The organism is Corynebacterium sp. UMB4614 (assembly GCF_030217065.1).
Lineage (GTDB): Bacteria > Actinomycetota > Actinomycetes > Mycobacteriales > Mycobacteriaceae > Corynebacterium.
The window spans coordinates 1-57,671 of the sequence record NZ_JASONC010000007.1 but is presented as its reverse complement, the minus strand read 5'-3'; the positions used below and the strand labels follow the sequence as shown (position 1 = coordinate 57,671).

Annotated in this window: 39 protein-coding genes (1 of these 39 running past the window's edge); 17 read left to right on the top strand and 22 right to left on the bottom strand. The window is 65.2% G+C overall.

Features of this window, described 5'->3' with window-relative positions; all coding sequences use genetic code 11:
• From QP413_RS04700 to QP413_RS04685, 4 genes are all read left to right on the top strand, one after another.
• Nucleotides 1-1,828, top strand: partial view of a FadD32-like long-chain-fatty-acid--AMP ligase gene (locus tag QP413_RS04700; RefSeq protein ID WP_284780850.1) — the 3' portion only. It extends 50 nt beyond the left edge of the window; the window shows 1,828 of its 1,878 coding nt (coding positions 51-1,878); its start codon lies beyond the left edge, outside the window; it ends in the stop codon at nt 1,826-1,828.
• A 78-nt stretch (nt 1,829-1,906) separates the two neighbouring features.
• On the top strand, nt 1,907-6,910 hold the full coding sequence (gene pks13 / locus QP413_RS04695; RefSeq protein ID WP_284780849.1) for a polyketide synthase Pks13: 5,004 nt from the start codon (nt 1,907-1,909) through the stop codon (nt 6,908-6,910).
• Between the two features lie 7 nt (nt 6,911-6,917).
• Nucleotides 6,918-8,519: an acyl-CoA carboxylase subunit beta gene (locus tag QP413_RS04690; protein WP_148791802.1), complete on the top strand. Its 1,602-nt coding sequence runs from the start codon at nt 6,918-6,920 to the stop codon at nt 8,517-8,519.
• A gap of 124 nt (nt 8,520-8,643) precedes the next feature.
• Nucleotides 8,644-10,371, top strand: a complete 1,728-nt coding sequence (locus QP413_RS04685) for an acyl-CoA synthetase (RefSeq protein WP_284780846.1) — start codon at nt 8,644-8,646, stop codon at nt 10,369-10,371.
• A 142-nt stretch (nt 10,372-10,513) separates the two neighbouring features.
• Here QP413_RS04685 and QP413_RS04680 read toward each other — a convergent pair whose 3' ends face one another.
• The 8 genes from QP413_RS04680 to trmB form a co-directional block, all read right to left on the bottom strand.
• Complete coding sequence (locus QP413_RS04680; protein ID WP_284780845.1) at nt 10,514-11,791, bottom strand: MFS transporter; 1,278 nt, start codon at nt 11,789-11,791, stop codon at nt 10,514-10,516.
• Nucleotides 11,792-11,807: 16 nt separating this feature from the next.
• A complete protein-coding gene (locus QP413_RS04675; RefSeq protein WP_284780844.1) occupies nt 11,808-13,244 on the bottom strand; it encodes a DUF6114 domain-containing protein in 1,437 nt (478 codons plus the stop codon).
• Nucleotides 13,228-13,797 carry a DUF6230 family protein gene (locus QP413_RS04670; protein WP_070758516.1) on the bottom strand — a complete coding sequence of 190 codons (570 nt, stop codon included), beginning with the start codon at nt 13,795-13,797 and terminating at the stop codon, nt 13,228-13,230. Before QP413_RS04670 ends, QP413_RS04675 begins: the two co-directional genes overlap by 17 nt.
• Nucleotides 13,798-13,883: 86 nt before the next feature.
• Entirely contained in the window at nt 13,884-14,297 is a 414-nt protein-coding gene (locus QP413_RS04665) for a DUF3054 domain-containing protein (RefSeq protein ID WP_284780843.1), read from the bottom strand.
• 9 nt (nt 14,298-14,306) lie between these two features.
• Nucleotides 14,307-15,428 (bottom strand): YbhN family protein, encoded by a 1,122-nt coding sequence (locus QP413_RS04660; protein WP_284780841.1) that lies wholly within the window; start codon nt 15,426-15,428, stop codon nt 14,307-14,309.
• A complete protein-coding gene (locus QP413_RS04655; RefSeq protein WP_284780840.1) occupies nt 15,428-18,088 on the bottom strand; it encodes an MMPL family transporter in 2,661 nt (886 codons plus the stop codon). Before QP413_RS04655 ends, QP413_RS04660 begins: the two co-directional genes overlap by 1 nt.
• On the bottom strand, nt 18,081-18,914 hold the full coding sequence (locus tag QP413_RS04650) for an NYN domain-containing protein (RefSeq protein WP_284780839.1): 834 nt from the start codon (nt 18,912-18,914) through the stop codon (nt 18,081-18,083). The genes QP413_RS04655 and QP413_RS04650 overlap by 8 nt, the downstream gene beginning before the upstream one ends.
• A gap of 51 nt (nt 18,915-18,965) precedes the next feature.
• Nucleotides 18,966-19,814, bottom strand: a complete 849-nt coding sequence (trmB, locus tag QP413_RS04645) for a tRNA (guanosine(46)-N7)-methyltransferase TrmB (RefSeq protein WP_284780838.1) — start codon at nt 19,812-19,814, stop codon at nt 18,966-18,968.
• A gap of 115 nt (nt 19,815-19,929) precedes the next feature.
• On the opposite strand from trmB, the gene QP413_RS04640 reads away from it, so the two are divergent.
• From QP413_RS04640 to QP413_RS04630, 3 genes are all read left to right on the top strand, one after another.
• Nucleotides 19,930-20,784 carry a hypothetical protein gene (locus tag QP413_RS04640; protein ID WP_148811534.1) on the top strand — a complete coding sequence of 285 codons (855 nt, stop codon included), beginning with the start codon at nt 19,930-19,932 and terminating at the stop codon, nt 20,782-20,784.
• Between the two features lie 3 nt (nt 20,785-20,787).
• Complete coding sequence (locus tag QP413_RS04635; protein ID WP_284780837.1) at nt 20,788-21,168, top strand: DUF6802 family protein; 381 nt, start codon at nt 20,788-20,790, stop codon at nt 21,166-21,168.
• Between the two features lie 226 nt (nt 21,169-21,394).
• Complete coding sequence (locus QP413_RS04630) at nt 21,395-23,215, top strand: phosphoenolpyruvate carboxykinase (GTP) (protein WP_284780836.1); 1,821 nt, start codon at nt 21,395-21,397, stop codon at nt 23,213-23,215.
• Nucleotides 23,216-23,483: 268 nt separating this feature from the next.
• Here the strand turns inward: QP413_RS04630 and ahpF are convergent, their stop codons facing one another.
• Together ahpF and ahpC are read right to left on the bottom strand one after the other, a co-directional pair.
• The gene (ahpF, locus tag QP413_RS04625) at nt 23,484-25,052 is read right to left on the bottom strand and encodes an alkyl hydroperoxide reductase subunit F (protein ID WP_070758525.1); all 1,569 of its coding nucleotides are present in this window, start codon (nt 25,050-25,052) and stop codon (nt 23,484-23,486) included.
• Nucleotides 25,053-25,249: 197 nt separating this feature from the next.
• Nucleotides 25,250-25,813 (bottom strand): alkyl hydroperoxide reductase subunit C, encoded by a 564-nt coding sequence (ahpC, locus tag QP413_RS04620; RefSeq protein WP_012359441.1) that lies wholly within the window; start codon nt 25,811-25,813, stop codon nt 25,250-25,252.
• Nucleotides 25,814-26,516: 703 nt separating this feature from the next.
• Here ahpC and QP413_RS04615 point away from each other — a divergent pair.
• Both QP413_RS04615 and QP413_RS04610 read left to right on the top strand, forming a co-directional pair.
• Nucleotides 26,517-27,998, top strand: coding sequence for a YeeE/YedE thiosulfate transporter family protein (locus tag QP413_RS04615; protein WP_284780835.1), 1,482 nt, complete (start codon nt 26,517-26,519; stop codon nt 27,996-27,998).
• A gap of 97 nt (nt 27,999-28,095) precedes the next feature.
• A complete protein-coding gene (locus QP413_RS04610; protein ID WP_284780834.1) occupies nt 28,096-30,159 on the top strand; it encodes a VWA domain-containing protein in 2,064 nt (687 codons plus the stop codon).
• A gap of 270 nt (nt 30,160-30,429) precedes the next feature.
• Here QP413_RS04610 and QP413_RS04605 read toward each other — a convergent pair whose 3' ends face one another.
• The 3 genes from QP413_RS04605 to QP413_RS04595 all read right to left on the bottom strand — a co-directional run bounded on the left by QP413_RS04605 (nt 30,430) and on the right by QP413_RS04595 (nt 35,070).
• On the bottom strand, nt 30,430-32,700 hold the full coding sequence (locus tag QP413_RS04605) for a 3-hydroxyacyl-CoA dehydrogenase NAD-binding domain-containing protein (RefSeq protein WP_284780833.1): 2,271 nt from the start codon (nt 32,698-32,700) through the stop codon (nt 30,430-30,432).
• Nucleotides 32,701-32,805: 105 nt separating this feature from the next.
• Nucleotides 32,806-34,035: an acetyl-CoA C-acetyltransferase gene (locus QP413_RS04600; protein WP_070758530.1), complete on the bottom strand. Its 1,230-nt coding sequence runs from the start codon at nt 34,033-34,035 to the stop codon at nt 32,806-32,808.
• Nucleotides 34,036-34,164: 129 nt separating this feature from the next.
• Complete coding sequence (locus QP413_RS04595; protein ID WP_284780832.1) at nt 34,165-35,070, bottom strand: class I SAM-dependent methyltransferase; 906 nt, start codon at nt 35,068-35,070, stop codon at nt 34,165-34,167.
• Here QP413_RS04595 and QP413_RS04590 point away from each other — a divergent pair.
• Complete coding sequence (locus QP413_RS04590; protein ID WP_284780831.1) at nt 35,070-36,251, top strand: glycosyltransferase family 4 protein; 1,182 nt, start codon at nt 35,070-35,072, stop codon at nt 36,249-36,251. The genes QP413_RS04595 and QP413_RS04590 overlap by 1 nt on opposite strands.
• 2 nt (nt 36,252-36,253) lie before the next feature.
• On the opposite strand, the gene QP413_RS04585 is transcribed toward QP413_RS04590, so the two are convergent.
• From QP413_RS04585 to QP413_RS04575, 3 genes are all read right to left on the bottom strand, one after another.
• Complete coding sequence (locus QP413_RS04585; RefSeq protein ID WP_284780829.1) at nt 36,254-38,047, bottom strand: hypothetical protein; 1,794 nt, start codon at nt 38,045-38,047, stop codon at nt 36,254-36,256.
• Nucleotides 38,048-38,128: 81 nt separating this feature from the next.
• Nucleotides 38,129-39,334 (bottom strand): DUF3068 domain-containing protein, encoded by a 1,206-nt coding sequence (locus QP413_RS04580; RefSeq protein WP_284780828.1) that lies wholly within the window; start codon nt 39,332-39,334, stop codon nt 38,129-38,131.
• A gap of 145 nt (nt 39,335-39,479) precedes the next feature.
• The gene (locus QP413_RS04575; RefSeq protein ID WP_284780901.1) at nt 39,480-39,680 is read right to left on the bottom strand and encodes a hypothetical protein; all 201 of its coding nucleotides are present in this window, start codon (nt 39,678-39,680) and stop codon (nt 39,480-39,482) included.
• On the opposite strand from QP413_RS04575, the gene QP413_RS04570 reads away from it, so the two are divergent.
• Nucleotides 39,589-40,881, top strand: coding sequence for an acyltransferase (locus QP413_RS04570; protein WP_284780827.1), 1,293 nt, complete (start codon nt 39,589-39,591; stop codon nt 40,879-40,881). The genes QP413_RS04575 and QP413_RS04570 overlap by 92 nt on opposite strands.
• On the opposite strand, the gene QP413_RS04565 is transcribed toward QP413_RS04570, so the two are convergent.
• The 3 genes from QP413_RS04565 to QP413_RS04555 all read right to left on the bottom strand — a co-directional run bounded on the left by QP413_RS04565 (nt 40,791) and on the right by QP413_RS04555 (nt 45,559).
• A complete protein-coding gene (locus tag QP413_RS04565; RefSeq protein ID WP_284780825.1) occupies nt 40,791-44,660 on the bottom strand; it encodes a DUF3367 domain-containing protein in 3,870 nt (1,289 codons plus the stop codon). The genes QP413_RS04570 and QP413_RS04565 overlap by 91 nt on opposite strands.
• 25 nt (nt 44,661-44,685) lie before the next feature.
• Nucleotides 44,686-44,895, bottom strand: a complete 210-nt coding sequence (locus QP413_RS04560; protein ID WP_012359452.1) for a DUF2613 domain-containing protein — start codon at nt 44,893-44,895, stop codon at nt 44,686-44,688.
• Between the two features lie 97 nt (nt 44,896-44,992).
• Nucleotides 44,993-45,559 (bottom strand): universal stress protein, encoded by a 567-nt coding sequence (locus QP413_RS04555; protein ID WP_284780824.1) that lies wholly within the window; start codon nt 45,557-45,559, stop codon nt 44,993-44,995.
• Between the two features lie 79 nt (nt 45,560-45,638).
• On the opposite strand from QP413_RS04555, the gene QP413_RS04550 reads away from it, so the two are divergent.
• Both QP413_RS04550 and QP413_RS04545 read left to right on the top strand, forming a co-directional pair.
• Complete coding sequence (locus QP413_RS04550; RefSeq protein WP_284780823.1) at nt 45,639-46,853, top strand: glycoside hydrolase family 3 N-terminal domain-containing protein; 1,215 nt, start codon at nt 45,639-45,641, stop codon at nt 46,851-46,853.
• Between the two features lie 163 nt (nt 46,854-47,016).
• Nucleotides 47,017-48,747: a VanW family protein gene (locus tag QP413_RS04545; RefSeq protein WP_284780822.1), complete on the top strand. Its 1,731-nt coding sequence runs from the start codon at nt 47,017-47,019 to the stop codon at nt 48,745-48,747.
• An 85-nt stretch (nt 48,748-48,832) separates the two neighbouring features.
• On the opposite strand, the gene QP413_RS04540 is transcribed toward QP413_RS04545, so the two are convergent.
• Complete coding sequence (locus QP413_RS04540; RefSeq protein ID WP_284780821.1) at nt 48,833-49,321, bottom strand: carboxymuconolactone decarboxylase family protein; 489 nt, start codon at nt 49,319-49,321, stop codon at nt 48,833-48,835.
• A 193-nt stretch (nt 49,322-49,514) separates the two neighbouring features.
• Entirely contained in the window at nt 49,515-50,807 is a 1,293-nt protein-coding gene (aceA, locus tag QP413_RS04535; protein ID WP_148791782.1) for an isocitrate lyase, read from the bottom strand.
• Between the two features lie 465 nt (nt 50,808-51,272).
• On the opposite strand from aceA, the gene QP413_RS04530 reads away from it, so the two are divergent.
• Entirely contained in the window at nt 51,273-53,477 is a 2,205-nt protein-coding gene (locus tag QP413_RS04530; RefSeq protein WP_284780820.1) for a malate synthase G, read from the top strand.
• Between the two features lie 134 nt (nt 53,478-53,611).
• Here the strand turns inward: QP413_RS04530 and QP413_RS04525 are convergent, their stop codons facing one another.
• The gene (locus QP413_RS04525) at nt 53,612-54,265 is read right to left on the bottom strand and encodes a CGNR zinc finger domain-containing protein (RefSeq protein WP_083317944.1); all 654 of its coding nucleotides are present in this window, start codon (nt 54,263-54,265) and stop codon (nt 53,612-53,614) included.
• 109 nt (nt 54,266-54,374) lie between these two features.
• Between QP413_RS04525 and QP413_RS04520 the strand changes: the two genes are divergently transcribed.
• The 3 genes from QP413_RS04520 to QP413_RS04510 form a co-directional block, all read left to right on the top strand.
• Nucleotides 54,375-55,496 (top strand): MFS transporter, encoded by a 1,122-nt coding sequence (locus QP413_RS04520; RefSeq protein ID WP_262369104.1) that lies wholly within the window; start codon nt 54,375-54,377, stop codon nt 55,494-55,496.
• A 2-nt stretch (nt 55,497-55,498) separates the two neighbouring features.
• Nucleotides 55,499-55,978, top strand: a complete 480-nt coding sequence (locus QP413_RS04515) for an acyl-CoA dehydrogenase family protein (RefSeq protein ID WP_284780819.1) — start codon at nt 55,499-55,501, stop codon at nt 55,976-55,978.
• Between the two features lie 89 nt (nt 55,979-56,067).
• Nucleotides 56,068-57,671 (top strand): malate synthase G (locus QP413_RS04510; RefSeq protein ID WP_284780817.1); only part of this gene is annotated, 1,604 nt, incomplete at its 3' end.

Sequence of the window (57,671 nt, the reverse complement as noted above, 5' to 3'; positions counted from 1 at the left end):
CGCCGTGCCCGATGCACTGACGCTTTCCGGCATGAACGAGATGCTCTTCGCCGGGGCGAAGGCACAGGGAGAAGCCGACAAGGTCCTGTACCGCTACTGGGACTACAACGACTCCGCAGAAGGCGTGCTCCGCGAGTACACCCGCGAGGAGATCAACACCCGAATCAAGGCCGTGTGCGTGCGCCTGCAGCAGGTCACCAAGCGCGGTGACCGGGTGGCCATCCTCGCCAATAACTCGCCAGAGTACGTCTACAGCTTCCTTGGCATCATGTACGCGGGCCTGGTGCCGGTGCCGCTCTACGACCCGACCGAGCCGGGCCACGCTGACCACCTCACCGCCGTGCTGGATTCCTCCACCCCGGTGGCCGTCATGACCAACAAGCGCTCCGCCACTGCGGTCCGCGAGTTCTTCGCGGACCGCCCGGCCCCAGAGCGCCCACGCGTGCTCGTGGCCGACGCCCTGCCGGACAGCCTGGCTGAGCAGTGGCAGAACCCGGCCGAGCTGCTGGCCAAGCACCCGGAGCTCGCGCCGAAGAGCTCCGACGAGGCGTTCCTGCAGTACACCTCCGGCTCCACCCGCACCCCGGCGGGCGTGGTCCTGACGCACAAGTCCATCGTCACCAACGTGCTGCAGATCTTCATCGCCGTGAAGCTGCAGCCGCCGGTGCGCATCGTCAGCTGGCTGCCACTGCACCACGACATGGGCCTGATCCTCGCGGCTTTTGCCTCCATCTTGGGCATCCCGTTCGACCTCATGAGCCCGCGGGACTTCCTGCAGAACCCGGCGCGCTGGATCAAGCAACTGCACAAGCGTGACGACGAGGAGAACATCTACACCGTCGTCCCGAACTTCGCCCTGGAGCTGGCGACCCGCTACGCCAACCCCGCCGACGAGGCGAACGCGGAGCTGCTCGCGGGACTGGATCTCTCCCGCGTCGACGGCCTGGTCAACGGCTCCGAGCCGGTCACCCACGCCTCCGTGGAGCGCTTTCTCGACCTCTTCGCTAACTACCAGCTGCGCCGTGAGACGATGCGTCCGTCCTACGGACTGGCCGAGGCCTCCCTGCTGGTTACCACCCCACAGACCGGAAAGCGGCCGTGGACCCAGTGGTTCGACCGCGAGCAGCTCGCGGGCGGTACCGCGGTGGCGCTGCCGGAGGGTGATGAGGCAGCCATGCCGCTGACCTCCGTCGGTCAGGTCTGCCCCTGGCAGAGCCTCTGCATCGTGGACCCGGAGACCGGCAAGGAGCTCGCGGACGGCCAGGTCGGTGAGCTGTGGACTAACGGTGAGAACACCGCCGCCGGCTACCTCAACCGCGAGGAAGAGACCACCTACACCTTCCGCAACCACCTCCCCGCGGACCACCGCCTGCCGGAGAACTCCCGGGCGGGTAACGCGCCGGAGGATAACTGGATGCGCACCGGCGACCTCGGCGTCATCGTTGACGATCAGGTCTTCATCACCGGCCGCCTGAAGGACCTCGTCATCGTCGCGGGCCGCAACCACTACCCGCAGGACATCGAGGAGACGGCCGCCGCGGCGACGTCCCACGTCAGCCACGGCGCGATCGCGGCCTTCGCGGTGCCGGGTGCTGACCTGGGACAGGACGTCGAGGGTCTGGTCATCCTCGCGGAGCGCACTCCGGAGGCCTCCCCCGTGGAGGATGGCATTGCGGCCAACGACATCCGCGCGGCCGTGTCCAAGATCCACGGCCTGAAGCCGGCGGATATCCGCATCGTGGATGCCGGAAACATCCCGCGCTCCAGCGCAAACAAGATCGCCCGCCGTGTTGCGGCGAAGGCCTACTCGCAGGGCCAGTTCAACTAGAGTTAGGCGGCTCGTCCGTTAGGATGAAAGATTCACTAGGACGCGCCGCATTGCAACGAGAGGAATCACCCGGTCACCATGGCAGAAGATAACGTGGGTCGCGCTCAGCAGGACCACCCCCGGAGCGAAGCAGAGCTCCGGCAGTGGCTGCGTAACTGGGTATCGGAGACCACCGACACCCCGGAGGCGGAGATCCGCGACGATCAGCCACTGGAGGAATTCGGGCTTTCATCCCGCGACGTGGTGATCCTCTCGGGGGAGTTGCAGCGCATGACGGGCCTGTCGGTGGACGCCACCGTGGCCTATGAGCACAACTCCATCGGGGCGCTCGTCGACTACTTGAGTTCCCAAGGTCAGGCGAACGCCCCGGCGGCAACGTCCGCAAAGAGGCGCGCCGTGGGCGGCGAGCAGGCGCCGGGGGAGCGGGACATTGCCGTCGTCGGCATGGCCGGCAGCTACCCGGGTGCCCCGACCACCGACGAGTTCTGGGACCTGCTGATCAGCTACCAGGACGGTATCGGTGAGCTGCCGGAGGGCCGCTGGTCCGAGTGGGCAGAGAACCCGGAGATGGTTCGTCGCATGGCGGACGCGCAGCTCACGGGCGGTTACCTGCCGGACCTGGCGTCCTTCGATGCGGAATTCTTCGGGCTCTCCCCGCTGGAGGCCGCGAACATGGACCCGCAGCAGCGCATCTTGTTGAAGCTGACCTGGGAGGCCCTTGAGGACGCACTGATCCCAGCGAACTCGCTGCGAGGAGACAACGTTGGCGTGTTCATGGGAACCACGAACAACGACTACGCGAACCTCATCATCGCCGACCCGAAGGTCGCCCACCCCTATGCCCTGACCGGCAACTCCAGCTCCATCGTTGCCAACCGCATTTCTTATGCTTTTGACTTCCGGGGGCCGTCGGTTGCGATGGACACCGCCTGTTCCTCCTCGCTGGTGGCGATCCACCAGGCGGTTGGTTCCCTGCGCGACGGCAGCTCCGAGGTTGCGATCGCCGGTGGCGTGAATCTGCTGGCCAACCCCTTCGCTGCCGTTGCCTTCTCCGAGACGGGCGTGCTGTCCCCGACCGGCAAGATCCACGCCTTCTCTGAGGACGCCGACGGCATCGTGCGCTCCGACGGCGCCGGCGTGATCGTGCTCAAGCGCCTCTCCGATGCAGTGGCAGCCGGGGATAACATCCTCGGCGTCATCAAGGGGTCGGCGGTGAACTCGGACGGCCGGTCCAACGGCATCACCGCGCCGAACCCGGAGGCACAGTCCGCAGTGCTGCGCGCCGCCTACGAGGACGCGGGAATCGACCCGACGACCGTGGACTACGTGGAGGCCCACGGCACCGGCACCATCCTCGGCGACCCGATCGAGGCCCGCGCGCTTGGCGAGGTGCTGGGCGCGGGGCGCGATGCGGATCACCCGACCCTGCTGGGGTCGGCCAAGACGAACTTCGGCCACACCGAGGCCGCGGCGGGCGTGGCCGGCGTGATGAAGGTCCTGATGGCGATGCGCGAGGGCGTGCTGCCACCGAGCCTGAACTACGTGGGCCCGAACCCGCACATCGACTTCGACGCCCAGCGCCTCGAGGTGGTTGAGGATCCGCGCGAATGGCCGGAGTACTCCGGCCGCCCGGTGGCCGGTGTGTCCGGTTTCGGCTTCGGCGGCACGAATGCGCACGTGGTGATCGCAGCACCGACCGAGCAGGAGCTGCAGGACGCCGCCGCACTGAACGAGGAGCGGGCCGCTGGCAAGGCAGACGCCGGCTCGGACGCCGCCGCGGGCACGGACCCGGCCCGCCCTCTGATCGATTGGGAGGCATGCGAGACCCCAGCCGCTCTGCTGCCGGTCTCCGGATTCCTGCCCTCCCGCCGCCGCCTGGCCGCAGGCGACCTGCGCGACTGGTTGGCCTCGCACGAGTCCGCCGACCTGCTGGACGTCGCCGGAGCACTCGCTGGCCGCAACCACGGCCGCTCCCGCGGCATCATCCGAGCCACCAACACCACCGAAGCCATCGAGGGGCTGGAGCGCCTCGCCGAGGGCAAGAAGGGCTCATCCGTCTTCACCGCGGACTCTCCGGCTGCCACCGGCCCGGTCTGGGTCTACTCCGGCTTCGGCTCCCAGCACCGGAAGATGGGCAAGGAGCTCGCTGCAATCTCCAGCTTCTTCGCTGAGCGTCTCGCCGCGATCGACGAGATCGTGCAGCGCGAATCCGGCTGGTCGCTGGTGGAGAAGATCAACGACGACGAGCAGAACTTCGACCTGGAATCCGCCCAGGTCGCCATCACCGCCGTCCAGATCGCGCTGACCGACCTGCTGCGGGAGTTCGGGCTGCGCCCGGCCGCGATCGTCGGCCAGTCCCTGGGCGAGATCGGTGCCGCCTACGGCTCCGGCGGGCTGTCCCTGGAGGACGCCATGACCGTGGCCTGCCACCGCTCCCGCCTCATGGGCGAGGGCGAGGGTCAGCTCACCGGCGACCAGGCCGGGGCGATGGCCGTCATCGAACTGGGCCCGGACGCGCTGGAGACCTTCCGCGCCGAGCACCCGGAGTTCGCCAAGGTGGAGCCCGCGGTCTACGCCGCGCCGGGCATGACCACCGTCGGCGGCCCGCAAGCGGCCGTCGCCGCGCTCGTCGAGTACCTGGACGGTGAGGGCAAGTTCGCCCGCATGCTGGACGTCAAGGGCGCGGGGCACACCTCGATGCTCGACCCGATCCTCTCCGAGCTGCTCTACGAGATCGGCGGCATCACCGCCCGCCCGATCCACACGCCGCTGTACTCCACCGTCCACCGCGGTGAGGTCTACCAGCCGGGCGAGGCCGTGCACGACGCGGATTACTTCGTCCATTGCACCCGCCACCCGGTCTGGTTCTCGGACGCTACCGGCCAGCAGTTCAAGGACGGCTACCGCACCTTCGTGGAGCTCTCCGCCCACCCGGTCGCGCTCATGCCGATCATGAACAACGCCTTCGCCCACGACGCGGGCGACGCCAAGACCCTCTACGCGCTCAAGCGCAAGGAACCGGCCACGGAGACGCTGCTGAACCTCCTGGCGGAGCTCTACGCCGAGGGCGCCGAGCTGGACTTTGGTCGCCTGTACCCGCGCAATTTCGCACTCCAGCTGCCGGGCCAGCACTGGGTGGAACAACCGCACTGGACCGACGCGCACCCATCCGGTGGTGGCGCGCAGGGGTTGCCGGGCAGCCGCGTGGACCTGCCGGACGGCCGGGTGGCCTTCGCGACCCAGGCGGATCGCGTTGCCTCCCTGGAGGTGCTGGCTGAGGCGCTGGCCGACGAGCTCGCGCCGGGGCACGCCGTCAGCGCAGCACAGTCCCACGGGGTGCTGCCCGCAGCCGGTGAGATCACGACCATCGCCACCCGCACCCTGGGCGGCTGGTCCCTCCAGGTTTTCGACGTCGCCGGCACCGGCCAGGTCCTCGGCGAGGCCTTCGTCAGCATGCTGGATGGGGCCGCAGGCGCTGGCGCGACAGCTGCTGCACCAGCCGCTGCGGCTGCCAACGCCACCGAGGACGCAGGGCAGAAGCTGGGCGCGGTGACACAGTCCGCGCACGCCCTGCCGGAAGTCCAGGAGGGCGAGGCCCGCTGGACCCCGGACAGTGGGGTGAGCGTGGCCCAGCGGCTGCGGGAGATCGTCTCGGAATCCATGGGCTACGACGTTGAGGACCTGCCGGGCGAGCTGCCGCTCATCGACCTGGGCCTGGACTCCCTGATGGGCATGCGCATCAAGAACCGCGTGGAGTACGAGTTCGACCTGCCGCCGCTGCAGGTTCAGCAGCTCCGCGACGGCTCCGTGGACACCGTCATCGCCATGGTCGAGGCGGAGATCGCCTCCCGCACCAGTGAATCGGGTGCCGCAGAGCAGGCGTCCGAGGAGGCCGACGCTCAGCCAGCAGGTGACGCAGCGGACGACGCCGAGGGCGCTACCGACTACACCGTCAACACCGGGGGAGTCGCCCCGCGCGACGCCTCCGAGCGCCTCGTCTTCGCCACCTGGGCGAATATCAACGGCAAGGCGGCAGCCGGTGTCACCAGCCCGCTGCCGAAGATCAGCGCCGAGACCGCCCAGCAGATCGCCGAGCGCCTGAGCGAACGCTCCGGTGCCGAGGTCACTGCCGAGCAGGTTTCTGAGGCCACGGACCTCGCCGCCCTGGCGGATACCGTCCGCGCCAGCCTCGAGACTGCCGTCGAAGGCAATATCCGTGTGCTGCGCGCCCGCCCGGCTGGTTCCGAAAAGCCAAGCCTGTTCCTCTTCCACCCTGCCGGTGGCTCCTCGGTGGTCTACCAGCCACTGACCCGCCGCCTGCCGGAAGGCGTCCCCGTCTACGGCGTCGAACGCCTCGAGGGCAGCCTGAAGGAACGCGGCGCGGCCTACCTGGATGAGATCATCGCCCTGGCCGACGGCCGCCCGGTCGTGCTCGGCGGCTGGAGCTTCGGCGGTGCACTGGCCTACGAGGTCGCTTTCCAGCTTGCCCAGCGCGCCGCCGCAGGTGAGCCCAGCGCCAAGGTGCAGCGCATCGTCCTGCTGGATACCGTGCAGCCGGCCAACCCGGCGCCGGATACGAAGGAGGAGATGCACGCCCGCTGGGACCGCTACGCCGCCTTCGTTAACAAGACCTACGGCTTCGACATGGAAGTCCCGCACGAGCTGCTGGAACTGCAGGGCGAGGACGTCATGCTCGCGATGTTCCAGGAGATGCTGCAGTCCCCGGAGGCCGCGAGCCTCGGGCTGCCCGCGGGCGTGCTGGAACACCAACGTGCCAGCTTCGTGGACAACCGCATCCTCGAGTCCCTCGACTTCCACGCATGGGCGGCCGTCGAGGTACCGGTCACCCTCTTCCGCGCCGAGCGGATGCACGATGGTGCAATCGAGCTGGAACCGGCTTATCGTGATATTGCGCCGGACGGCGGCTGGGGCGAGATCGTCACCGAGTTGGATGTCATCCAGCTGCAGGGTGACCACCTCGCCATCGTCGACGAGCCCGAGATCTCGAAGGTGGGCCGCGCGCTCACCGAGGTGATCCAGGACACCCCGGCCACGGACGAAGAATCACAGGATGAGGAGTAGCCCCGACGTGTCTGAAGACTCTGCTGACCAGGCCAACCCGCAGGGTGAGGATACTGCTCCAGCGGATAGCAGTGTGTCCGCGAAGCTGAAGGACCTGCAACGCCGGCTCGAGCTGGCGCAGGACCCGGGCTCCGAGTCGGCGAAGGCCAAGCGCGACGCCGCCGGGCTGACTACCCCGCGCCAGCGCATCGACGCCCTCCTCGACGAGGGCTCCTTCACCGAGATCGGTGCCCTCGGCCAGGCCCCGGGCGACCCGACCGCCCCCTACGGCGACGGTGTGGTCACCGGCTATGGTCGCATTGGCGGCCGCCCCGTCGCGATCTACGCCCACGATAAGTCCGTCTTCGGCGGCTCCGTGGGAGAGACCTTCGGCAAGAAGGTCACTGAGGTCATGGACATGGCCACTCGCGTCGGCATCCCGGTCGTCGGCATCAACGACTCCGGCGGCGCCCGCATTCAGGACGCCGTGACCTCCCTGGCCATGTACTCCGAGATTGCGCGCCGCCAGGTTCCGCTCTCCGGTCAGAGCCCGCAGATCTCCATCCTGCTGGGCCCGTCCGCAGGTGGTGCGGTCTACGCCCCCGTGACGACGGACTTCCTTGTCGCCGTGGACGGTCGCACCCAGATGTTCGTCACTGGCCCGGCCGTCATCGAGTCCGTGACCGGCGAGAAGATCTCCATGGAGGAGCTCGGTGGGGCGCGCCAGCAGGCCCGCAACGGCAACATCAGCTACGTCGCCGCCAACGAGGATGAGGCCTTCAACTACGTCAAGGACCTGCTGGACTTCCTGCCCTCCTCGGCCTTCGACGAACTGCCCCAGTACTGGGCGCCGAACGACTCCCTGACGGAGCGGGATAAGGAACTGAACTCCATCATCCCGGACGACCCGAACGCCGGTTACGACATGATGGACGTGTTGACCCGCATCTTCGACGACGAAAACGTCCTTGAGGTGCAGGGTGACTACGGTTCCAACGTCATCACCGCCTACGCGCGTATCGACGGGCAGACGGTCGGCGTGATCGCAAACCAGCCGATGGTGCTGGCCGGCTGCCTGGACGCTGAGGCGGCGGATAAGGCCTCCCGCTTCATCCGCATCAACAATGCCTACAACATCCCGCTCGTCTTCGTGGTGGACACCCCCGGCTATCTGCCGGGAGCGGAGCAGGAGAAGGTCGGCCTGATCCACCGTGGCGCGCACCTGGGCTTCGCCCTGGCCGACGCGACGGTGCCGAAGGTCACCGTGGTGGTGCGCAAGGCCTTCGGCGGTGGTTATGCCGTCATGGGCTCGAAGAACCTCACGGCGGATGTGAACCTCGCGTGGCCGACCGCGCAGATCGCGGTGATGGGAGCGGAGGCCGCCGTCGTCATGATGAAGGGCAAGGAACTGGCCGCGATGCCCCCGGAGAAGCGGGTGGTGGCGAAGAAGATGTTCATGGACTTCTACAACGCCAACATGACCAGCCCCTATGTGTCCGCAGAGCGAGGCTACGTGGACGCGATCATCTCCCCGGAGGAGACCCGCGTGCAGCTGCGCCAGGCGCTGCGCCAGCTGGCGCACAAGCGCACACCGCGCGAGAAGAAGAAGCACACGATTTTGCCGATGTAGCCGCATCGGTGAGCGCACACAGCGTGGCGGAATCCCTCGAGTTCCGCCGCGCTCGTGTTGTTTTCGGCGTAGTATCCATAGTAATTTTTGGGTCCAAACAATTGGCCAACTAGATGGGAAATATATGACGACGCAGTCTCCGCTGAGCCAGATCAAGAAGCTCGCGAATAACCTCAAGTACTCGGCAGAGGGCCTCGCCACCGAGGTCTCTGCCGTGGGGCGCGGGCTGATCCCGGTGCTGCGCTCCGACATCGTCGCCAAGGGAGGGGGCGTGCGTGGCCAGCTCGCCTTCCTGGAGGGCATCGCCCGCTACGGCTTCAGCACCGCCCGCCAGATGCGCTACGCGGCTTTCCACGCCCCGGATCAGCTGGCCTTCATCGACGACATGGGGCAGCGCACCTACCGTGAGATGCTGGACGACGTCCAGGCCCTGGCCCGCTCCCTGCAGAGCCGCGGAGTGGGCAAGGGCGACCGAGTCGGCGTGATGTGCCGCAATAGCCGCGCGATCATCTATGCCATCGGCGCCAAGGGCTTCGTTGGCACCAAGATCTTCCTGCTGAATATCGGCAGCTCCCCGGAGCAGCTGGCTAAGTCCATGGTGGAGCACGACCTGGACCTGCTGTACATCGACGAGGAGTTCGCCGAGCGCCTGCCGGAGGACCTCGGCGACTGCGAGATCATCATCGGGCACGCCGAGGACCTGGGCAACCCGAAGGTGCGGGACGCCTCCTGGCCGACCTTCCAGCAGCTCATTGATACCGCCCCGAGCGCGGAAGCTGAGAAGCTGCCCCTGTTCCCGAAGCGCGATCACATCATCATCATGTCCTCCGGTACTTCCGGGACGCCGAAGGGCGTGGCCATTCGGGAGCCGCTGATCCCAACCCCGCTGCGCGCGCTGGTCACCCGCGTGCCGTGGCGCGCGAAGATGCTGGTGCAGATGTCCGCCTCCATGTTCCACTCCTGGGGCTGGGCGAATATCAACCTCATCATCGCCCACCGGGCGACCGTGGTGCTGCGCCGCGTCTTCGATCCTCAGCAGGCGATGGAGGACCTGGTGAACTACCAGGTGGAGGGCATCATCACCTCGCCGATCTTCCTCAAGGAGCAGCTGCGGGTCGCCGAGGAGGGGGACTACGACGTCTCCCGCGTGAAGATGATCATCTCCTCCGGCCATGCGATGACCCCGGACTTCATCCGCGCGGTCCAGGCGAAGTTCGGCCCGGTGCTGGCGAACTTCTACGGCTCCACCGAGGCTTCCTCCTGCGTGATGACCACCCCGGAGGAGCTGGCAGAGGATCCGAAGCTCGCGGGCCGCGCCGTCACCGGCGTGCGCATCAAGATTTTGGACGAGGACGGCAACGAGCTGCCCCCGGGCCAGGTCGGCCGCATCTTCTGCCGCGGCGCGATGACGATGAAGCAGTACACCAACGTCCGCGACAAGATGGTGATCGAAAAGGGCCTGCTGGAGATCGGCGACAAGGGTTATCTCACCGAGGACGGCCGCCTGTACGTCCTGGGCCGCAACGACGACATGATCATCGTCGGTGGCGAGAATGTCTACCCGAAGTCCGTCACCGAGGTGCTGGAGCCCATGCCGGGCATCCGCGACCTCTTCGTCAAGGGCGTGGAGGACGAAGACACCTTCGCTCGCTTGGCCGTGTGGATTGTCCGGGAGGACGACGAGACCGGCCGGCGCCTCACGAAGAAGGCCGTTCAGGACTGGGTTCTGGAGAAGCTCGCCGAGCACTCCGTGCCCCGGGATGTCGTCTTCGTCGACGAGCTGCCGTACAACCCGACCGGCAAGGTCATGCCGCGCCAGCTTCCGGATTCCCGCATTCACGGCGAGCCCTAATTCGCGCTAGCGGCCCAGGCGCGCTGGGGGTGCGCTTCCTGGGGGGAGCGCGTCGGCGTGGGCCTGTGAGGGAGCGTGCGTGAGGCGTGTACGCCTGGAGGGAGCGTGCGTGATCCGCGCCCGTGCGGGGGCGTTCCCGGGGTTAGCCCTGCTGCTTGGCCTTGCGGTGCACGAAGAGCGTGATGAGCAGGGCCAGCACATAGAGCCCGGTGAGCCAGGCGAGCAGCGCCGCCCAGCTGATGTCGAAGAACTGGCCGGAGAGCGCGCCCAGCAGGGAGGAACCCAGGTAGTAGCTCAGCACATAGGTGCTGGAGGCCTCGGCGCGGTCCTTCTTTGCCGCCGCGCTCACCCAGCCGCTGGCCACGGAGTGGCAGGCGAAAAACGCGGCGGTGAACAGCAGCGCGCCGGTGACGGTGAGCCAGACCGTCGGGATAAACATCAGCAACAAACCGGCCAGTGCCAGCACCATCGCGACGGTGAGCGCCCGGCCCTGGCCGTAGGCTTGCACGGCCCGACCCGCCCGGGCGGAGGACCAGGTGCCGGAAAGATAGATGATGAAGACCGCGGCGGCCAGTGATTCTGGTAGCCCGTACTCGCCGATCAGGTGGAAGCCCAGGTAGTTGTACAGGGAGACGAAGGCGCCCATCAGCAGGAAGGGCAGCACGAACAGCCCGAGCAGCACCGGCGAGCGGAAGTGGCCCGCGAAGGCGGCGAGCTCGTGGGAGACGGTGATCTTCTTTGGCCGGAAGTTCTGCGAGGGAGGCAGCAGCACCAGCATCGCCAGGCCGATGAGGACGGAGACCCCACCCGAGGTCAGCACCGCGACGCGCCAGTCCGCGAATTCCAGCACCGCGCCGGGAATGAGGCGGCCGAAGAGGCCGCCGATGCTCGTGCCGGAAATATAGAAGCCCATCACCCGCGGCAGGTGTTGGGCGTCGATCTCCTCGGCGAGGTAGGTCATGATCACCGCGGGCACGCCGGCCACCGCCACGCCCTGCAGGGCGCGCATGAGCAGCAGCGAGCCGACCCCTGGCGCGATGGCCACCAGCAGACTCAGGAAGGTGGCGGCCATGACGCTGATCTGCAGGATGCGGTAGCGCCCCAGCCGCTCGGAGAGGATGCCGACGGGGATGACGGACAGCGCGAGCGCGCCCGTCGTCGCCGAGACGGAGAGCGCGGCGACGGTGGGGCTGATGCCAAAGTCCGCGGTGATGCTCGGCAGCACCGCCTGGGTGACGTACATGGCGTTGAAGGACGCCAGACCGGCGAAAAGCGCGCCGATCAGTGCCCTCTTGTAGCCCGGATCGGTTGGTGTGAGCCCCCTAGATACGCCAGCGGCGCCGGCCGTCCCCTCCCGGGCGGCCGACGCCGTCGTTTCTGGCTCCACGTCCTCCGTTGCGTGATTCTCTGTGTGGCTCATGCCACTAATTATGCACTTAGGGGGCTAGCGACGTGCCCTTGGGTAGGTCGATGCGGTCCGAGGAGACCACGTAGGCCTCCATGGTGCCGTCCAGCATCCGCAGCTTCTCGGAGAGCGCGTCGGGCTGGCCGAGCCCCATCTTCGCGGCTTCCTTCTTGATCTCCTCCGGCGCCCAGGAGGCGTCGATGGTGATCGGGATTGTCTTTACCCCGGCGATCTCCGGGGTGATGGTCAGCTTGCTCACGATGATGTGGAAGTTGCCGCTCAGCACGCTGGTCTTGCCGGGGCCGGTGCGCTGCCAGATCGGTCCCGCGGACTGGCCGGGCATCTCCATGGCCAGGTTCTGCAGGACGGCCTTGTCCGCGTCGATGCGCAGTGCCGGCTTCGGCCCCTGCTGGGTCTCCAGCGTGATCAGGGAGAGCTTCATGTTGCCCAGCAGCGAGGTGGAGTCGGTCGTGATCTGGAAGGTGTTCCCCGGGATTCCCTGCAGTCCCTCGATGGGGGTTGGGGGAGTGAGATCCATCTCGTATTCCTCCGGGATCTCCGGGAGCTTGGGCGCCTCTCCCAGCTTCGGGAGGTCAGGCAGCTTCGGGGGATCAGGGAGTTTTGGGGTTTCCGGCAGCTTGGGCGCGGCAGGCCGCTGCTGTGCCGGGGGCTTCGCCGCCCCCGGGGCCTTGGGCGCGCCCGGCAGATCCGGGAACTTCGGCAGCTCCAGCTGCGCCTGCGCCGGTGGCGCTCCCGCCGTGGCAGTCAGGGCCGCGGCCAGTCCGGTCGCGGTGACGGCGGCGAGAACCGCAACAGCGGTGGAATTGCTGGCCCCGGGGGTCTTGCTCGACTCGGTGGTGGCCCGCTCCGCCTTCTGCTGCTTCTTGGCCTCCCGCTGCGCGGCGAGTTCCTCCTTGGAGGATTCCGTCCAGGACAGTGCCAGGGCGCCACCCACCAGGGCCAGCAGGGTGCCGAGCACGAAGCCACCGAAGTTGGACGTCGGCAGCGCGACGATGCCCAGGATGATGCCAGCCACGCCGGTGAGGATGCGGCTGCCGCCCCCGAACCACGTCATCAGGCCGCAGGCGATCAGCAGGGCACCGATGATGAAGGTGGACACCCCGGAGATTGTCGAGACCTGGATGATGATGTTCGAGACCTCCAGTGAGAGGTACGCCGGGGTGAGGATCACGACCCCACCCAGCAGCATCAGCAGCCCGGCGAAGAAGGGGCGGCTGCGCCGCCACTGAGTGAAAGAGGGGCGGCTGCCCCGCCCCTGGGTGAAACCGGAACGGCGCTGGGCATCCGTGGTTTCGTTTCCATCATCGCCAGCGGCGGCGTCTGCATCCGCGTCTGGAGTGGTTGACAGCTCTTGGGTATCCGCGTTCTCGGCTGCGGGGGTGCCACCGGTGCTCGCCGCGTCGGTGGCTGCCGCCTCCGCCGCCGCACCGTTAGCACTCTGCGTCATCTGGATTCACCAGTGTGATCTCGCTACCCGCCGCGGTGAGCTGATCTGCGGACAGCGAGGATGCGTGCATGGTCTGCCCGTCGGAGATGAGCTTCTCGGCCGCGATACCCCACGCACCGGGGGCAGCATTTTTGTCGACCTGGTTCGCATCGATGCCGATCTGTGGCTTGACCAGAGTCATGCCACCGCTCAGATCAGGGGCACCGATGATCATGTTCTCGGCTTCCATGTTCTGGCCCGGCACGAGCATCTGGAACTTTTTCTCCCCAATACCCGGCACCTTGATCGGTGCGGACATGCACACGTCGGACACGCGGGCCTTGGTCATCTTGATGCGGGAGACCGTCTCCTCGCCATTGGCCAGCTTGTCGGAATCGACGAAGAGGGAGAAGCCGTCCGCGTCCAGACCGCCGACGTCCATGTTGAAGATCGTGTTGGACAGCGCCAGGTTGGCGGAGATCCCGCCTTCGGCCATGGCGACGCCCATTCCCCCGGATGCCAGCAGGCCGACACCCAGAATTCCTGCGAATCGAAGTTTCCTTGTGTGTCCCATGTCACAGAATACTAGGCGCGCAAAACTAAGTTTCGTGCAAACTTCGTGAAAAATTCTTCAAAAAAGTGTCAGGCGGCTGGGGAGGTTTAGCTCTTTCGCGCCCGGAGCTGGGCGATTCCGCGCCAACCGAAGAGCAGCAGCGCGGACATCACTGTGGCCACCAGGATGAAGGACCAGTGCGGGATCGCCGAGTTGCGGATACCCCAAATATCCAGCCCGACGATGAGGCTGCCCAGCCACACGAATACCCCGGTGCGCAGTGCCCGGCCGGCGGCGCGGGCACCCGTGGCAAGTAGGATGCCCCAGACGATCGCCGCCCCCAGCATGAAGGGCCAGGCGGTGTCCACCCAGCGCAGGACGCTGAAGCCCGAGCCGTCGTCGTGGGCCAGGCGCGCGAGCAGCGCGAAGATCAGCAGCGCCAGAAGATCCAGTACGGGCGCGAGGGCGCTGGAGGTTGGCGCGGTGGTGGGGGCAGCAGCGTTGTGCGGGGCAGTAGACATGCCCTCAGCTTAGCCGGAGGTGGGACCGGGGTTCTTGGGCGCTTCGGGGGAGGTCTTCGAGCCTGTACTCGGGGCAGCCTCAGCGGCTGGCTTCGGGGCGTCGGCCTCAGAACCCGGTGCTAGCTCGCGAGGGTTGGGCAGTTTTGCCACGAGGTAGATGAGCCAGCCCAGCCCCACGAGGCCGACGAAGCTGAACATGCGGAAGACAATCACGGCGGCGAAGGCCTGCCCGGAGGTCAGCCCCGCAACCCCCACGAGGGTAGTGGTCAGCATGATGTCCACCGGACCCAGCCCGCCCGGGGTGATCTGCGCCTGCCCGACCAACTTGGCGGAGATGAAGCTCAGCACCACCCCGGCGATCGGCGCCTTCGCCCCCACCGCGTAGGTGCAGGCCAACAGGCAAATGATCTCCAGGATCCAGTTCAGCAGGGACCAGTTAATCGCCAGCGCGAGCTTCGGCAGCGGCAGCTCCACCGTCGCAAGCTGCTCGGAGAAGCCCGCGAGCTGCTCCACGTGCCGATCTTCCGGCTTCTTGCGCCAGCGGTTGAAAGCCCGCAGTCGGGCGATCAGCCAGTCCTCCACCTTCTTGGGGTTGCGAGCGGCCCAATTCGTTAAGGACGCCAACACCACCAACACCACAAGCGAAACAGCCAACGTGAGTGGATTGACCTTCAGCCCAAGGAAGAAGACCGAGCCGATGCCCAGCAATGCCATGCCCGCACCCGAGAGCAGGCCGGAGAAGACCATGTACCAGCTGGCGATCACCGGCGTCGCGCCCCACTTCAGCTGCTCCCGGAAAATCATCGCCACGGAGATGGCAGGACCGCCGGGAAGGGATGCGGACCAGGCATTCGCGACCAGCCCCAGCACATTGGCTGAGAGGCGCCGGACCTTGATCCCCGCCGAGCGCAGCAGCACGACCATGACCTCCGCCTGCGCGAACATCGACAGCAGGACGGTCACTACGGCGAGCAGCAGCCAGCGGTTATCAGCAGCCTTGAGCTCCTCCCACCCGTTTTCCAGGAAACCGAAGTGGCGGTGCGCCATGAACGCGATGGCGGCGAGCACCGCCAGCGAGAGGGCGATCCGGGTGAGGGGGGAGCGGAAGAAAGCGGAGGTCTTGGCGAGCACTAGTCCTGGCGCCCCTCCTCGCGGCCCCCCTCTTCACGGTGCCCCTCCTCACGACGCTTCAGCTCCGCCATGAGTTTCTCGAAGGGTACGGTGCGCCCACGCTGCCCGGCATCCTCAGCCTCCGGCGCAACAGTCGGCTCAGCAGCAGCCTCGTTGTCTGTGTCGACGTCGCCCTCGACGTCGGTCTCAACGTCTGCCTCGGATGCCACGTCGGCGGTGGTCATTGCGTCGACGTCGGCATCTGTGGCGGCCGCGTCCTCGTCGTCCGTGTCCTCCGCGTGGTCCTCGTCCGCAGCTTCGACGTCCTCCGCGAACTCGGCATCCTCGGTGCGCTCACCGTCGACGTCCACGTCCTCGTGCTCATCTTCGGCGTGCGCCTCGGGGAGCGGTTCCGGCAGGGGCTCCCGCTGGCCGGAGTACTGCGGGGCCGGATCGGTGGCTGCGTTAGCCACCGCATCGGTCGTGGGCTCGGATGCCGGAGCGCCAGCACCCACCAGCGCCGGCTCGGCCACGCCCACGGCGACCGGGGAATCAGCCAGCTGCTCGTTGTGGCCGACCTTCTCAGACAGTCGCTGCACCCAGCGGGGCGCCCACCAGTTGTCCTCGCGCAGCATGTGCATCACGGCCGGGACCAGCAACAGGCGGATGACGGTGGCGTCCAAAATGAGGGCCGTGATCATGCCGTAGGCGATGTACTTCATCATCACGATGTCCGAGAAGCCGAAGGCGCCCGCGACCACGATCATGATCAGAGCGGCGGCGGTGATGATCCCGCCGGTATTAGCCACGCCGAATCGGATTGAGCGGTCGGTGCTCTCCCCGTGGGAGCGGGCCTCCACCATGCGGGAGACTAGGAAGACCTCGTAGTCCGTGGACAAGCCAAAGAGGATTGCCACGATGAGCACCAGGATCGGGCTCATCAGCGGACCCGGGGTGAAGTTGAACAGGTCCGCGCCCACACCGTCGACGAAGAGCAGGGTCAGCACACCCAGGGTCGCGCCGATACCCAGCACGTTCATGATCACGGCCTTCGCCGGGATAATCAGCGACCCGAAGACCAGGGCCATGAGCACGAAGCTAACTACCACGATGTAGAGCATCATCCACGGCAGCTTGTCGAACAGCGCCTGGATGGACTCCTGCTCCATGGCCGGGGTGCCGGCGACCAGCACCTCAGCGCCCTCGGCATTCAGGTCCTCCAGCTCCTCGACGATGCGCTTGTAGTCCTCGCGGTCGGCGATGCCGGTGGACAGCACCGTCGTGTCGTCCTTCGTCGGCTGCGTGACGCGGAACGGACCGGTCAGCCCGGTGATGTCGTTGGCCTCCCGGTAGACCTGGGCAACAGCCTGCTGATCGCCCTGAATGACGAGCTTGATCGGGTTCGTGCGGAAGGCCGGGAACTTCTCGTCGAAGTTATTCTGCGCCACGCGAGTGGTCTCGTTCGGCGGCAGGTAGGTCTCGTTGATACCACCGAACTTGATGCCAGCTATCGGGGCGGTCAGTGCCAGCAGCAGCGCGACCAGCAGGAAGGTCACGGCCTTGGAGTGGCGCATCGCGAAGGCCGGGATGCGGCCCCAAATCGTGTTGATCTGTTCGTCGCGGGTGCGGGTCTTGTGCTTGCGCACAGCCCACTTATCGATGTTGTGGCCCAGCATGCCGAAGATACTCGGCAGCACCATCACGGAGAGCAGTGCAGCCAGGCCGACCGCGCTCATCGCGCCGAAGGCCACGGACTTCAGGAAAGCCTGCGGGAAGATCAGCAGGCCGGAGAGCGCGACGGCCACCATCGCCGCGGAGAAGACCACCGTCTTGCCGGCCGTCGCGGTGGTGTTTCGCACCGCGGTGGGGACGTCGCTGCCCTCGGCGAGCTCCTCGCGGAAGCGGGAGACCATGAACAGGCCGTAGTCGATCGCCAGGCCCAGGCCCAGCAGGGTGACGACGGAGATCGCGAAGACGTTGATCTGCGTGGTCGCCGCCAGCAGGGAAAGCACGCCCAGGGAGCCGAGGATGGACAGCACACCCACCAGCAGCGGCATCAGCGCGGCGATCACGCCACCGAAGACGATGAGCAGCAGCACGCCGACCGCCGGCAGGGCGTAGATCTCGGCGCGGGAAATGTCCCGGGACATGCCGGAATCCAGCGCGCCGGCCACCGCGGTCTGACCCGCGATCTCCGTCTTCAGTCCCGGCACCTCGATCTTGGCCAGGTCATCCTCGATGGCGCGCAGGTTGTTCAGGACGTCCTCGTCCTCACCCTTCATCGCCAGGGAAGCGAAGGCGGCGTCGCCCTCCGGGGTGGCCATTTGGCGTGGCCCGTTGGCCCAGTAGGAGTTGATCGTGCGGATGTTATCCGGGTACTTCTCCTCCAGGGCGGTCAGCTGCTTCGTTAGCGATTCCTTGACCTCCGGGGTGGTCACCGACTGCGGCTTGTCGCCCGTGACCAGCAGAATCACGTCGCCCGAGTCGTCGCGACCGAAGATCTCCTCCTCGATCTCCTTCGCCCGGGTGGACTGCGAGCCGGGGTCGTCCCAACCCTCCTGGCTCAGCCGGTTCTCCAGCTGCATGCCCACGGTCGCGAAGAGCGCGAGCACCGCCGCGATGATGACCAGCGGGATGACCCGGCGGAAACGGTAGGCGAAATTTCCCCAAGCGCTAAACATGGAAGTTGTTCTCCGAAGGGTTGTGGTGGTTGTTGTCCCTGCGCTCGGCAAGCGCAGTCAGCGGGCGGAAAGGTTGCAGCCAAGCGCCCTCGTCCGGCAGGTTGTCCAGGCTCACGCGCGGCAGCGGTTCGCGGAAGACTCCGGGGATATCCTCCAGGTCCACGAAACGCAGCTTCTCGTTGCCCAGCACCCAGGCGACATGCTCCCGGAAGCCGATGACGGTGACGGGGATGTCCTCGGAGAGCTCCTCCAGGGTCTCCCGGAAGTTCTGGCCGTCCGCGCTGGCGACGATCAGCCCGTCGAGAATGCCCTCCGAGTGACGGCGACGGATGAGGTCCAGCATGTCGGCGTCGACGTCCGATTCCTCGGTGATCTTGGGCTTGGCGAAGACCGCGAAGCCCACGTTGCGCAGGGCTTCCACCCAGGGGCGGACGACGTCAGCGCCACCGGGGGTGATGTTCGTGAAGACGGTCGCTTCGGGCTCGATCAGTTCCTCACCGCTGAGCCCGAAGTCCTCGTTGAGCTGCTCGGTTTCGTCGATAACCCAGCGGCCCACCGCGTCGAAGCGGGGACGGTGGGCGGCGGTGGGGCGAGCCCCCAGGATCGCGCCCAGCCCCATGTCGATATTCGGGGCATCCCACACCAACAGGAGGGTGGGGCGGGTCTCGGTGGCGGCACCGTAGGAGCGATGCTGCTCCCCGACGGTGGTGCCGGCACCGGAAGAAGAAGGACTAGTCATATGCGGGATAAATTGTGATGAAACGTTGTCAGCGGTGAGAAAACCACTTAAGGAAAATCTGGAATAGGGATCAATCCAAACTACCACCGGTTACCCCGCGTCCCTAGGAGCTATTTCCCAGGGAAGACTAACGAGCGGCTACTTCTTCGTCCACAGGTATTCCTTAATAGTGTGCTCCTTGCGCAGGCCCTTGTCCTCGAACTTCGTGAGCAGCTGGCGGTCCACCAACTGGCCGAGGTGGCCGCGCCCGTCGTCTGCTCCGCTGGCGAGCTCCTCGGGCCAACCGATGTATTCGAGCTGCGGCTCTGCGTTCACGAGCTCGTCGATCCACTCGGCGTACTCCGCGTGATCGGTGGCGATGTGCAGGATGCCGCCCGGGCGCAGCCGGCTGGCGATGAGGTGCAGCGTGCCGGTCTGCACGATGCGGCGCTTGTGGTGGCGGGCCTTGGGCCACGGGTCCGGGAAGAAGATACGCACCCCGGCCAGGGACTCGGGCCGGAACATGCGCTGCAGCACCTCCACGCCGTCGCCCTTGATCATGCGGATGTTCTCGATCCCTTCGCGGCTGACCGCACCGACGAGCTTGGCCAGGCCGGGGCGGTAGAGCTCGACGGCGACGATGTTCTTATCGGTCTCCAGCGGGGCCATTGCGGCGGTGGAGGTACCGGTGCCGGAACCGATCTCCACGATCGTGTCCGCATGGCGGCCGAACCATTCATCCAGGTCGATGTACTGCTCGTTGACCTGCTCGTTGAGCTCCTTGCCAAGGCGCGGCCAGTTGGCTTCCCAGGTGGCCTCCTGGTTATCGGTGAGCGTGCCGCGGCGGAAGGCGAAGCTGGATAGCCGTGGGTAGTCGCGGCCGTCGTTGAACACCGTCTGAAGTGGGCGCCTGCCGGTGCCTCCGGTAACTTCCGTCGCCGGTGCGGAGTTTTCTTCCGAAAGGGCTTGCTGGTGGTCGTCCTGTGGGGAATTATTGGAGCTAGTCATCGTCATCATTCTTGCAGATGGTCTGGTTTTCCGGGAGTTTCGGCGTGGGGTACGCCGCCCGGGGCCTAAGGCGATGGGGGAGAGCCCGGGACAAGCCCGGGGAAATGGGGGAAAGATGAAGACTATTGCCGTGATCGGCCCGGACGAGGCCGAGGCGAAGAAGGTCGCCGAGCAGCTCACCGGGGTGCGGGCGGTGCCGGGGGCGGGGCCTGGGAAGGACATCGACGGGGTCGTCGCTGTCGCGGGGGAACCCACCGAGGAGGCCGTGGAGATCGTCCAGGCGGTCGCCCGCAACATCGGGGTGGTCGCGGTGCTCAGCGACCACCGCTGGCCCAACATCCCAGGGGTCCATGTTCTTGGCTCCCAGGACATCGCCGGCCTACAGCGGTTGATCGACCGGCTCTACGTGGACGCCAAGCAGTGGGAGCTGGCGGCGCGCCGGGCGGATCAACAGCGCCTCGAACAGGTCCGCGTGGCGATCCGGCTGCGGATGCAGCGCTTCATCCGAGAGGGGTGCTCCGCCGCAGACCTGGGGGAAGCTGGCTCGGGCGGTCGCGAGCTAGCTCACCGGCGATTCCTGGCGGAGCTGCGGGTGGCGGTCTTAAGTCAAGGGATCCTCTGCCCACCGGTGGATACCGCGCTTCCGCCGGCCGCCAAACCGGTGGAAGTGCCCGGCCGTGCCGCGCAACTGGCCACCCTGGCAGCTGGGGTGCTGGGCGCGGTCGGCCTGCTGTTCGCGGTGGGTCGGCTGGCGGGCTACCCGTGGTTGGGGCTCAGCCTGGGGCTGCTCGCGGCGGTGGCGCTGGGATGGTTCCGGCTCAGCGCGCAGCAGCGGGCTATCGACCAGGCTCAACGAGAGGCGGACTTCCGCCTGCTCCAGGAAGCCTGGAGCGCACAAGTTACAGAGACGATCACCCGCATGAACATTCCGCGGGTGGCTGAGCAGCTGACGCTGCGAACGGGGGTATAAGGCATGGATTTTCTTGGCGATATCTTTTCCCATCTACCGGTGGAACCGGACGCCACGGGGAGGCAGGACATGGTCTTCTCCGTTGGTGGCTCGGAGTATGCCATCCCCAATCCGCAGGGTTTAGACTCCGCGACATTCACCGGCGAGGACGGCGTCACCACGGTCTCTGACCTGGACGGTGACGGGCACGTGGACTACGTCAGCAACGTCTCCTACGACGGCAAGTGGACAGCCTGGCGTCCTGATGGGGCGGCGGATGCGAAAGGAAACGGGCAACAAATGAGTGAGCCTGTGGAGGGGGTGGCCGAATCCACCCCCAATGAGGTGAGCAAAACCTGGGATGCCGGGCGCTGGGAATGTGTGGACCGGGGGGAGTGGGGCTAGTGTGGGGGTGAAGAAAAACTCTGCGCATCAGCACTCATCAGCACGAATGAGCACCTCAGCGCCTGCGACGCGAATCTGTGCGTCGGGGCAGGGGACGCAGACTCGGTTGGAGTAGTCCACACAAAGGTGGGCAATTCCGGCTGATCCGTGAGTCTGGTCCCCACATCCGCTCTCAGAACCGATAGTGTTGAGCCAGAGAAATAGCCGAGCGTTAGGAAAATATTCGATGACTATCCGAGGGCTTGTCGGCGAGGCACCCACCAAGAACCAGGAGCTGCTGGACTGGATCGAAGAATCCGTAGAGCTGTTCCAGCCGGACTCCGTCGTATTTTGTGACGGCTCCGACGAGGAGTGGAACCGGCTAGCCGAGCAGCTGGTCGAGGGAGGCACCCTCATCAAGCTGGACGAGGAGGCACAGCCGAATAGCTTCCTCGCACGCTCCAACCCGACCGACGTGGCTCGCGTCGAGTCCCGCACCTTCATCTGCTCCGAGAAGGAGGAGGACGCCGGCCCGACCAATAACTGGGTCGAGCCAGAGAAGATGCGCGAGGAGATGCGCCAGCACTTCTCCGGCTCCATGCGCGGCCGCACGATGTACGTCGTCCCGTTCTGCATGGGCCCGATCTCTGACCCGGAGCCGAAGCTGGGCATCGAGCTCACCGACTCCGCCTACGTCGTGATGTCCATGCGCATCATGACCCGCATGGGTGCAGAGGCTCTGGCGAAGATCGACGAGACCGGTCAGTTCGTCAAGGGCTGGCACAGCGTCGGCGCTCCGCTGGAGCCGGGCGAGAAGGACGTCCCGTGGCCGTGCAATGACACGAAGTACATCACCCACTTCCCGGAGGACCGCGAGATCTGGTCCTACGGCTCCGGCTACGGCGGCAACGCCATCCTGGCCAAGAAGTGCTACGCCCTGCGCATCGCGACCGTCATGGGCCGCGACGAGGGCTGGATGGCCGAGCACATGCTGATCCTGAAGCTGATCAGCCCGGAGGATAAGGCGTACTACATCTGTGCCGCCTTCCCGTCTGCCTGCGGTAAGACCAACCTGGCGATGCTGCAGCCGACGATCCCGGGCTGGCGAGCGGAGGTCGTCGGTGACGACATCGCGTGGCTGCGCTTCGGCGAGGACGGCCGCCTGTACGCCGTGAACCCGGAGAACGGCTTCTTCGGCGTGGCACCGGGTACCAACTACGCCTCCAACCCGGTCGCGATGAAGACCATGGAGCCGGGCAACACCTTGTACACCAACGTCGGCCTGACCGACGACAAGAACGTCTGGTGGGAGGGCCTGGAGAACAAGCCGGAGCACCTCATCGACTGGCTGGGCAACGAGTGGACCCCGGAGTCCGAGGACAAGGCCGCTCACCCGAACTCCCGCTACTGCTCGCCGATCTCCCAGTGCCCGACCGCGGCACCGGAGTACGACGACCACCGCGGCGTGCCGGTCTCCGCGATCCTGTTCGGTGGCCGCCGCGCGGACACCGTCCCGCTGGTGACCCAGGCCCGCGACTGGAACCACGCCACCTTCATCGGCGCGACGATGGCTTCCGGCCAGACCGCCGCTGCAGCCGAGGCAGCGGTGGGCTCCCTGCGTCACGACCCGATGGCCATGCTGCCGTTCATCGGCTACAACGCCGGTGACTACCTGCAGCACTGGATCAACATGGGCGAAAAGGGCGGCGACAAGATGCCAGAGGTCTTCCTGGTCAACTGGTTCCGCCGCGGCGAGGACGGCCGCTTCCTGTGGCCGGGCTTCGGCGAGAACTCCCGCGTCCTGAAGTGGATCGTCGACCGCATCGAGGGCCGCGTCGAGGCCGATGAGACCGTGGTTGGCTACACCGCTCGCTACGAGGACCTCGACACCGAGGGTCTCTCCGAGCCGGAGGAGGACATCCGCGAGGCGCTGAGCGTCCACCCGGAGGAGTGGGACCGCGACGTGGCCTCCAACGAGGAGTGGCTGAAGTTCCTGGGCCCGAAGGTTCCGGCCGAGGTCTGGGAGCAGCACGAGGCGCTGAAGCAGCGCATCGAGGCTGCCAAGTAAGCGCCTAGAAGCCTTCGCAAGAACGACGGCTCCCGCCCACTGGGTGGGGGCCGTTTTCTCGTGTTAAAGGGGGGCTTGCTGCGGGTAGGGCGGTAGCTCTTGGCGAGACCCCCTGGATGCGGCTGTGCTGGCAGGTGATCGTCTGCCTAAGCACCGAAGGCAGAGCCCAGCACGCCCACCTGTAGAAAGAGCAACCCCCCGGCGCCACCATCGCGGTGGGGCCGGGGCGGATGCTTAGCAGCCCGGGGTAGGGCTTAGCGGCGGAGCATTAGCCGATCGCGTTGTGCTCCCAGGCGGACAGGCCGGCGGTGGCGCCGGTGCCCGTGGCGATCACGATCTGCTTGTACGGCACGGTGGCGCAGTCGCCAGCGCCGTAAACGCCCGGCACGTTGGTCTTGCCCTTGGCGTCGATGACGATCTCGCCCATCTGGTTCAGCTCCACGCCGGAGCCCTCCAGCCACTTGGTGTTCGGCAGCAGGCCGATCTGGATGAACAGGCCGGAGAGCTCGAGGGTCTTGACCTCACCGGTGGTGCGGTCCTCGTACTTCAGACCCGTGACCTCCTTGCCGTCGCCGATGATCTCCTTCGTCGCGGCGGAGGTGACGATGTCGACGTTCTTCAGGCTGCGCAGGGTGTCCATGAGGACATCGTCGGCGCGGCAGGTGTCTGCGAACTCCAGGACGGTGAGGTGGTTGACCACACCGGCCAGGTCGATGGCGGCCTCGACGCCGGAGTTACCGCCACCGATGACGGCGATGTCCTTGCCCTTGAACAGCGGGCCGTCGCAGTGCGGGCAGAAGGAGACACCCTTGTTGCGGTACTCGTCCTCACCTGGAACACCCATGAGGCGCCAGTTCGCGCCCGTGGCGACGATGACTTCGCGGGCCTTGAGGGAGGCGTTCTCGCCGAAGTGGACGGTGCTGAGCTCGCCGTCCTTGCCTGGGGTCAGGCCGGTTGCGGACTGTGCCTTGATGACGTCGATCTCGTAGTCGTTGACGTGTGCCTCGAGGTTCGCGGCGAAGGTCGGGCCATCGGTCTCCGGGACGGAGCTGTAGTTCTCGATGGACTGGGTATCCAGCACCTGGCCACCGAAGCGCTCACCGACGATGCCGACGCGCAGCCCCTTGCGGGCGACGTAGATCGCGGCGGTCGCACCAGCCGGGCCCTGGCCGACGACGAGGACGTCGTAGGGCTCCTTTTCGTTGAGCTTCGCGGCTTCGCGCTCGGCGTGGCCGTCATCGAGGCGGGCGACGAAGTCCTGGATGTCCATGCGGCCGGAGGCGAACTCCTCGCCGTTGAGGTAGACGGTCGGGACGGCCTGGATGCCCTTCTCGTTGACCTCGTCCTGGAAGAGGGAGCCCTCCACCGCGGTGTGCTTGATCCGCGGGTTGATGACGGACATCGCGTTCAGCGCCTGCACCACGGTCGGGCAGTTCTGGCAGGTCAGGGACATGTAGGTCGTGAACTCGAAGTCCCCGTCCAGGGCTGCGACCTGGTCGATGAGGTCCTGCTCTTCCTTGATCGGGTTACCGCCGACCTGGAGGAGCGCCAGCACCAGGGAGCTGAACTCGTGGCCCATCGGGATGCCCGCGAAGCTCACGCCGATGTCGCTGCCTGCACGCTGAATGGTGAAGGAAGGCTTGCGCTCGTGAAGCTCGTCGTCCTGGCGGGCGGTGATGTTATCGGAGAGTGCCGCGATGTCCTCGAGCAGCTGCTTGAGGTCTGCGGACTGGCTGCGGTCGTCGAGGGAGTAAACGAGCTCGACCTTCTCGGTGATGCGGTCGACCAGCTGGCTGAGCTGGGACTTCAGGTTGTCGTCTAGGAGCTTCTTGGCCATGGTTAGCTGCCTCCTTCAAGGCGTGTGTGTAGTGCGGGGCCGGTATGGGCGGTGATTTATGAGTGCTTTATGGGGTGGCTCGGGCGTGTGGCGCGAAGCGACAGATAAGGGGAAAGGGCGGGCGGGCAGTGAGCCCGCCCGCCCTTAGCATTCGCGGCTGCGAGCTTGAGCCGCTTAAAAGATCTGGAAGCTAAAGGCTAGATCTTGCCAACCAGGTCGATGCCCGGGGTCAGGGTGTCCTGGCCCTCTTCCCACTTCGCCGGGCAGACCTCGCCTGGGTGCTCAGCGACGTACTGGGCAGCCTTGATCTTGCGGACCAGCTCGGAAGCGTCGCGGCCGATGCCCTCGGCGGTCTGCTCGATGTACTGGATGATGCCCTGCGGGTCGACCAGGAAGGTCGCGCGGTCGGCCTGGCCGACGCCCTCGCGCATGTTCTGGAAGTTGCGGGTCAGGTCGCCGTTGGAGTCGCCGATCATCGGGTAGTTGACCTTGCCGACCTCCTCGGAGGACTCGTGCCAAGCCTTGTGCACGAAGTGGGAGTCGGTGGACACGCCGTAAACCTCAACGCCCATCTTCTGCAGCTCCTCGTAGTGGTCTGCGAGGTCGCCGAGCTCGGTCGGGCAGACGAAGGTGAAGTCGCCTGGGTAGAAGAAGAAGACGGACCACTTGCCGAGGACGTCGTCCTTGCTGACCTCGGAGAACTCACCGTTGTGGAAAACCGGGTTCTTGAAATCCAGAATCTCAGTGTTGATCAGAGACATATGAACTTCCTTCCTGCTTTGTCGCTTGAATTGTCTGCCCTGTGGTGACCGGGCGCACAGGCCGGTGGTGGCCTGCGGAATTCCCGGGGTGGGCATTCACTATTTAAGGGTACCTAGCTGCGGCGGGCTTCGCTGCCGTAGCTTCTGCTCATTAATATAGCAGAACCTTTCAATTATTCAAGCCCCAATAGGTGAGGGCTATAACAAGTCTTCACTTTGGAGCTCTGGGCGTGTCACTGCATTGCGGGTGGAGGGATGGCTGGGTTGTCGCGGCGCGCAGCGGGGGTGCGGCGGATGCTCCGCCAGTGTCGTGTGCCTGCCGCGCGAGCAGTGTGTGCGGCGCCGCCGCGCGAGTTCCGTCATATGACCGCCTTGTGTGTTTTGCAGAGTTTGATGCCGGAAATTGGCGGAAAAGCGACATTAAACTCTGCAAAACGGATCAGTGGGGTGGGGTGAGCGGGTTGATGCGGGAGCTAGTAAATGGGTATCAGTCAGTGCTTGGTGGAGGAAGGGGCGAGTTGTAGACCGTTCGGTCTTCTTCAATGGGGGTAAAGTTATGCCGGGTTACCTGCGTGAATGATGTCTATGGGGTGAAAACTAGACAGAGCGGTACGTTTTGCGCTTTACAAACTTCCGGCGGGGCACTAATGTTCTCGGTCATACATAGACAGATCGGTTCATTACTGACAGAAAAGAGAGACACATGATCATCACCGGCCTCGCGCTCGGCGTGGTACTCGGATGGGTTATGCAGCGCGGCAGGTTCTGCGTCACCGGCATGATCCGCGATATCTTCCTCAACAAGACATGGCGTGGCTTTACCGCCCTCCTTATCGTCATCGCCGTCCACGCTGTGGGGTTGGCGGCGCTGACCACCGCTGGGGTCATCACCCCGGATTACAAGGAATTCGCCCCGCTGGCCGTGACTCTCGGCGGCTTCCTCTTCGGTGCCGGCATCGTGCTCGCCGGCGGCTGCGCCTCCGGTACCTGGTACCGCTCGGCAGAGGGGCTCATCGGCTCCTGGCTGGCGCTGATTTTTTACGCGGGTAGCGCCGCCGCCATGAAGGGCGGCGCGCTGAACTTCCTCAACGAAGGCCTGCGCAGCTGGACCCTGCCGCTGACCACCATTAACGCCTCCCTGGGGGTTTCCGTCTGGTGGCTGGTGATCCCATTCGCCATCGGCGTGGCCTTCCTGACCCGCCGCTTCCTCGCCGAAGAGGCAGCGGCCCCGAAGATGGCCACCCTGAAGCCGAAGAAGACCGGCTTGGCGCACATCCTCGCGGAAAAGCCCTGGCACTTCTACCCAACCGCAGCCATCATCGGCGTGCTCGGCGTGATCGCCTGGCCACTCTCCGCCGCCACCGGCCGCAACGACGGCCTCGGCATCACCAGCCCGTCCTCCAACCTCTCCAAGTTCCTCATCAGCGGTGAGGACACCGTCGACTGGGGCGTGCTGCTGGTCCTCGGCCTGCTGGTCGGCGCATTCTTTGCCGCCAAGGCCTCCGGCGAGTTCCGCCTGCGCCTGCCGTCCGCTACCCAGGCCGTGCGCTCCGTCGTCGGCGGCGTCCTGATGGGTGTCGGCGCCTCCGCCGCCGGTGGCTGCACCGTCGGCAACGGCATGGTCCAGACCTCCCTGTTCAGCTACCAGGGCTGGGTTGCGCTGCTGTTCATCTCCATCGGCATCTGGGCAGCCGCCAAGCTGTGGCTCAAGCCCACCGACGCCGTCCCGGGCCAGAGCGCACAGCCGACGCAGAACACCCCGAAGGCTGATGCCGCACCGACCGTCGCCGCTCCGGCCGTGCAGTCCGCAGAGGCTGCCGACCTGCAGTCCGCTGGCGCGCAGTACGGCTTCCAGACCACCGGCGTGGCCCTCCTGGAGCGTCCTCAGATTGCGACGGCCGCCGGGTCGACGTCCGAAAACACCGGCACCACGACCGGCCTGGAGCTGGTCGGGGACCGTACCTACAAGCTGGACTCCCTCGGCGCGGTCTGCCCCTTCCCGCTGATCGATGCCAAGGCTGCCATCGCACAGCTTCAGGTCGGCGACTCCCTGCAGATCGACTTCGACTGCACCCAGGCCACCGACGCCATCCCGCGCTGGGCCGCCACCGACGGTCACGAGGTGACGAACTTCGAGCAGACCGACGAGGCTGGCTGGACGATCACCGTCAAGAAGGGTGAATAATCCGCAAACTGCACTGAAAAACTAAATAAAAACCCCAGGGGCGGGTGGGTGCTTCCTGCTAACTTTGGAAACCAAAGTAAGGGAAGGAAGCAACCTCATGCGAGCGAGACACCAGCACGCAACGCCACGGGAAGCCAGCCTGGCCCCCGCAGCAACGACCCGCCCCGAGCGTAACCCCGGCCATGCTGGCCGGGCACGCAGCAGCGCCACACTGCACAGCAGCGTGAACCTGCGTAGCAACATGAAGCACCGCAGCGCGATGGCCGTCGCCATCGCGCTGTTGCTGTCTCTAGCCGGGGTCGTTGTCCCCTTCGGGCAGCCCCAGGCCGCGGCGGAAGCCAAGGACATTCCGCCGACCATGCTGATCCTCGACGCATCCGGCTCCATGATGGCCCGCGACGCGGACGGCCAGACCCGCCTGGACGCGGCGAAGGAGGCGTCCAAGAACTTCTCCCGCTCCGTCTCCAAGGACTCCGAGCTGGGCTTCATGGTCTACGGCACCAAGGTCGGCAACTCCCCGGAGGAGCGAGAGGCCGGCTGTAAGGACGTCACCACCCTGCTGCCCGTGGGCAAGGGCAACGCGGGCAAGATCCCGGGCGAGGTGGACAAGGTCAACGCCTCCGGCCACACTCCCATGGGCCCAGCCCTGAAGCAGGCCGCCAAGGAGCTACCTAGCGAGGGCGAGCGCTCCATCGTTCTGGTCTCCGATGGCGAGGACACCTGCGCCCCGCCGCCGGTCTGCGATGTCGCAAAGGACCTGCACAAGCAGGGCATCGACCTGACCATCAACACCGTCGGCTTCCTGGTCGACCCAGCTGCCCGCAAGGAGCTGCAGTGCATCGCCGAGGCCGGTGGCGGCGAGTACCTGGACGCTAAGGACTCCGAGTCCCTCGCCGAGTCCATGAAGGTTCTGGCGACCCGCACCGCCCAGACCGCGGAGTCCAACGCCCCGGAAATTAAGGGCGGGGACGACGCCGCGTCCGCCACCGAGGTCCCGGAAGACGTCGAGCTCTTCTCCACCCCGCTGCGTGAAAAGTCCGGCGGCGCGAAGAATGACGAGGACGGCGCCGAGTACTTCAGCACCCCCATTGCAGAGGGCGAGCGCCTCGCGATCGGTGTGGCTACGATGCCGCCGCCGTCCCAGGGCAGCGAGATCGGCTTCGGTAAGAACTTCTCGGTCAAGGTCGAGGTCGACGAGCCTCTGTGCTACCTCGCTAACGACAACGATGTCGGAATCATTGACTCCAACGGCCCGTTCTTCGCTTCGTGGACCACACAGCAGGCCGGCGAGGACTGCCCCGCCGGGGACTTCCGCTTCAAGGTGGTGCGCAAAAGTGGCCCTTATAAGGGCAAGGAGATCCCGGCTGAGGTCTCGATTAAGCGCCTGCCGAACGAGGACCTCTCTGAGGTTCCGGAACCCTTTGCGGCGGATAAGGCCGAGAACCGCAAGGAGCCGAGCGCTGCCGGCAAGCCCCGCAAGGTGACACCAGGCGCATGGTTCGACAACGCCACCGAGCTGAACCCGGACGCCAAGGAAACCGTCAGCGCGGACATCGTCCCGGGCGAGGCTCACGTCTACAAGATCAAGACCGACTACGGCCAGCAGCTCCGCGGCGGAATCAAGGTCACCAGCGAGCCACCGAGGGACCACTACGCAGAGATCAAGCAGCTGGACATCAACGTCCTCAACTCCGCCCGCCAGAAGGCAGCGATCGCGGAGAGCGTGCACGTCCGGGAGGGTGATTCCAAGGCCTTCGGTAACCCCGTGCGCGTGAACTACCGCAACATGGTGGGTGACGGGAAGGAACAACCGAGTGACGTCGAATCCCAGAAAGCCTGGCTGGACGGCGAGCAGTACATCGTGATCTTCCTGAACAAGAGCCTCAAAGCTGGTGCTAACCGCGACATCAGCAAGGAGAAGAACGCCACCGCCACCTACGAGCTCACCACCGAGCTGGTGGGGGAGAAGATCCCCGGCCCGAGCTTCGAGAAGGTCTCCAATGACACGGAGATCGAGGAGAGCGAGAAGGCCGAGGAGCCGAAGGAGACCGAGCAGGCGGCCGCTGAGGAGGATAGCTCCATCAATTGGTTCCTGATCGGCGCGGGCGTGCTCGTGGTGCTGGCCGTGGCCCTGGTGGCCCTGACCCGTCGCGGCCGCTAGAGCTCGCGGCGCTGGAGCTAGCAGAGCTCAGCGCTAGCGCCCGACGTTAGGGATAAGGCGGGTGGCAGCTCTCCGCCGCCCCGCACCAGCCCAACCGGAATCAACTCAACCGGCACCAGCCCAACCGGAGCCAAGCACAACGAAGCCCCGGCCCTGCCACTGAATCATTCTCAGTGACAGGGCCGGGGCTTTAGCCGTGCCCTGGTAGTACCAGAGGAGTACCAGAGGGCTAGTCGCGGGAAGTCCTGAAGAGCTCCCCGCACCCACCTGCTAGCTCTTCAGGGAGTCCAGCGGGGTGAAGCGCTCGCCGTACTTCGCGGCCAGCTCCTCGGCGCGGGCGACGAAGCCAGCCACGCCGGTGGTCGGGTAATCCCCGCCGTCCACATCAGCCTTCTTGCCCTCCGGCAGCGCAGCGGCAGCCGGGCGAGCGTAGTTCTTGATGTACTGGCGGGTACCGCCGGTCCAGGCCGGGAAGCCGATGCCCATGATGGAGCCGATGTTGGCGTCCGCGTCAGACATCAGCACGCCCTCGTCGATGCACTTCTGGGTCTCCAGAGCCTCAGCGAAGAGCATGCGCTCCACCAGGTCGACCAGAACCGGGCCCTCGGTGGAGATGGACTCCAGGCCGTGGCCGGCGGTCGCGGACTCGGCGTCCGGGACGGTGACGGACCCGCCGCCCAGCTCGTCCCACAGGCCGCGCCACAGACCCGTGCGGCGGCCCTCCTCGTTGTACTCGTAGAAGCCCTTGCCCTCGAGCTTGCCCGGGCGGTCGTAGACGTCCAGCATCTTGTCGACGATCTCGGTGACGCCACCGTCGTCCACGGAGATGCCGGCAGCCTCCTGCGCGGCCTTGGTCTCGGCGCCGATCTTGCGGGCCAGCTTCAGGTTCAGCTCATCCTGCAGCTGCAGCGGCGGTGCCGGGTAGCCAGCCTGGCGGCCAGCTGCCTCGATGACGGCCGGGTCGATGCCCTCGGCCAGCATGCGCATGGCCTCGTTGAGGAAGAAGCTGATGACGCGGGAGGTGTAGAAACCGCGGGAGTCATTGACGACGATCGGGGTCTTGCGGATCTGGCCGGTGAAGTCCAGGGCCGCAGCCAGGGTTTCGTCGGAGGTCTCCTCGCCCTTGATGATCTCCACCAGCGGCATCTTGTCGACCGGGGAGAAGAAGTGGATACCGATGAAGTCCTTCGGGCGCTTCACACCGGTAGCCAGCTCGGTGATCGGCAGGGTGGAGGTGTTGGAGCCCAGGACGCAGTCCTCCGGCACCGCTGCCTCGATCTCTGCCCAGACCTTGTGCTTGAGCTCGGTGTTCTCGAAGACCGCCTCGATGACGATGTCACAGTCGGAGAGGTCGGCGTAGTCCACGGACGGGGTGATCCGGTCCAGCAGAGCCTTCGACTTCTCCTCGGTGGTCTTGCCGCGCTTCAGCGCCTTGGCCTCCAGGCCCTCGGAGTAGGCCTTGCCCTTCTCCGCTGCCTCCAGCTTGATGTCCTTGAGGACGACCTCCATGCCGGCCTTCGCAGCGACATACGCGATGGCAGCACCCATCATGCCGGCGCCGACCATGCCCAGCTTCTTGAACTGCTTACGCGGCACGTCCTTCGGGCGGGAGCCGCCACCGTTGCAGTACTGCAGGTCGAAGAAGAAGGCCTGCATCATGTTCTTCGAGGTGGAACCGGTGACGAGGTCCACGAAGTAGCGGGTCTCGACGCGGGTGGCCTCCTCGATGTTCTTCAGCTGCAGACCCTCGACGGCTGCGGCGAGGATCGCCTTCGGCGCCGGCATCGGCGCGCCCTTGATCTGCTTGGTGACGTTGGCCGGGAAGGACGGCAGGAACGCGGCCAGCTTCGGGTTGGTCGGGGTGCCACCCGGGACCTTGTAGCCCTCGGTGTCCCACGGCTGCTTCGCATCCGGGTTTTCCTTGACCCACTTCTTCGCGGCGTCGAGCAGCTGATCGGCCGGTACGACCTCGTCGATCAGGCCGGTCTTCAGTGCGTCCTCGGCGCGGAATTGGCGGCCAGTGGTCAGGACCTTCATCAGCGCGTCCTGCAGGCCCAGCATGCGGGTCACGCGGGTCACGCCGCCACCACCCGGCAGCAGGCCGAGGGTGACCTCTGGCAGGCCGACCTTCAGGCCCTTGGCGTCGGAGGCCACACGGTGGTGGGTGGCCAGAGCCAGCTCGAGGCCTCCGCCGAGCGCGGTGCCGTTGATGGCTGCTGCGACCGGCACGCCCAGGGTCTCCAGGGCACGCAGGTCGGCCTTCATCTGGTCGATCTGCTGGGTCAGCTCGGCGGCATCCGCCGGGGTGGCCTGGATCATGGCCTTGATATCGCCGCCGGCGAAGAAGGTCTTCTTCGCGGACGCGATCACAACACCCTTGACCTCGCCGGCCTCGACGGCCTCCTTGACCTTCGCCACGGTGGCGGTGAGGTCGTCCTGGAAGGTGGTGTTCATGGTGTTGACCGGTGCGTTCGGGTCATCCATCGTCAGGGTGAGGATGCCATCGGCGTCGACATCCCACGCGAACATGTTGTTGCTCATTGATTCTCCTGTATTCGAATCTTGCAGTGAGGTAGTGCTCTTCAGCGCTGAATGACTTCAGTGCTTACAGCGGCTGCAGTGCTTGAACTGTCGGGTGTCGATCGCTTAGACGCGCTCGATGATGGTGGCCACGCCCATGCCTGCTGCGACGCACAGGGTGATCAGCGCGTAGCGGCCGCCGGTGCGGTGCAGCTCGTCGACTGCGTTACCGGTGATGATCGCGCCGGTCGCGCCCAGCGGGTGGCCCATGGCGATCGCGCCACCGCTGATGTTGAGCTTCTCATCCGGGATGTTCAGCTCGCGCTGCGCGCGCAGGACGACGGAGGAGAAGGCCTCGTTGATCTCCCAGACGTCGATGTCCTCCGGCTTCAGACCAGCCTTGGCCAGCGCAGCGCGGGAGGCCGGTGCCGGTGCGGTGAGCATGATGGTCGGCTCCACGCCGGTGGTGGCGACGGAGACGACGCGGGCGCGCGGCTCGAGGTCCATCTCCTGACCCGCCTTCTCGGAGCCGATGGCCAGCAGGGCTGCGCCGTCAACGATGCCGGAGGAGTTACCCGCGTGGTGCAGGTGGTTGATGCGCTCGAGCTGCGGGTACTTCGTCTGCGCGACGGCGTCGAAGCCGCCCTGGTCGCCGATCATGGCGAAGGCCGGACGCAGGCCGGAGAGGGACTCCACGGTGGTGCCCTGACGGATGGTCTCGTCGCGGTCCAGCAGCACCTGGCCGTTCTGGTCCTTGACCGGGACGACGGTGCGGTCGAAGCGGCCCTCCTCCCAGGCCTTGGCGGCGCGCTCGTGGGAGCGGGCGGCGAAGGCGTCGAGGTCCTCGCGGGTCATTCCGTCGAGGCTGGCGATGATGTCCGCGGAGATGCCCTGCGGGATGAAGTCGTTGTAGAAGTTGGACTCCGGGTCGAGGGCGAGGGCGCCGCCGTCGGAGCCCATCGGCACGCGGGACATGGACTCCACGCCACCTGCGAAGACGAGCTCATCCCAGCCGGAGCGCACCTTCTGTGCAGCGAGGTTGAGGGCGGTCAGGCCGGATGCGCAGTAGCGGTTGACCTGCAGGCCGGTCGCGGAGTACGGCAGGCCGGCGTTGAGTGCGGCGGTGCGGGCGATGTCCATGCCCTGGTCGCCGACGGGGGTCACGCAGCCAGCGATGACGTCGTTGATGCGCGCCGGATCCAGGCCTGGGTTGCGCTCCAGGATGGCCTCGATCAGTCCGCTGAGCAGGCTGACCGGCTTGACGGTGTGCAGGGATCCGCCGGGCTTGCCCTTTCCACGGGGCGTCCGGACGGCGTCGTAGATGAAGGCCTCAGGGGCGCCAGAGTTGCTCGTCATGACAGTCCTTTGGTTCCTATCGTTCGAGAAATGTGTCCTGCATCACTTTAATCTATTTCGGCCCGATAGTTGTACTTTTATTCTCTTCTTTTTAGGACGTCAGTTCCCGCCTCCCCGAGCTACCGCCAGCTAGGCCTTCCGGAACACCAGAACCAGATTGGATACCGCGAACTCCCGCAGCAGCGGAATCCGCACCATCCACCACGCCCACCAGGGGTGATAGCGCGGGAACGCCGCCACCAACTCAGCGCCGCCTGCGGCGGCAACCCGCTGGCCGTATCGCAAACCATCGGCCGCGGAGACGTTGAATAGTGACTCGCCCCAGCGATTCTTCGGCGGCTTGCCCATCTTCTTCTCGTAGCGCCGCGCCGCGAACTCCCCGCCCACGTAGTGCTCCCACAGGCCTGTCTCGTGGCCGCCGAAGGGGCCGAGCCACACCGTATAGCTGTAGATCATCACCCCGCCCGGCTTGGTGACCCGCAGCATCTCATCGGCCATCACCCAGGGCTCCGGCACGTGCTCGGCGACGTTAGAGGAATAGGTGATGTCGAAGGCGGCGTCGATAAACGGCAGCTCCATCCCAGAGCCCCGCACCGAGGAGGCCAGGGTGATGCCCGCGGCTGCCATCTCGCCCACGTCCGGTTCGCAGGTCACGTACTCCGCGCCCGCGTCGCCGAAGGCGACACCGAAGTAACCAGGCCCGCCACCGACGTCCAAAATCTTGGAGCCAGCGAGCTCCCGTCCCGTCGCGCCGCGCCACAGGGCCTCGATGAGCCCCACCGTGTCCTCGGCGAGGTGACCGTAGAAGATGTCGGGACGAGTCTGCTCATACCGGAAGTCCGAAAGCAGGCCCACCGCGCGCCGCAGGCTGGCTTTCGGGCGCCAGAAACGCAGGGCGGAATTGCCCGCGGGGGCGGTGAGGGCAGTGCTGATGCGCCGGAAGAAACGCCGGGCGGGGTGCGCGGAAGTCATGGAAGGAATTGTGACATAACCAGAAGTGTTTGGGGTCGAATCCGGGTAGGGTGTGATGCACAATGAGTCGTTCCCTAAAAGTAATTTTGCTGTGCTGGCGCGACACCAACCACCCGGAGGGCGGTGGTTCGGAGCGCTACCTCGAACAGGTGGGGCAGTATCTCGCCTCCCAAGGACACGAGGTGATTTACCGCACCGCTTACTACCCGGGAGCGAAGAAAACCGAGCACGTCCAGCGCGGCGGTTATTGGCTGAAATTCTCCCGCGCCGGGGGAAACTTGAGCGTCTACCCTCGCGCGCTGTTGGCGCTGCTGGCGGCCCGGCTCGGCCTGCGGGTCGGCGTGATTGGGAAGATGGGCACCCCGGACGTGGTCGTCGATACCCAAAACGGTGTGCCCTTCTTTGCCTCCCTCGTCTCCGGCGCCCCCACCGTGGTGCTCACTCACCACTGCCACCGCGAGCAGTGGTCGGTTGCCGGCCCGGTGCTCTCCCGGATCGGCTGGCTCGTGGAATCCAAGATCTCCCCGCTGATCCATCGCCGCAACCGCTGGGTCACGGTCTCGCAGCCCTCGGCGGAGGAATTCGCCGCGCTGGGCGTGCCGGCTGAGAACTTCACGATCATCCGCAATGGCATCGAACCCGTGCCCGAGGCCGCACGGGGGCACAGCGCCCAGGAAGGGGAGGATAAGCCCGTTTACCTGGTCGCGCTGTCCCGACTGGTGCCGCACAAGCAGATCGAACACGCTCTCGACTGCCTCGCTGCTCTGCAGCGGAGCCACCCCAACCTTCGCCTGGACGTCATTGGAGATGGCTGGTGGGCGGAAAATCTACGCCGGTATGCCCAGGAGCTCGGGGTGGACGGCAAGGTGGTCTTCCACGGCTACGTCAGCGAGGAACTCAAGCACCGCATCCTGCAGCGCGCCAGCATCCACGTCATGCCCTCCCGAAAGGAAGGATGGGGGCTGGCCGTGATCGAGGCAGCCCAGCACGGGGTGCCCACCGTGGGCTACGAATCTTCCGCAGGTCTGCGGGACTCCATCGTGGACGAGGAGACCGGCCTGCTGGCCACCTCCCCGGGTGGGCTGATTAACGCTGTGGAGCACCTGCTGGACGACCCCGAACGCTGCCGGCGCATGGGGCAGGCTGCCGAGCGGCGGGCCGCCCAGTACTCCTGGGAGAACACTGGCCGGGCCTGGGAGGTACTGCTGCACCAGGTTGCGGAGCCCCGGAAGGCCGAACGCTAGGACTATCCGGAGATCTCGGCGGCCAGGGCGCGCCGGCGCGCGTCACGCCGCGCCTGGCCCAGCGACCATAAGCCCGCGCCCAGCGCGCCCAGCTGGGTGATCCAGTACAAGACCATGCCCGCCACCGCGGGCGTGGAGGGCTGCTTGCTGCCAGCCCCGTGCGGCTGCGGGATGCGGTAGAGCTGCATGCCCTCGACTTCGTCGACCATCGGATACGCCTCCAGCAGCTCGTCGAGCTGTTGGTATTTCTCGTCGCCGCGCATCAGCGGCCGGTCGGCGATCACCCAGCCCACACCGCTGGCTGCCAGCGTGTCCCGGCCCGCCATCGTGTCTTTGATAAGCCGGATCGTATCCCGATCGCCGTCGACGATCTTGCCATCCACGATGAGGAACTGCGGATCCAGCGGCTGACCAGGCAGCATCTTCAACGCCGGGGTGAGGGTCGGTTCGCCGTCCTCACGCAGGCGGTAATTGCCGGGAGGGAAGAGCAGAATCTTGGTCCGTGGCACCCCAGAGATCGTCTCCGCGAAGCTCGCCCATGCCGGCGAAATACGCTGCGGGGCGGTGGGGGCGACGTCCGCGGGATAACCAGGCACGGTAGCGATGACCAGTGTGCCGACGGCTAGGGGTGCGACCCCGCCCATCAGTCGGGCGCCGGCGGGGGAGAGCCCCTTGCTGGTGGATACCGCGCGCTGTCGCAACCGCTCCAGACCTACGGCCAGCAGCAGGATCAGGCCCGGCAAAGCCAGCCCCACGAGCTTGTGAGTATCGCGGAATAGTGCCGCCCCCGGGACATGCGCCACCAGAAAGCGCATCAGGGCCAGCCCAACCGGTGTTGCGAGCAGCAGGGGGACCGAGAAGGCCGCAGCGGTGAGCACCGCAACGCCCCGGTACACGCGCCACAGCTCCGCGATGCCCCACGCCGCGAAAAGGAAGAGCGCGAGCCCCGCCAGCGCGCCAAGCAGGCCCCGGGAGGGAGGGATCGCGCCGGCGTTCCAGATACCACCCAGCCCCAGCACCGAGACCACCGTGCCCAGCGGGCCATCCGGGCCCACCGCGAATGCCTCCGCGCTGCTGGCCGAAGACCGAGAGGGCGTGCCGTTGAGCAGGGTCACCAGCAGCCAGGGGCTTGCCAGGGCGAGGCTGGTGAGCAGCACCAGGGCGCGGGAACGCGCCGTCGGGCTAAAGACCAGGGCGACGAGCGCGCCCAACACCAGCCCGGCCGGGGTCAGCCCCGCGAGGCTGATCAGCAGCACCTGCGGGCCCCGGAATCCCGTCGCCGCACAGTAGGAGATCGCGGGTAGCAGCATTACCGCCAGTGCTAGCGACCACTGACCCTGCAGCAGCCGCTCGATGACATACGGGTTCCACACCACGAACAGCCCGCACACCAGCTGGGTGGCCCGGTGGGCGCCCGCCATGTCGCGGGCCATCTTCACCGCGCCAAGGATTCCGCAGGCTGCCGCGATCAGCACCAAAGCCGCCGCCAACGTGGTCGAGGGGATGATGGGCGAGAAGACCGCGAGGATCGCGTCCTGCGGCAGCGCCCGCGGCGCATAGTCCGCCTTGCCGAGTACTAGGTCATTGGCAGTGAGGCTGAAGGGCACCATCATGTCGCGGAGCATGAAGGCCCGATCCCGGGACGGGATGAGGCCCCACCAGAAGGGCCACAGCGTGCTGGCGGTGACCGTGAGGATGAACAGCCCCAGCCCCCACGCCGGAACGCGCGGGGTGGACTGGCCGGACTCACCTGTGGCCAGTCCCCGCGTCGGCGTCGAATTCATGGAAAAGCTCACAATAGAAGTTTAAGCCCGCCCCGTTGCTGCGAAAGCAGAAACGGAAAGCGGGCTTAAAACGTCAGGCGACTAGATTGCGATCTAGCTCTTACGCGGTGCGCGCTGCAGCCACAGGCCGACGAAGAGCAGGAACAGACCCAGCAGGCCAGCGATGATCGGAACCGTGGTCCCCATCGTCTTGATGGTGCTCAGGCCTTCCTTGGCGGTCACCATCTGGCCTTCCTTGGACTTCTCGTCCCACTGTGCCGGCAGGTACATTGCGGTGCGCTTCGGGTTGGCCAGCTCGCGCTCCCGGTTCTCCGGCTTCGCGATCTCCTTGGCTTCCTCTTCGTCCTGCGCGTAGAACATCCAGATCTCTTCGGCACCGTTGACGATCGCGCCAGTCTCCGGCTCGATGCTGATCTTGCGGTTAACGGTGTAGTAGCGCTGCATCTCGACGTCCGGGCCAGCGTCGGACTCCTCGTCCTTGTCCTTACCCTTCTTCGGGTTACGGATCTCGTCGTCCTTCAGGCCCCAGACCTTCGCCGGGAAGGTCAGCTTCAGCGAGGCGAGGACGCCCTCCTCCGCGGCGGTCAGGGAGCCGTCGGACTCGAGGTACTTCTTCTGTGCGTCGTACAGCGGGGTCGGGTCGATCGTCTGCTCGAAGGTGTAGATCTTCTCGCCGCCCTGCTCGCCTTCGTCGACGAAGTCGATCGGGTTGGTGGTCAGGGTCTGGGCGTCGAAGTAGGGGTAGGACTTCCGGTCAGCGCCCATCGGGAACTGGTACTGCAGGCCCTTACGGACGAACTCCGGCGGGGTGTAGCCCTCCGCGTCCTTGCCCTTCGGCGGAGCCAGGTTGAGGGAGGAGACCGGGTCGGTCACCGGCATCTGAGTCTTGCGGTCCAGGGTGACGCGGTCGATGGTGGCGGAGAGCAGGTTATCCGGCTCGCTCTTGTCCGTGCGGAAGACGGTTTGGCCAACCTCCAGGGTGACCTGCTTCTTGTCGCTCGGCTCCTGCGCGGTGGTGAACTTCTGGGTCTGGATTTCGACGTCCTTCCAGATGAAGCACGAGACTTCCTTGTTGTCCCCCTTGCACTCCGGGCGGTTCTTGTTATCCCCCACGGGCTTGCCCTTCGCCAGCGCTCCCGAGTCGAGGAGGCGAGCCTCGACCGGCTCGGTGCTCGTCGTCGACACGACGTCCAGCGGCAGAACCTTGCCCTTAGGGACGACGTAGGTCGGAAGGGCGATCGCGAAGACCAGCAGAGCTGCTCCCAAAACGATCGAGATTAGGGAGATGGTTTTTCTCATATGGCAATTCCGTTCAGTGTCCTTGAGGCCTCTCTGCCCAGAGATCCCTCTTACAACAACGTGTTCGCCATACTTTAGCCAAAAATGAAAGTATGTAAGGGGAAAGAAACAAAAAATTCTCTGGTTTTATTGCTATACAACGACTTCAGTCCTCAAGTACGCGTCGGCTGCCTAAAATGAACGGCCAGGAACCCGCCCGCCACGGTGGTTTTTGATCCACTGGCGCGCCCATCACTGCACCGAGGAGGGTGAGTATGCGCTCTGCGTCCGCGTCGGAGAAGGCTTCACAGACGGGGCCGTCCGCACCGTCCACGACGTCGTCCAGCGCAACGTCTGGGGCCCCCACGACGTCGTCCTCGGGAACCGTGGCACCGTCGGGAACCGGTTCAGTGCGGACGACGGCTCACCCCAAGACCCCCTTCCTGCCCTCCCTGGAGGGGCTCCGCGCGATCGCGTGTTCGGGGATCATCATCACGCACGTGGCCTTCCAGACCGGCACGGACACTGGCTCGCTGATCAACCAGATCATGGCGCGCACGGACTTCTTCGTGCCCGTGTTCTTCGCCCTCTCCGGCTTCCTGCTGTGGCGCCGCCAGCACGTGCAATTCCGCAACCGGCGGGGCGTGGCCAGCTACTACGTCAAGCGCCTGGGGCGCATCATGCCGGCGGCCTGGGTGATGATGCTCTTCGTCTTCCTCTTCCTGCCGGTCGCCGATAACCCCTCAGCCAAGCAGATCGTGGAGAACCTGCTCATGGCGCAGGTCTACTTCGCCGACGGCCTGGTCGGTGGCATGACGCACCTGTGGTCGCTGTCCGTCGAGCTGACCTTCTACCTCGTGCTCCCGCTGATCGCCCTGCTGATTGGGAAACAGCCCCGCTGGCGCCGGGTGCTCGTCATCGCCGCGCTTGGGCTCATCAGCTACTACTGGGCCTTCCTGCCGCCCTTCACCGGGGAGCTGGAGCCGGGGCGGGTGAACCCGCACACGATGCCCCCGGCGTTCGCGGCCTGGTTCGCGATCGGGTTCCTCTCCGCGGAGGCGGAGGCCTGGGTGCTGGGCAACCCGGAGCGCAGTCGTCGGTTGGTGGCGGCACTGTATCGACTGCGGCCGCTGTTCTGGCTGATCGCACTGGCGGCGCTGGTGGTTGCGGCCATGGATGGCCCGCAGGGGCTGGTGCAGGCCACCCCGGCTGAGTTCGCGCGCCGCACGATTTACGGCACGGTCTTCGCCGCCGCTCTGATCACCCCCTATGCGTTGGCGCCACGCTCGGCATTCCTGGAGTCCGCGCCGATGCAGGCGCTGGGGCGCTGGTCCTATGCGATCTTCCTCTGGCACATCGCGATCCTCTCGGTGGTCTTCCCACTGCTGGGGGTCCCGATGTTTAGCGGCAATCACGTCCACACGGTGATCGTGATGATCGCGACCTTCGTGCTGACCGTGCCGGTCGCCGCGCTGAGCTATGCCTTGGTGGAGGAGCCCGCCCGGGTGGGGATCAACAAGATGTGGGCGAAGTACACGGCGAGCACAACCGCCAGCAGCGCCAGCTGAACCACCCAGGAGTCCCCGGCGTAGTGGCGACCGGTCCACGGGCCCTGCGCCGCGAACACGGCTGCCAGGAACGCGCCCGAGCCGGCGACGATGCGCAGCACACCTCCGGTCGGCAGGGACCGAAGGATGGGGCGCGATGCAGCCCAGCGTTGCAGGGAGGGGCCGGCGAGCACCAGTTGCAGCAGGGCCAGAATCACCGCGAGCACCAGTCCCGGGAGGCCTGCCAGCAGGAACGCCAGGGTCGTGGTGGCGAGCAATGCCGCCCCGCGCTGGGCCCGGTTGAGCCCGGTGGCGCTGTAGCCTGCGGCAGTGGGCTCGGGCTGAGCCTCTTGGGTGGGCTCATCGGATGCCTCGTCGGCCGCCGCGGTGACCTCGCTCGAATGTGCCGAAGCCCCAACCGCTGCTGGGATGCCCGCCCGGCTGCCCAGCCGGCGAGCGCGCCGCTCCGCCAGCGCCCAGGCCAGCACGACCGTGAGCGCCAGCATCAGTCCCGCAGCTAGCCACGCCTGGTACAAGCCGGTGGCCGCGAAGCTGAGCGCGATCGTGCCGCCCACACCCGCGGGAACCACCCAGCCCTGCTGCCAGCCGTTAACAACCATCGGGTGCAGGCGGATCTCGCGGGCGCCCTCGGGGTCCGCCACGTGCAGGGTGGCCACCCGGCCTGAATTGGCATTGGAGGGCAGGAACACCACCCGCTGTTCCGAGGAGTGCCCCAGATGGAAGCGGTCATCACCGCCCGAGCCACCACTCTGGGACACCACCGGCAGAGGATTGGCTGCGGGAGCCTCAGAAACCGCCTCCGCGTACAGCGGTTCAGCCACGGAGAGAGCGGCCCAACGCGCCGTCGTGGCCAGGCGGTGACGTCCTTCCGACAGGGAGAGGCGCTCCCCACAGCGGTAATCCTCCCCGTCGACGCGGACCACCGCAGACTCCGCGCGCGGCCCGGAATCCTCGCAGTCAGCGGTGTGGAGCACCAACTCCTGGCCTGCCAGGTGCTCCGGCACCGTGAACTCCCGCACCATGGAGTGCTCCGGGATCTCCTGACCGAAGACGAAGCGATTGAGGTAGCGCGCCGAAGAACCTTGCAGCGCCGGGACGGTCGGCACACGCCGAGGCGTGACATCCTGGGCCGCCCCGGCGCCGTCCGTGGCGAAGACCTTGACCTCCGAGAATCCCACGTCCGAGAAGCTCCCCAGCAGCTGGAGGCGTACCCGGTCGCCCCTGCCGCCCGGGATCGCGATGCGTGTGGCCTCACCGGCCTTGACCGTCACCGTCGTGCTGCCCAGCGGGCTATCCCCGGCATCGCTACGGAAGCTCTCGGCGTGGATGCGCGCATCCGAGCCCTGGGTGAGCAGGGAGACGCTGAGGCCCCGGTGCGGCTTGTCCAGCTCCAGTTCCAGGTACTGGCCGATCGCGCGCCCCGGGCTGGGATACCACGCGGTATCCGGGTTGCCGTCCACCGCGGCGGTGAGCGAACGGCGAGTATCTGCCCCACCGAATCCCGTAGGGTCCGCCGCGGTGCTGCTCGCCCGAACTGCGCCGCCGGTGGTGCGCACCTCAGTCAGCGGGTGCACGTCCTGGTTTGCCGGATCCGCTCCTTCTGCCACACTGGTCAGCGGATAGTCCCGCACCGGGTTAAGCACCCGCGTGGAGTCCTTGGGAGCGCGGATCTCGGAATCCGCGTTGGTCACGTTGCCGTAGTTGTGATCGCGCCGGGCGGGGGTGTCGGTGAGGGTCTGCGGGCCGCGTTCGGCGAAGGCATCCGCGCCCATGCCGGTTCCTGCGAGCTGCTGGTGGAGGACCCGAACGCGCGGAGTATCGGTGCGGCCCAGGGCGCGGTCGGCAGCATCCAGCCGGGGGAGGGCCTCGGGCCCCGCATAGACGATCTCCACCTGCTCGGCGTCGATCTCCCGCAGCCCACCGGCCGGTTGTGGTGCGTCGCCCCCAGTCTGCTCGGGAGTGACGGCGAAGATGCGCACCTCGGGGGCCTTCCCATCCCCGAAGGCCGCGACCTCGCGGAAGCCACCCGAACGCCGCAGCGTGCGCAGCACCGAATGAGCCCCCGGGGTATCCGCGGCCACCGTCAGATCAGTGCGAACCAGCACGTGGCCCACGCCCTGGGAACGCAGGGTCGCAGCCAGGGTGGGCAGGGGTTGCCCGGAGTGAACCTCGCGCTGAATGCCGTCCAGCCCGCGGATGGCATCCGGCTGCACGAGCGGCACGGAGTCGCGCACCACCCACGGCACATCCAGCAGTGGCTGGGCGGGTTCGTCGCGAGTATTGCCCCAGGTCTGGCGCCCAAAACGCGCCTGCGGGAGCAGCATGACGCGCCCGTCTTCCGGCTGGGTACTGTGCTCATTCAGCCAGTCCGCGGCGGCCCGCCAGTACTGCGGCACGCCACGGAAACCGTCGGCTGGGGCGATCCGGCCGGACCAGCCGGGGGCGGTGGCCAGCACGGTCAGAAGTACGGCAGCGAACACCTTCACCACATGGGGGTTCTTCTCCGGGTGGCGCCACTGCTGCATCCCCGCCCGGTCTCGGCCGGGGACCCGCACGTGGGCCAATGCGTGGGCCACGCCCACCATCAGCGGCAGCCGCACCAGGACGTCGAATTTGTGCAGGTTGCGCAGCGCGGCACCAGCGCCGTCGAGGAAGGAACGCGCTCCGCCGGAGAGCAGGGAGAAGGGGTCCACCGCGACTCCGAGCGCAGCCAGCCCCACGCCCAGCATGCTCAGCCAGACCCCAGCTGCTGGAAGATCGCGCCGGGCCAGCCCCCACAGGCCGAGCAGCGCCACCGCGAGGGTGGCCAGGATGAACACCGGCTCGCCGACCAAAGCGGCACCGGCCACGCGCTCGGAGGAGAGGAAGGGAACCCAGCTGGTCGTGCCCCGCAGGTTCTCCAGCAGGTTCAGCCAGCGGGTGGTCAGCGAACTCGACTCGATGTAGTCCGTGAAAGGCGGGGAGTAGCGGCCCAGGATCAGCAGCGGGCCGACCCACCAGAAGCAGACCGCCAGCCCAGCGGGCACCCACCAGCGGCTGAAGTAGGCCACCTGCCCCCGGGTGTCGCGGCGCAGCCAGGCGGCGAGCCAGAAGATCACCGCCGGCAGGATCGCCACAGCGGTGGCCACCGCGTTGACCGCGCCCATGCACAGGGCCGCCACCGCGCTGCGCAGCGCGGCCCGGCGCAGCAGGGCTTTGTCCTCGGCGCTCAGGGTACGGCCGGTGGAATCCGCGGTGGAATTGCCGCTGGCACCGGCATCAGCTCCGGTGCCAGCCCCGGCTCGCGGCCGCAGCACGTCGACGAGCGGCAGCAGCACCCACGGTGCCAGCGCGCACACCCAGGCCTCGGAAGAAATCGCCCCCAAGGTGGTGAGCGCCCGGGGAGAGAGCGCGAAAAGAACGCCCGCCACGATGCGGGAGAAGTTGTTCCCGACCGGCAGCTTCTCCAGCAGCCGGACCATCCCCGCGAAGGCCAGGAATAGCAGGAGTGCCCACCACAGGCGCTGGGTAACCCAGGCGGGCAGCCAGGAAAAGAGCGCAAAAAACAGGCCGTGCGGGAAGAGGTACCCGTAGGCCTGGTTCTGGAGCTGCCCCAGCGGGAACACCTCAGTCCACGGCTGGAGCGCTTGGGAAAGAAAGCCCCAGGGGTTCTGAATCAGGTCGAGCTTGGTATCAGCGACCGATAGCCCAGGGGCTTGGAGAAAGGCGAAGGCCAGCCACCCGATGGCGCACAACAGCCACGCGCGGCTGCGCATGCTCGAGTGGACGGGGGCCTTCACCTAGCGGATAGTGTGCAGCGTTGAGCTAGCTCTCGACGCGGCCGCCGTACTGCACCGCACCCAGGAAGGCGCTGTCCTGGTCGACGGCGACAGCCTCTGCGGAAGGCAGGCTCGTGTTATCGGCGGCAGCGCCAGCGCCAAAAGCGACGAGGCCACCGAGGATGGCGCCCGAAACGATAGCGGCGATGGCCGGGCCGGCGGTGCGGCGTGGTGCGGAGTCGTTCTCGAATGGCATGGGAATCCTTAAAGCGTCGTCGTGGTGCCGTTCCTCTCCAGCCGGAGAGGGGTGGCATCGGGTGTTGTGGACTTATGTAGTGGTGAACCCCAAGTCCTTAATCGTCCTCGACAGTCGGGACGATAAGCACTGGCCGGCCAGCATTCTTCACGATGCTGTCGGAGACGCTGGACTGAAGGATGGCCTTCCACCCGCTCAGCGTCCGGGAACCAGTGACGATGATGTCTACATCGAGCTCTTCTGCAGCGTCGACGATGGCGCTCCAGATGGCTGTTTCAGACTCTACCAAAAAGGGTTCGGTGGCAAAGCCGTTTTTGCGAGCAAACTCCACACCTTCCCGACAGGTGGCCACAGCCTCGGAATATGCGGGGTCCTCGTTCTCGTTTTCCTCCGGCGAATCCACCGACCAATCGTGCTGCATCATCCCGCTCATACCCGCGGCACGGGCGGCCTGGCGGTGGATGGGCTCCCACACGGTGAGGATGTAGGCGTTATTCGCGGACAGGAAGCGCCCGGCGTAATCGATGGCCGCCTTAGCTTGCTCGCTGCCGTCGTAGGCAATGAGGACGGTATCGCCCTTCAGGCTGCCGGTGCTGCCTTCCTGCGCCTCTGGCTGCGGGGAGGGGGTGGATGCATCCTGGGCGGTCTGGGCGGGATCAGTCACGGTATGCCTTCCTCGTTTCGGGTTGCCGGCTTCATGCCAACACTTGTTGCTCTTCTCCCCAGGTTAGTACGTTGGAATGATGACTTCCCGTCTTTCCCTTCTTCTTCGTTTCCGCAGTAGGACGGCGCGTCCCGCCGCCGCTGCTGCCCTGGTCACCGGTCTCAGCCTGGCTGCCGGCTGTTCTGCTGGGGACGAGGATCCCGCTCCCTCTTCCGCCCCGTCTTCTTCTATGACGACGACGTCCCCGGCCAGCGCCTCAGAGACCACGCCGCCGGCACCGCAGGTGCCGGCCGAGGAGCTCGCGCCGAAACTCCTCGCGGTCGGGGTGACGGACTTCGAGAGCGCGCGGGCGGCCGTGGACGCCGGGGTGCGGCACCTCTTCTTCGGCACCGGCTCGGACTTCAGCATGCTCAATGGGCAGGGCGATCCCGAGCGGAGCATCGCCGCGCTGCAGCGCCGAGCGGGGGAGCCGCTGCGGGTATCCGTTGATGAGGAGGGTGGGATGGTTCAGCGGCTCGCCGAGCTGATCGGCACCCTGCCCGCGCCCCGGGACATGGCTCGCACCATGACCCCTGAGCAGGTGCGGGACATGATGGCGGAGCACGGCCGGAAGATGGCCGAGCTGGGATTCACCGTGGACTTCGCCCCCTCCATCGACCTGGCTGGTGGCGAGAACATCGAGGACAACGCGATCGGCTCGCGTTCCTTCGGCTCCGACCCGCAGGTGGTGGCCCGCTATGCCCGCGCCTATGTGGAAGGCCTCCTGGACGCCGGTATCACCCCGGTGCTCAAGCACTTCCCAGGTCATGGCCACGCCAACGGGGATTCCCACACCGGTGAGGTCTTCGTTCCGCCGGTGGAGCAGCTCAAGCAGGCTGACCTGAAGCCCTTCGCTGAGCTGCTGGAGATTCCGGGGGTCGAGGTGATGATGGGGCACGTCCAGGCGCCGGGGCTGAACCCCGACGAGCCGGCCTCAGTCAGCCCAGCCACCTATGGGTTGCTCCGCAAGGGCTGGGAGGGCTTCGGCGGCTACCAGGGGGTCGTCTATACCGACGACCTCACCGGGATGCGCGCGGTCACCGACCACTACCCAGGTGCAGAAGCGGTTGTCGCGGCCCTTTCTGCGGGCGCGGATCAGGGGCTGACAGCGGCCGGCGAATTCGACCTGACCGAACTCATTAACGCGGTGACCGAGGCGATCCGACGCGGGGAGATCGCACCCGAACAAGCCCAGCGCAGCGCCGAACGGCTCACCCCTCCTGCGCAAGAAACGGAAAACCCAGGCCGTGGATAGCCTGAAAACCCAGCGATAGTGCGGAAGTTAAAGACCTGAGAAAGTTCCTAGAAACGCTGGTCGGCCTATAGACTGTGCCTTATTGCTGGGTGCGGGCATCTTCACACGCTAGATGGAGCCGCACCCTGCCTATTAAGGAATCGAACTAGGAAGGTACGCCGTCATGGCGGCAGCTGCGAAAAAGAAGACTATAAAGCCGCGCCACAAGCGCCGCCGCTGGCCCCTGTTCGCCTGGGGACTCCTTATTCTCCTCGGCCTCGGCGGGGTCCTCTACGGAGTGGACTACGCCATGGGTGAGGGCAAGGTGCCCCGTGGCGTGACCGTGGGTGGGGTGGACATCGGCGGGCTGCCGAAGGACCAGGCGGAACAGCGCCTCGTCAATAACCTCGGCGACGTCGTGCGCCAGCCGGTGACCGTCAACGCGGGCAACATGTCCAGCATCGTCGACCCGCGCGACTCCGGCCTGCAGGTCGACTGGTCCAAGACCGTCGATCAAGCGGGGCAGCAGCCGCTGAACCCGATCACCCGCATCCGCAGCTTCTTCCAGACCCGCGAGGTCGGCATCGTCTCCCAGTTCCACGAGGGACCCCTCGCGACGACGCTGCGCCGCGTGACCGATGAGCTCACCCGCGAGCCAGAGAACGCGCACGTCTCCATCACGGAGAAGGGCAAGCCGAAGGTCGTCGCCGATAAGCCGGGACAGACCGTCAACCGAGACCTGGTCGACGCGCGGGTCCGGGAACACTGGCTGAACAAGGACCGCACCGTGCACGTCGACGCGGACGTCGTGAAGTCCAATATCCCGAAGTCTGCGGCAGAGGAGATGGTCGAGAAGGTCATCAAGCCGGCCACCAGCGGCGACGTCGTCTTCAAGGGACGGGACCACGTGGACGGCACCCTACGCCCGGAAGATATGGCGCATGTCGTCAGCTTCAACGAGAAGCCGGGCAAGGAGCCGGGCACGGGCACCTTCGAGCCGGTGTACTCCACTGAGGCGGCGAAGAAGATCCTGCAGCCGCAGCTCGCGGAGACCGAGGTGGAGTTCCGCAACGCGGGCTTCAATTTCAAGGGCCGCGACATTGAGGTCATCCCGCACCAGGACGGCGTGGAGATCGAGTGGGACAAGACCCTGGGCGACCTGGGCAAGAAGGTGCTGGATGTAAAGCACCGCGAGCACAAGGTCTTCTACGAGGACAAGAAGGCCGAGTACACGACCGAGGAGGCCGAGAAGGCCCACTTCGACGACGTGGTCAGCAGCTTCACGACCCACGGATTCAGCGCCTCCTCTGGCGTGAACATCCGCCGCGTCGCGGAGATGGTCGACGGGGCTATCGTCCTGCCGGGCGAGACCTTCAGCCTGAATGGCCACACCGGGCCGCGTGGCAAGGAACAGGGCTTCGTGGAGTCCGGCATCATCATCGACGGTCAGGCAGGCGAGGCCGTGGGTGGCGGCATCTCCCAGTTCGCCACCACGCTGTACAACGCCTCCTACTTTGCGGGCATGGAGGACGTGGCCCACACGCCGCACTCCTACTACATCTCCCGCTACCCGGCCGGCCGTGAGGCCACGGTCTTCGAGGGCGCGATCGACCTGCAGTTCAAGAACCCGTTTGATACCCCGGTGCTGATCGAGGCCTCGGCAGGCTCGGATAGCGTGACCGTGCGGATGCGCGGCGTGAAGCAGGTTGAGGTGGAGTCCATCGCGGGATCCCGCACCAACCCCACGAAGCCGGAGGTCCGCAAGGGCAAGGGCGATAAGTGCATCCCATCGGGTGGTGCGCCAGGCTTCACGGTCACGGATACCCGCGTGATCAAGGACCTGCGCGGCAAGGAGATCAAGCGCGAGACGCAGACCACGGTCTACGATCCGCAGCCGATCGTGCGCTGTAGCTAGCAGCGAAACAGTGATGGGCGCCCCGGGTGGGGCGCCCATTTTTTGTTCTCGCACGAGCGATGCGCTGTGGTGCGAGGGGCTGACCTTAGGAGTAGTTGGCCTCGTGGGGCGGGTGACCGCTGGCGATGGACACGCGGTTGAAGGCGTTGATCGTGATGATCGCCCACTCCAGGGCGGTGAACTTCTCCTCACCCAGGGTGCGTAGTGCCCGGTTCTGGACGTCCACCAGCTCCGGGCCGCTGATTGTTCCGGTGGTGCTGCGGCCGATGGTCAACGCCTCGGCGAGCTCGAGGGCGATGCGTTCTTCCTCGGCGTAGACCTCGGCATCCTGCCAGCTGGGCAGGAGGTCGAGTTTGAGCTCGGATACGCCCGCGCGCCGGGCGGCGGGGACGTGCACGCTCAGGCAGGCGGGGCAGCCGTTGAGCTGTGAGACGCGCACGTTGACCAGCTCGGTGAATGCGCGGCTGAGACCAGCGGCGCGTTCCGCGCGGCGGACGTGGCGGGTCACGCCGGCGAGTGCCTTATAAGTCTCGGGGTGGGTCTTGTCGAGGAATGGGCGTTCGGCGGGGCTCATGGCTTCCCTTCGGGGCTTGGGTTGGTTGTGGCTTGGGTTGGTGGACTGGGCTTCGTAATGGCGGAGGCTAGCGGAAAACACGAAGCCGGGTGGGAAGCCACAGTGATGTGGTTCCCACCCGGCTGGGTGGTGCTAGCGCGCGGCCGTTGTTGTGGTGTGTGGTGGCCGGTGCGCTAGGCGGACAGTTCCGTGATTAGAACTGGCCCTCCTCGGTGGAGCCCTTCAGAGCGGTGGTGGAGGAGTTCGGGTCGACGGTGGTTGCGATGGCGTCGAAGTAGCCTGCACCGACCTCGCGCTGGTGCTTGACGGCGGTGAAGCCGCGCTCCTCGGCAGCCTTGAACTCGCGGTTCTGCAGGTCGACGAATGCGGTCATCTGCTCGCGAGCGTAGCCGTAAGCCAGGTCGAACATGGAGTAGTTCAGGGCGTGGAAGCCAGCCAGGGTGATGAACTGGAACTTGAAGCCCATTGCGCCCAGCTCGTTCTGGAACTTGGCGATCTCGTCTGCCTCGAGGTGTGCGGACCAGTTGAAGGACGGGGAGCAGTTGTAGGCCAGCAGCTGGTCTGGGTGCTCCTCGCGGACTGCCTCGGCGAACTTCTTAGCCAGCTCGAGGTCCGGGGTGCCGGTCTCCATCCAGATGAGGTCAGCGTACGGAGCGTATGCCTTCGCACGAGCGATGCATGGCTCGATGCCGTTCTGGACGTTGTAGAAGCCCTCAGCGGTACGGCCGCCGGTCAGGAACGGCTTGTCGCGGTCATCGACGTCGGAGGTCAGCAGGGTTGCAGCCTCGGCGTCGGTACGTGCGACGACCAGGGTCGGGGTGTTAGCAACGTCAGCTGCCAGACGAGCAGCGTTCAGGGTACGAACGTGCTGCTGGGTCGGGATCAGGACCTTGCCGCCCAGGTGGCCACACTTCTTCTCGGAAGCGAGCTGGTCCTCCCAGTGGGAGCCAGCGGCGCCAGCCTTGATCATGGCCTTCTGCAGCTCGTAGACGTTCAGAGCGCCACCGAAGCCGGCCTCACCGTCAGCGACGATCGGGACGAGCCAGTTCTCGACGGAGTCGTCGCCCTCGACGCGAGCGATCTCGTCGGCACGCATCAGAGCGTTGTTGATGCGCTGAACAACGGTCGGCACGGAGTTTGCCGGGTACAGGGACTGGTCCGGGTAGGTGTGGCCAGAGAGGTTGGCGTCACCTGCGACCTGCCAACCGGAGAGGTAGACAGCCTTCAGGCCAGCGCGGACCTGCTGGACAGCCTGGTTACCGGTCAGTGCACCCAGAGCGTTGATGTAGGAGTCGTCGCCCTTGTTGACGGCCTCCCAGAGGATCTCAGCGCCGCGGCGTGCGAGGGTGTGCTCCTCGAGGACGTTGCCCTGGAGCTCTGCAACCTGCTCAGCGGTGTAGTCACGCTTGACCTGTGCCCAGCGCGGGTTCTCGTCCCAGTCCTTCTGGATTTCAGCTGCGGTACGTGGAGTTCCGACAGTCGACATGTGATGTCACTCCCTTTGTTGGTGGAGAATTGTGCCTAACAGTACGAACCTCTGAGGCCGTACGACGCTCAAGTCGGGCCGGTGATCCCGGTGTAAAACCTGGTTGAAGGGCTCGACCTTGTGTGTCACAGGCCACTCTACCAAAGCGTTCCTGCACGTCAACGGGTTGCGGGCGAGTGAATTGTGTGGGGGTACTCGCCCTTTTTGCAAAGTTTGCAAAGTTCTATCTGTTCAGATTTTTCCCGTTGTGGTGTGATTTGTCTCTCGTGCAGGGGTGATGCTGGGCGTTGAGCTCTTTCATCCGGGGGTAACTCGGGATATTGTTCAACGAAAATTTTTGCTTTTCGCCAGCGAACGGGGGTAGTCGCTGTTCGCTCGTCGGCCGGTTTGCCTCTTTCGTGATCGAGGTCACCTAATGTGGGAGGGGTAATACACATGGGAAACCGCAACATAAAGGAGTCGAATATGGCCCAGACTCAGCAGACCGAACGCGTCAGCGCTGGTGGCCTCCAGGTCGCCAAGGTTCTCTATGACTTCGTGAATAACGAGGTTCTTCCGAAGGCTGGTAAGTCCGGCGAGGAAAACCAGAAGAAGTTCTGGGATGGCTTCGGCGAGATCGTCGAGAAGTTCACCCCGCGCAACAAGGAGCTGCTGGCCAAGCGCGATGAGCTGCAGGCCAAGCTCGACCAGTGGTACACCGACCACAAGGGTGCTCAGGATCCGAAGGAATATGAGGCCTTCCTCCGCGAGATCGGCTACCTGGTTGACGAGCCGGGCGAGTTCGAGATCGCGACCCAGAACATTGATAGCGAGATCGCAGAGACCGCCGGCCCGCAGCTGGTCGTCCCGATCCTCAACGCCCGCTTCGCTCTGAACGCGGCGAACGCTCGCTGGGGCTCCCTGTACGACGCCCTCTACGGCACCGATGCCATCTCTGAGGAGAATGGCCAGGAAAAGGGCAGCGGCTACAACAAGGTTCGCGGCGACAAGGTCATCGAGTGGGGTCGTGAGTTCCTGGACCGCGTCATCCCGCTGGAGTCCGGCTCCCACAAGGACGTCACCGCCTACGCCGTGACCTCCGGTCAGATCACCGGTGAGATCGACGGCGAGCAGGTCAACCTGCGCAACCCGGAGGTCTACGCAGGCTACGCCGGCGAGGAGTCCAACCCGTCCGGCATCCTGGTCCGCAACAACGGCCTGTACTTCGAGATCCAGATCGATCCGGAATCCCCGATCGGCAAGACCGACAAGGCCGGCGTGAAGGACATCCTCATGGAGTCCGCCATCACCACGATCATGGACTTCGAGGACTCCGTCGCAGCCGTCGACGCCACCGACAAGACCCTGGGCTACCGCAACTGGCTCGGCCTGAACGTCGGCGACCTCTCCGAGGAAGTTGAGAAGAACGGCAAGACCTTCTCCCGTACCCTCAACGAGGACCGCTACTACACCGCCAAGGACGGCTCCGAGCTGCGCCTGCAGGGCCGTTCCCTGCTGTTCGTCCGTAACGTTGGCCACCTGATGCAGAACCCGGCGATCCTGGATGCCAACGGTGAGGAGATCTTCGAGGGCATCATGGATGCCGTCATCACCTCCGCGGCCGCGATCGAGGGCCTGAACAAGGAGAACGCGCACCGCAACTCCCGTACCGGCTCCATCTACATCGTGAAGCCGAAGCAGCACGGCCCGGAGGAGGTTGCCTTCACCAACGAGCTGTTCGCAGCGGTGGAGGACCTGCTGGACCTGCCTCGCTTCACTCTGAAGGTTGGTGTGATGGATGAGGAGCGCCGCACCACCGCCAACCTGGATGCCTGCATCGCCGAGGTTAAGGAGCGCCTGGCGTTTATTAACACCGGCTTCCTGGACCGCACCGGTGACGAGATCCACACTTCCATGCTGGCCGGCCCGATGGTTCGCAAGGCGGACCTGCAGACCGCGCCGTGGAAGATCGCTTATGAGGACAACAATGTCGACGCTGGCCTGGAGCATGGTCTGCCGGGCAAGGCGCAGATCGGTAAGGGCATGTGGGCCAAGACCGACCTGATGGCGGATATGTTGGCCCAGAAGATTGGTCAGCCGAAGGAGGGTGCATCCACCGCGTGGGTTCCGTCCCCGACTGGTGCGACGCTGCACGCGACCCACTACCACGAGGTGGATGTTTTCGAGGTGCAGGACAAGCTGCGCACCGAGGGTCGTCGCGAGACCTTGGGCGACATCCTGACCCTGCCGGTGGCCGAGTCCGCTGATTGGTCTGCTGAGGAGATTGCCGAGGAGATCGACAACAACTCCCAGTCCATCCTGGGTTATGTGGTCCGCTGGGTGGAGCAGGGTGTTGGTTGCTCCAAGATCCCGGACATCCACGACATCGACCTGATGGAGGACCGCGCGACCTGCCGCATTAACTCCCAGCACCTGGCCAACTGGCTCAAGCACGGCGTGGTGACCGAGGAGCAGGTTCTCGATTCCCTGCAGCGCATGGCCGCGAAGGTCGACCAGCAGAACGCTGGGGACGCTGCCTACCGCGACATGGCGCCGAACTTCGACGACTCTGTGGCCTTCCAGGCCGCAAAGGACCTGGTCTTTAAGGGTCTGGAGCAGCCGGCCGGTTACACCGAGCCGATCCTGCACGCCCGTCGTTTGGAGTTTAAGGCTAAAAACGGCATCGCCTAATTAGTTAAATCTAGGGGTGCTGGTTCTCGCGAACCTCAGCAAGCTAGGTCCCGTCTCTGAGGCTGTTAACGCAGCCTTGGGGCGGGACCTTTCTTTTCGACTGCTGCAGGGTAGGCACTGGTTAAAGGTTCGGGCTACTTGTTATGGGCGTAGCGACGGGCTTTAGCCCGATTGCCACAGTCCTTCATCGAGCACCACTGCCTACGCAGGCCGTTAGAGCGATCTTCGAAGAGAATTCCACAACGCTCGTGGCCGCATATCTTCAATCGCTGCCGGTCTTTAGTTCCGAAAAGTGCAACCGCATCGGCAGCGACAAAACCTAATGCCTGCTCCAGCTCAAGATTCTTTGCCAGCGTTTTCCTCGGATCAGACTCTTCACTGTGAAGCGGATGTGGAGAGAAGGACTGAGCGTCCAACTGAAGTAAAGGCCGCCTAGCGGACCATTCGTTGAGTACATCGATTCTGGAGTTTAACTCGAATGAGGAGAGCGTATTCATGCCGAGGCTATGCTCTGCCAAGAATAGAACTGCCTCGCGTATCGCCGTAACGCTTGCCTGATCAATCGGCGTTGGAGCCTCCACAAGCTCAGGAAGTTCACCGGCCCATGACGTTGCCCGGCGAGCTTGGTTAAGCCAGCTGGCGAAGTCAGAACGATCGTGTAGAAGGTCGACCGTAGGGTGCAGCGGATCTTTACGGCGCCGAAGCGTATTCGCAAAGTCAAGAGCGGGCCGCTCGCCATAAAACACAAAAGGAAGGTGGTGCAGCTGGTCTGTGGATGAAGTGCTCATAAAATCTAGAGTACCCCTTGAACTAACCCCCTCAGGGGGTTAGTGTTGGAGTATGACACGTCGCACACTCCCTTTAGCTTTGTATGCGTTCCCGTTGGTGGCTGGGTTTATGCTGCCGAACCTCGCAACACCGCTGATGGAACTGTGGCGTGCGGATATTGGCTTCTCTGCAGGGACATTGACGCTCATCTTCATCATGTACCTTGGAGGGCTCGCGCCAGCCTTCCTGCTAGCGCCGGGGCTCAGCGATAGCTGGGGAAGGAAACGTACGCAGCAAGTGGCTGTGGTGCTCGGTATTGTTTCGTGTCTCTTATACGTCTTAGCGGACAGCATTCCAGTACTGCTACTGGCTCGGATCCTTACGGGTCTGTGCTCCGGAACTCTCTTGGTGCTAGGGCCATCTGCTGTGCAAGGTATGGCTAGTGAGGATGAATCCTCTAAAGCTACGCTCACGGCCACGTTAGGTATCGCAATAGGGTTGGCGGGCGGACCCCTGTTTGCAGGAGTGGTTGCGCAGTTGGCTCCATGGCCAACGAAGACGGTTTTCGTTCTTATGGCTCTCCTTCTCGCAATATCGCTGGTAGTGGTCGGAACAGAGCCGGAGACGGAGCGTAAGCCCAGGCGAGACTTGTTGCCTCACAAGGGGCTGGGGAGGAGAGACAACCGCGTTGTTATTGCTGGTCTCGGAGCTTTTGGCCCGGGAATGACGGCTGCTGGAATAGTTTTGGCGCTATCCCCAACACTTCTCAACGGAATTAGCGAAACGAGCGGTCCCCTGGGCGCTGGCCTGATTGCGGGAGGTATGTATGCGGTTAGCCCGATCGCACAAAGTGTAGTCCGTCGACTCCACAGCCTTGCGCACATTAGGCTCTCTCTGGTGCTAATCGCGTTGGCGATGTGCAGCTTTGGCATAGCAATGACGCAACAGAGCGTATGGATCCTGCTTCTAAGCGCGGTGCTTATAGGTGCCGGGCAAGGGATTAGTAATTTGGGCAGCTTTGGGCTCATCCACCAAGAGGTCCACGAAGAATCGGTGCCTGGAGCAACGGCACTTTTGAGTTTGGGTACGTATGTCGCTGCGAGTGTTGTCCCTCTGGCAGGTGGATATCTCATCGATCTAACCGGGTTGCCGGTTGCAAGCCTCTGCATGGCGTTGGGGGTGATCCTAATGGTCGCGGTGGGGTCCGTGTTTGCCCGGCAGAGCTATATTGACCAAACAAGGACTACCTAAAAATGAAGATTGGCATTGTAGGGGCAGGAATTGCTGGTCTTGCGCTGGCTAATCTCTTGGATCCTGGAAGATACGAGATTCAGCTGATTGGCAGTGCCGAATCGCTGGAGCCGATTGGCGCTGGTTTCACTTTGCAGCTGAACGGGCGCGAAGTGTTGAGAAGAATATTTCAAGAACATAAGTCTGTCAGAGAAGCAGAGCTGGTAAACACCATATCCACCAATCACGCCACGTCGCGGCCACTCCCAGAGGTCAAAATGGATATTAAGTTGACTCGGAACATGACTTTTCGTACGGCTTCAGATTTTGATTCCGACAGAGACTGTGGTGCTAGCGCGAATTACTTAAAATTTGCTGCAGATAAGGCTGCGGTAAAGAGCGTTGATCGCGCGACCCAGACCCATGGTGGCAATGGATTTGCGGGGGATTATCGCGTCTCAGAATTTTTTGGCCGATCCGTTTGTTTCGAGCGGAACCTGTGAGTGAGGAGATGATTCTGAATTATGTAGCCAGCAATATTCTCGGTATGTGACGATCTTGCTAGATGTTTTCTGAAAAGGAGTATTTTACAATGATTTCTAGTTCCACTAACTCTCAAGGTGCCGAGCGCGTAACAGCCGGCGGTCTTCAGGTCGCCAAGACTCTCTACGACTTTGTTAACACTGAGCTACTTCCCGTCATCGGGAAGGATTCCGCCGAGGAGCAGGAGAAGTTCTGGAATGGCTTCGGCAAGATCGTCGAGGAGTACACCCCGCGCAACCGCGAGCTGCTGAACACTCGCGACGAGCTGCAGAAGAAGATGGACGCCTGGTATGCCGACCACAAGGGTGCTCAGGATCCGGAGGAGTACGAGGCCTTCCTCCGTGAGATCGGCTACCTGGTCGACGAGCCGGGCGACTTCGAGATCGCGACCCAGAACATTGATAGCGAGATCGCAGAGACCGCCGGCCCACAGTTGGTTATTTCGGCGTTGAACGCCCGCTTCGCGCTGAACGCAGCGAATGCCCGCTGGGGTTCCCTGTACGACGCCCTCTACGGCACCGACGCCATCTCCGAGGAAAACGGCCAGGAGAAGGGTAGCGGCTACAACAAGGTTCGCGGCGACAAGGTCATCGAGTGGGGTCGTGAGTTCCTGGACCGCGTTGTACCGCTGGAATCCGGCTCTCACAAGGACGTCACCAAGTACTCCGTCGCTGCCGGCCAGCTGACCGCCACCATCGTCGGCAACGATGTGCATCTGCGCAACCCGGAGGTCTACGCAGGCTTCGGCGGTGACAAGGCCAACCCGACTGACATCCTGCTGTACAACAATGGCCTGTACATCGACATCCAGATCGACCCGGAGTCCCCGATCGGCAAGACCGACAAGGCCGGCGTGAAGGACCTGAACCTCGAATCCGCAGTGACGACAATTATCGATTTTGAAGACTCAGTGGCAGCTGTGGACGCAGAGGATAAAACTCTGGGTTATCGCAACTGGCTTGGGCTAAATGTTGGTAATCTGACAAAAACTATTACCAAGTCGGGGCGAACCTTCACCCGTAAGCTCAATGAGGATCGTGTGTTTACCTCCCGTGATGGTGAGGAGCTGCGTCTGCACGGCCGTTCTCTGCTGTTCGTCCGTAACGTTGGCCACCTGATGCAGAACCCGGCGATCCTGGATGCCAACGGGGAGGAGATCTTCGAGGGCATTATGGATGCCGTCATCACCTCGGCTGCTGCGATTCCGGGTCTGGATGAGAATAACCCGCTGCGTAACTCCCGTAATGGTTCGATTTACATTGTGAAGCCGAAGCAGCACGGCCCGGAGGAGGTTGCTTTCACCAACGAGCTGTTCGCAGCGGTGGAGGACCTGCTGGACCTGCCTCGCTTTACTCTGAAGGTCGGTGTGATGGATGAGGAGCGTCGCACTACCGCCAACCTGGATGCCTGCATCGCCGAGGTTAAGGAGCGCCTGGCGTTTATTAACACCGGCTTCCTGGACCGCACCGGTGATGAGATCCACACTTCCATGCTGGCCGGCCCGATGGTTCGCAAGGCGGACCTGCAGACCGCGCCGTGGAAGATCGCTTATGAGGACAACAATGTCGACGCTGGTCTGGAGCATGGTCTGCCGGGCAAGGCGCAGATCGGTAAGGGCATGTGGGCCAAGACCGACCTGATGGCGGATATGTT

What these genes read in the sequence shown, in the direction of transcription:
- pks13 (WP_284780849.1), top strand. Translation starts at nt 1,907, where the DNA reads ATGGCAGAAGATAACGTGGGTCGCGCTCAGCAGGACCACCCCCGGAGC.
- QP413_RS04685 (WP_284780846.1), top strand. Translation starts at nt 8,644, where the DNA reads ATGACGACGCAGTCTCCGCTGAGCCAGATCAAGAAGCTCGCGAATAAC.
- QP413_RS04680 (WP_284780845.1), bottom strand. Translation starts at nt 11,791, where the DNA reads ATGAGCCACACAGAGAATCACGCAACGGAGGACGTGGAGCCAGAAACG.
- QP413_RS04675 (WP_284780844.1), bottom strand. Translation starts at nt 13,244, where the DNA reads ATGACGCAGAGTGCTAACGGTGCGGCGGCGGAGGCGGCAGCCACCGAC.
- QP413_RS04670 (WP_070758516.1), bottom strand. Translation starts at nt 13,797, where the DNA reads ATGGGACACACAAGGAAACTTCGATTCGCAGGAATTCTGGGTGTCGGC.
- QP413_RS04665 (WP_284780843.1), bottom strand. Translation starts at nt 14,297, where the DNA reads ATGTCTACTGCCCCGCACAACGCTGCTGCCCCCACCACCGCGCCAACC.
- QP413_RS04655 (WP_284780840.1), bottom strand. Translation starts at nt 18,088, where the DNA reads ATGTTTAGCGCTTGGGGAAATTTCGCCTACCGTTTCCGCCGGGTCATC.
- trmB (WP_284780838.1), bottom strand. Translation starts at nt 19,814, where the DNA reads ATGACTAGCTCCAATAATTCCCCACAGGACGACCACCAGCAAGCCCTT.
- QP413_RS04640 (WP_148811534.1), top strand. Translation starts at nt 19,930, where the DNA reads ATGAAGACTATTGCCGTGATCGGCCCGGACGAGGCCGAGGCGAAGAAG.
- QP413_RS04635 (WP_284780837.1), top strand. Translation starts at nt 20,788, where the DNA reads ATGGATTTTCTTGGCGATATCTTTTCCCATCTACCGGTGGAACCGGAC.
- QP413_RS04630 (WP_284780836.1), top strand. Translation starts at nt 21,395, where the DNA reads ATGACTATCCGAGGGCTTGTCGGCGAGGCACCCACCAAGAACCAGGAG.
- ahpF (WP_070758525.1), bottom strand. Translation starts at nt 25,052, where the DNA reads ATGGCCAAGAAGCTCCTAGACGACAACCTGAAGTCCCAGCTCAGCCAG.
- ahpC (WP_012359441.1), bottom strand. Translation starts at nt 25,813, where the DNA reads ATGTCTCTGATCAACACTGAGATTCTGGATTTCAAGAACCCGGTTTTC.
- QP413_RS04615 (WP_284780835.1), top strand. Translation starts at nt 26,517, where the DNA reads ATGATCATCACCGGCCTCGCGCTCGGCGTGGTACTCGGATGGGTTATG.
- QP413_RS04610 (WP_284780834.1), top strand. Translation starts at nt 28,096, where the DNA reads ATGCGAGCGAGACACCAGCACGCAACGCCACGGGAAGCCAGCCTGGCC.
- QP413_RS04605 (WP_284780833.1), bottom strand. Translation starts at nt 32,700, where the DNA reads ATGAGCAACAACATGTTCGCGTGGGATGTCGACGCCGATGGCATCCTC.
- QP413_RS04600 (WP_070758530.1), bottom strand. Translation starts at nt 34,035, where the DNA reads ATGACGAGCAACTCTGGCGCCCCTGAGGCCTTCATCTACGACGCCGTC.
- QP413_RS04590 (WP_284780831.1), top strand. Translation starts at nt 35,070, where the DNA reads ATGAGTCGTTCCCTAAAAGTAATTTTGCTGTGCTGGCGCGACACCAAC.
- QP413_RS04580 (WP_284780828.1), bottom strand. Translation starts at nt 39,334, where the DNA reads ATGAGAAAAACCATCTCCCTAATCTCGATCGTTTTGGGAGCAGCTCTG.
- QP413_RS04570 (WP_284780827.1), top strand. Translation starts at nt 39,589, where the DNA reads ATGCGCTCTGCGTCCGCGTCGGAGAAGGCTTCACAGACGGGGCCGTCC.
- QP413_RS04560 (WP_012359452.1), bottom strand. Translation starts at nt 44,895, where the DNA reads ATGCCATTCGAGAACGACTCCGCACCACGCCGCACCGCCGGCCCGGCC.
- QP413_RS04550 (WP_284780823.1), top strand. Translation starts at nt 45,639, where the DNA reads ATGACTTCCCGTCTTTCCCTTCTTCTTCGTTTCCGCAGTAGGACGGCG.
- QP413_RS04545 (WP_284780822.1), top strand. Translation starts at nt 47,017, where the DNA reads ATGGCGGCAGCTGCGAAAAAGAAGACTATAAAGCCGCGCCACAAGCGC.
- QP413_RS04540 (WP_284780821.1), bottom strand. Translation starts at nt 49,321, where the DNA reads ATGAGCCCCGCCGAACGCCCATTCCTCGACAAGACCCACCCCGAGACT.
- aceA (WP_148791782.1), bottom strand. Translation starts at nt 50,807, where the DNA reads ATGTCGACTGTCGGAACTCCACGTACCGCAGCTGAAATCCAGAAGGAC.
- QP413_RS04530 (WP_284780820.1), top strand. Translation starts at nt 51,273, where the DNA reads ATGGCCCAGACTCAGCAGACCGAACGCGTCAGCGCTGGTGGCCTCCAG.
- QP413_RS04525 (WP_083317944.1), bottom strand. Translation starts at nt 54,265, where the DNA reads ATGAGCACTTCATCCACAGACCAGCTGCACCACCTTCCTTTTGTGTTT.
- QP413_RS04520 (WP_262369104.1), top strand. Translation starts at nt 54,375, where the DNA reads ATGCTGCCGAACCTCGCAACACCGCTGATGGAACTGTGGCGTGCGGAT.
- QP413_RS04515 (WP_284780819.1), top strand. Translation starts at nt 55,499, where the DNA reads ATGAAGATTGGCATTGTAGGGGCAGGAATTGCTGGTCTTGCGCTGGCT.